The organism is Thermopolyspora flexuosa, from assembly GCF_006716785.1.
In the GTDB taxonomy this organism is placed as follows: Bacteria; Actinomycetota; Actinomycetes; order Streptosporangiales; family Streptosporangiaceae; genus Thermopolyspora; species Thermopolyspora flexuosa.
Genome location: NZ_VFPQ01000001.1, coordinates 914947 through 971626 on the forward strand (window position 1 = coordinate 914947; position 56680 = coordinate 971626).

Genomic DNA, 56680 nt, shown 5'->3' on the forward strand with positions numbered 1-56680 from the left:
ACGGGCGAAGACCCTCATCGACGCCCCGTCGCCGGTCGCGCTTCCGGAGACTAGTCCGATATATCAGGTAGGAATAGTATAGAAACCGCCTTCCCGCGAAGGAGCAGACATGGCACCGCGCGCCACCGGCACTCCGTCCCCCGCAGGGACGGCCGACCTTGAGGCGTTCGTCCGCGACTGGGAGGAGTGGCACCGGCGGCACGAGGCCGCCCGGGCCGACCGGCACGGCTTCCTCGCCATCACCGGGCTGCACTGGCTCACCGAGGAGCCGCAGCGGCTGCCCGACGCGCCGGGGGAGTGGTCGACCGGCCCGGACGGCGTGGTCGTCACCCTCGCCCCCGGCGAGGAGCTCGTCGTCGACGGCGAGACGGTGGGCGGGCGGTACGTGTTCGGGGTGATCCCCGAGCGCGGCGAGATCAAGGCGCGGTGGGGCGACGCGGTGATCGAGGTCGCCCGGCGCGGCGGGAACGACATCGTGCGGCCCCGCCACCCGGACAACCCGGTGCGCACCGGCTACACCGGCACGCCGGCCTTCCCGCCGGACCCGCGCTGGGTGGTCACCGGCCGCTACGTGCCGTTCGACGCGCCCCGGCCGACCACCGTCGGCGCGGTGGTGGAGGGGCTGCAGCACGTGTACGACGCGCCCGCGCGGGTGGAGTTCGAGCTCGACGGCCAGGCGCTGAGCCTCACCGTGTTCAACGGCCGCACGCCGGGCGCCCTGCTGGCGCTGTTCACCGACGCGACCTCGGGCGTCACCACGTACCCGGCGAACCGCTCGCTCGCCATCGACCCGCCCGCCGCCGACGGCACCGTCGTCCTCGACTTCAACCGGGCGGTGAACCTGCCCTGCGCGTACACGAAGTTCGCCACCTGCCCGCTGCCGCCGCCCGAGAACAGGCTCCCGGTCGCGATCGAGGCGGGGGAGAAGGATCCCCGCAGGCACGGCTGACCACGCGGACCGCCTCACGCGACCGGGACCGCCGCCCGCCCGATCGGCCACCTCCCGGGCGGGCGACGGTGCCCTGCCCGCGGGCCTGCGCGTCTCTCCGCAGGCCCGCGGGCGCTCCGCCCGCCGCGAGCGGGCGTGGCGCGCCCGATGCGCCGGAAGCCCGGGCCTCGCCGGTGGCGAGGTGCGACAGTGGACGGGTTGTGCCCGGCGACCGCAAGACCGGAAGGGTGAGCGATGACCGAAAGGACAGAGGTGAACAGATCGGCCGGGAACGGGCGGGCGGCCGGGCGGCACGTGCTCGACCACGCCGCATGGGCGTCGCTCACCGGCCCGCACGCGCACTTCGCCGAGCGGCGCGGCGACGTGGTGCGCTACCCGGAGGACGTCTCGCCGTTCCTCGCCCTGCCGCCGGACCCGCGCCCGTCCGACTGGGCCGACCTCGCCGCGCTCGCCGGTCCGGGCGCGGTGGTGACGGTGGCCGGGCTCACCGACCCGCCGCCCGGCTGGGAGGTGGTGGCGCTCATCCCGGGCGTGCAGCTCGCCGGCGACGGCGTGGCGCCCGCGCCCGACCCGGAGGCGGTCCGGCTCAAGGCCGACGACGTGCCCGAGATGCTTGACCTCGTCGCCCGCACCCAGCCCGGGCCGTTCCGGCCGCGCACCATCGAGATGGGCGTCTACCTGGGCATCCGCCGGAACGGCCGGCTCGTCGCGATGGCCGGGGAGCGGCTGCACCCGCCGGGCTGGACCGAGATCAGCGCGGTCTGCACCGACCCGGAGTTCCGCCGCCAGGGGCTCGCCACCCGGCTCGTGCGCGCGGTCGCCGCGGGCATCCGGGCCCGTGGCGAGACCCCGTTCCTGCACGCCGCCGCCGACAACACCAACGCCATCCGGCTGTACGAGTCCCTGGGGTTCCGGCTGCGCCGCGAGGTCATGTTCGGCAGCGTGCGGGTTCCGGAGAACGTCCCGGTCGGGTGAGCGACCCACACCCCGGCACGGAGCGCGTCGTGACCGTTGGCAGCGGTTGCGGCACGCCGTAACCGGGCGGCTCGCCGTACCGGACCCGCTCCACTCCGTCGAGAAGAGGGTGCCGCACGGCGAACCGGGCCCGTTCCTTCCGCCCGCTCCTGACGATGAGGGCCGAGGTCGTGCCCGTGCCCCTGCCGGCGGCGCGGTGCATCGTGTCGGGGATTCGGCGACGCGGACGCCGGGGCCGCGGTCTCGGCTCAGGCGCACGTCCTTCAGGCCCATGTCGCAGGCGTGAGGTGGTGCCGCGGATCTTCGGCGAGAGGGCATTGACAGCCAAACCTGGTTTTCCTACTTTTTAGGTAGGTTTGGTTCGCCGGAACGGAAGTCGGCCATGAAGTTCTTGTTGATCACGCTCATCGCGCACGGACCCGATCCGATCACCGGCGAGCTGAAGTCCACCACAAAGCGGTTCCGCGAGGTCGTGGAGACCGCGGTGCTCGCCGAGGAGCTCGGCTTCGACGGGTTCGGCGTGGGGGAGCGGCACGAGCGGCCGTTCATCTCCTCCTCGCCGCCGGTGGTGCTGAGCCACATCGCCGCGCGCACCTCGACGATCCGGCTGTTCACCGCGGTGACCACGCTGAGCCTGCTCGACCCGGTGCGGGCGTACGAGGATTACGCCACGCTCGACCACCTGTCGAACGGCCGGCTGGAGCTGATCATCGGCAAGGGGAACGGGGTCGCGCAGGCGCGGCTGTTCAACGTCACCCCCGAGGACCAGTGGGACCGCAACGCCGAGGGGTACGAGCTGTTCCGCCGGCTGTGGCGGGAGGAGAAGGTCACCTGGAGCGGGCGGTTCCGGCCGCCGCTGCACGAGGCCGAGGTCTTCCCCCGGCCGCTGCAGCGGCCGATCCGGGTCTGGCACGGCAGCGCGACGAGTAAGGCCTCGGTGGAGCTCGCCGCGAGGTGGGGGGATCCGCTCTTCTCCGCGAACGTCACCAACCCCATCGAGCCGTACGCCGAGCTGATCGATTACTACCGGGAACGCTGGGCGCACCACGGGCACGACCCGAAGGACGCCCTGGTCGGCGCGGGCAGCGCCGGGTACTACGCCGCCAAACGCTCCCAGGACGCGATCGCGACGTACCGCCCGATCTACGAGGCGCGGGTGGCGCGGCTGCGCAGCGTCGGGGTGGAGCCGGTGTTCCCCACCCTGGAGGACGCGATCGAGCGCAGCTCGATCCTCGTCGGGAGCCCGCAGCAGATCATCGACAAGATCCACCGGTACCACGAGCGGTTCGGCCACGAGGTGATGCACCTGCACGCCGACGCCGACGGGCTCACCCCGGCCCAGCACCGCGAGACGCTCGAGCTGTTCCAGAGCGAGATCGCCCCGGTGCTGCGGAAGGAGATCCCGAGCCGGCCGTTCCCCGGGCCGGTCACCGCGCCGCCCCCGGAGCCGTACGTGCCGCTCAGTGCCGCCGCGCCCGGCACGGTACGGCTCAACGAGGGGTGACGAAGCGGGATAAAACCGCCAATCCAGGTTCGGCGAGTTTGGAAAGCGTTCGGGGGACGGCAGACCCACACCTGAGAGGTGGAAGATGAGCGAGAGCGAAGCGCTTCGCCGCGACGAGCCGCCCGCGGCGCCCGGCGGCCGGGCGCTGAGGATCAACGAGGACTGGGCCGCCACGATCATCGGCCTCGTGCTGCTCGCGCTGGTGCTCACCGGCGTGATCCCGGTGGGGGTGGTGCCGTGATGAGCGCCGACGACGCGAAGGTCCCCCAGGCGGCGACCGCGGAGACCGTCCCCGCGGGCGGGGCCGCGGCACCGGCCGAGGCCGGCCGTACCGCGCAGACGCCGGTCGGCACGCTCGTCGGGCTGCTCGTGGTGCTCGCGCTCGCCGCGGTCACCCGGGTGCTCGACAAGAACGTCCCCGACTGGACCGAGGGCACCGCGTTCGGCGAGGTGGCCGCCGCGATCGAGTACCCGGTGTACGCGATCGCGCTCGGCCTCCTCGGCAACGCCGTGCTCACGGCCACCGGGTTGCGTGACCGGCTGTCCGGCGCGTTCCGTACCGAGTTCTTCATCAAGACCGGCCTGGTGCTGCTCGGCGCCTCGATCAACCTCGCGGTGATCGTCACGGCCGCCGGGCCGGCGATCATCCAGGCGATCGTGCTGATCAGCGCGGTGTTCCTGTTCACCTGGTGGCTCGGCGGGAGGTTCGGGCTCGACGCCCGGCTGCGCGCGCTGCTGTCCTCGGCGGTGTCGATCTGCGGCGTGAGCGCGGCGATCGCCGCGGCGGGCGCGGTCCAGGCCAAGCGGGAGCAGCTCGCCTACAGCGCGAGCCTGGTGATCGTGTTCGCGCTGCCGTCGATCTTCCTGCTGCCGTGGCTCGCCTCAGTGCTCGGGCTCACCCCGGAGGTGGCGGGCGCGTGGATCGGCGGCAACATCGACACCACCGCGGCGGTGACCGCGGCCGGTGCGATCGTCGGCGAGGACGCGCTCGCGGTCGCCACGATCGTGAAGGTCACCCAGAACGCGCTGATGGGCGTGGTCGCGGTCGCGCTCACCGCGTACTTCGCGTTCCGGGTGGAGCGCCGCGCCGACGCCCGCCGTCCGGGCCTTGCGGACCTGTGGCACCGGTTCCCGAAGTTCGTGCTCGGCTTCATCGCCGCGTCGATCATCGCCACGCTGTACCTCGGCGCGGTCGGCTCGGACGCCGGCAAGCCGGTCATCGGCACCGTCAACGACCTAAGGAACTGGTTCCTCATCCTCGCCTTCGTCAGCATCGGCCTGGAGTTCCGGGTGGCCTCGCTGCGGGAGGCGGGCTGGCGTCCGGTCGGGGTGTTCGCCATCGCCACGGTGGTGAACCTCGCCCTGGCGCTGCTGCTCGCCTCGCTCCTGTTCAGCGGCTTCTCGGTGACATGATCGGAACGTGACCCGCGGGGCGGGCGGAGAACCCGTTCGAGGGCCGGTGCGGTAGGACGCGAGACCGCACCGGCCCGGTTCTTCATGCCCTGTCCAGCGTAACCTTAATTACCTACCTGATGTATGGGATAATTTGCCTATGAGCCTCGATCGGATTCGCCCGTCGCGATCCCGCGCCGACTCCCCGCTCACCGCGGCGATCCTCGCCGGTCGCTGGATCAGGTCCGCCGCCGTCGACGACGAACACGGCCGGTACTGGCGGGCGAACCCCGATAGTCGTGGCCGCTCCGCGGTGAGCCCGGAGCCGCTGTCGCTCTACTCCGGCGCCGCCGGCATCGTGCTGTTCTTCCTCGAGCTGGCGGCCGCGACCGGGCACGAGGCCTACCTGGAGGACGCCCGCCTGGGCGCGGACCGGCTCGCCGCCACCTGGCGGAGCCAGACCGACCTCACCCTCTACCACGGCCTCACCGGCACGATGATCACCCTGATCGAGGCGGGCTGGGCGCTCGGCGAGAGCCGGTACGAGGCCGAGGCCGCGGCGATCGCCGAGACGATCGCGAGCCGGGCGCGGCGCACCGGCGACGGGGTCGGCTGGACCCTCGAGCCCTCGCAGCGCGGCGACGGCGGCATCATCCTCGGCCTGCTGCGCGCCGCCGCGCACTTCGGCGTGCCCGCCTACCAGGACCTCGCGATCGAGGCCGGGCTGCGCGTCGCCCGGCTCCCGGTGCCCGGGCACGGCTTCGGCAACTGCGGCGAGGCCCCCGCCGACCTGCCCCCCGACGCGGTCACTCCGGGCTTCCTCTCCGGCACCGCGGGCACCGCCTTCCTGCTCGCCCGGCTCTACGGCCTCACCGACGACCGGCGCTTCCTCGCCGCCGCGCGCAGCGGCGCCGACTTCGTCCGCGCGGTCAGCTCGGTGAGCGAGCGCTGCGCCGTGGTCCCGCACCACTTGCCGCAGGGCCGCGGGCTGTACTACCTCGGGTTCTGTTCCGGCTCGGCGGGCGTGGCCCGGATGTTCTACGAGCTGTACCGGGTGGCGGGCGACCCGGCGGACCTGGAGTGGCTGGAGCGGCTGGCGAACGGCATCACCGGCAGCGGCGTGCCGTACCGGCAGACCGAGGGCTTCTGGAACGTGGTCTGCCAGTGTTGCGGTACGGCGGGCCTGATCGAGCTGTTCGTCGGGCTGTGGGCGGTCACCGGGGAGGCCGGGCACCTGGAGTACGCCCGCACGCTCGCCGCCAACCTCATCGGCCGGGCCACCGACCACGACGGCACCGGCTACCGGTGGTACCAGGCGTACCGGCGGCTGCGCCCGGGCGAGGTGACCGCGGACACCGGCTACATGGTGGGCGCGGCCGGCATCGGCGCGGCGCTGCTCCACCTGGACGCGGCCGGGCAGCCCGACCTCGCCCGCCGGGTGATCCTGCTGCCGGACAACCCGTTCCCCGCCATCCCCGTGCCCCCGTCCGCGCTGCGCCGCGCGGACACCTAGCGGACCCGGCGAGTCCCCGCGAAGCAGGCGGCCTGGTATCCCCGTTGACACTGCTCCCTACTTTCCCTACTTTTTATATAGGTTTTGCCGGAAGGGGACACCATGACGCCGCCGCACAGGCAGATCCACCTGGCCGCGCACTTTCCCGGGGTGAACAACACGACCGTGTGGGCGGATCCCCGCGCGGGCAGCCAGATCGACTTCTCCTCCTTCGAACACCTCGCCCGGACCGCGGAGCGCGGGAAGTTCGACTTCTTCTTCCTCGCCGAGGGCCTGCGGCTGCGGGAGCACAAGGGCCGCATCCACGACCTCGACGTGGTCGGGCGGCCCGAGTCGCTCACCGTGCTGTCGGCGCTCTCCGCGGTCACCGAGCGGCTCGGCCTCGCCGCCACGGTCAACACGACCTTCAACGAGCCGTACGAGCTGGCCCGGCGGCTGGCCACCCTCGACCATCTGTCCGGCGGCCGGGCCGCGTGGAACGTCGTCACCACCAACGACGCGTTCACCGGCGCGAACTTCCGCCGCGGCGGCTTCCTCGACCGGGCCGACCGGTACCGCCGCGCCGAGGAGTTCGTCCGGCTGTCGCGCACGCTGTGGGACTCCTGGGAGCCCGACGCGGTCGTCGCCGACCCCGAGCGCGGCGTGTTCGTCCGCCCCGGCGCGATCCGCGAGTTCCGCCACGAGGGCCCGCAGTTCACCGTGGCCGGGCACTTCACCGTGCCGCGCAGCCCGCAGGGCCACCCGGTGATCATCCAGGCGGGCGACTCCGACGAGGGCCGCGAGTTCGCCGCGGCGAACGCCGACGTCATCTTCACCCGGCACGGCACCCTCGCCGAGGGCAAGGCGTTCTACGCCGACGTCAAGTCCCGCCTCGCCCGGTACGGCCGGCGGCCCCACGAGCTGAAGATCATGCCGGGCGTCACGTTCGTGATCGGCGACACCGACGCCGAGGCCGCCGAGCTCGCCGCCGAGATCCGCAGGCAGCAGGTGAGCCCGCAGACCGCGATCGCGTTCCTCGAGCAGATCTGGGGCCGGGACCTGTCCGGCTACGACCCCGACGGGCCGCTGCCCGACATCGAGCCGGACCTGTCCACCGAGGTCGCCGAGGGCCGGGTGAGGCACCACGACCGGGCCGCCGTCGCCGAGCGGTGGCGTGCCGTGGCCCGGGAGAAGGGGCTCAGCATCCGCGAGCTCGTCATCGAGATGACCGGCCGCCAGTCGTTCGTCGGCTCGCCGCAGACCGTGGCCAAGAGCATGGCCGAGTTCGTCGCCGCCGGGGCCGCGGACGGCTTCATCCTCGTGCCGCACCTCATCCCGGGCGGGCTCGACGACTTCGTCGACCGGGTGGTGCCGCTGCTGCAGGAGCTCGGCGCCTTCCGCGCCGAGTACACCGGCACCACGCTCCGCGACCACCTCGGCATCGCCGTACCGGCCGGGAAGGAGGCGGCATGACCACCGGCCACCTGCACCTCGCGGTCGCCCTCGACGGCGCCGGCTGGCACCCCGCGGCCTGGCGCGAGGCGGGCGCGCACGCGCGCGAGCTGTTCACCGCCCGGTACTGGGCGAAGCTCGCCGGCGAGGCCGAGCGCGGGCTGCTCGACTTCGTCACGATCGAGGACGCGTTCCGGCTGCAGTCCACGCTCCCCGACGACGTCGACGACCGGACCGACCAGGTGCGCGGGCGGCTCGACGCGGTGCTGCTCGCCGCGTCGCTCGCGCCCCGCACCCGGCACATCGGGCTGGTGCCGACCGCGACCACCACGCACACCGAACCGTTCCACGTCGCGATGGGCATCGCCACCCTCGACCACGTCAGCCGCGGCCGGGCCGGGTGGCGGGTGCAGGTCTCGCCGCGCGCCTCGGAGGCCGCCCACTTCGGGCGGCGCGCGATCCCCCGGCTCGACCCGGAGTTCCGCGACCGGGCCCTGCTCGCCGAGCTGTTCGAGGAGGCCGCCGACGCGGTCGAGGTCGCCCGGCGGCTGTGGGACAGCTGGGAGGACGACGCGGAGATCCGCGACGTCGCCACCGGGCGGTTCATCGACCGCGACAAGCTCCACTACATCGACTTCTCCGGCCGGTGGTTCTCGGTGAAGGGCCCGGCGATCACGCCCCGGCCGCCGCAGGGCCGGCCGATCGTCGCCGTGCTCGACCACGGCGGTACGGCGGTGCCGTACGAGCTGCCCGCCCGCGCCGCGGACATCGTGTTCGTCACCCCGCAGGACCGCGAGGACGCCGCCCGGATCGTCGAGCGGGTGCGCGCCGTGCCCCGGGACGGCGAGCCGCTGAAGATCTTCGCCGACCTGCTCGTCTTCGTCGGCCCGGACGCGGCCGAGCGCAAGGCCCGGCTCGACGAGCTCGACGGGGCCGAGCTCGTCTCCGACGCCGCGATCGTGGCCGGCACCGCCGACGAGCTCGCCGACCTGCTGCTCGACTGGCGCGAGGCCGGAATCGAGGGCTTCCGGCTGCGCCCCGGCGCGGTGCCCGCCGACCTCAAGGGCATCGCCCGCGGCCTCACCGCCGCGCTGCGGCGGCGGGGCGCGTTCCGCCACGCGTACGAGTCGGCCACCCTGCGCGGGCTGCTCGGCCTGCCCCGCCCCGCCAGCCGCTACGCCACCGCACCCGGAAGGCTGCCATGACCGCTCCCATCCCCCTCTCGATCCTCGACCTCGCGCCCGTGCCGGCCGGCGCCACCCCGGCCGACGCGCTGCGCAACTCGCTCGACCTCGCCCGGCACGCCGAGCGGCTCGGCTACCGCCGGTACTGGGTCGCCGAGCACCACTTCGCCCCGGGCGTGGCGAGCTCCAACCCGGCCGTGCTCATCGCGCTGATCGCGGCCGCGACGAGCCGGATCCGGGTCGGCTCGGGCGCGGTGCAGATCGGCCAGCAGACCAGCGCGACCGTGGTCGAGCAGTTCGGCATCATCGACGCGCTCCACCCCGGCCGCATCGACCTCGGCATCGGCCGCTCCGGGCAGCGCCGGGCCGAGCTGCTCAGCGGCAAGCCCGGCGGCCAGCCGGACGGCCACGGCCCCGCCGAGGCCGCCCCGGCCCGCGAGGCCCGGGTCGTCGACGGCCTGCTCATCCCGCCGCCGTTCGACTACACCGCGCTCGGCAAGCACCCGCACCTGGTGCTCCAGGCCGAGCTGCTCCACCAGCCCGGGGCGCAGCCGCCGGACTTCGCCGAGCAGGTCGACGAGATCGTCGGCTTCCTGCGCGGCACGCGCACCCTGCCCGACGGCACGCCGGTGCACGCCGTGCCCGGCGAGGGCGCCGGCGTCGAGCTGTGGATCCTCGGCAGCAGCGGCGGCCAGAGCGCCAGGGTCGCGGGGGAGCGCGGGCTGCCGTTCGCGGCGAACTACCACGTCGCCCCGTCGCACGTGCTGGAGGCGGTGACCGCCTACCGCGAGGCGTTCCGGCCGTCCGACGTGCTCGCCGAGCCGTACGTGATCGTCTCGGCCGACGTGCTCGTCGCCGAGGACACCGCGACCGCGCAACGGCTCGCCGCGCCGTACGGGCCGTGGGTGCGGGACATCCGCACCGGCCGCGGCGCCCAGCCGTACCTCACCCCGGAGGAGGCCGCGGCGCTGCCGTGGACCGACGAGGACGCCGCGCTCGTCGCCGACCGCGTCGACACCCGGTTCGTCGGCGCGCCCGACGAGGTGGCCGAGGGCCTGGAGACGCTGCGCCGCGTCACCGGCGCCGACGAGCTGATCGTCACCACGATCACCCACGCGCACGCCGACCGGGTGCGCTCCTACGAACTGCTCGCCAAGGCCTGGGGCATCCCCGGCTCGCCGGAATGAGAGGACCCGTGAGAACCAGACGCCTGTTCCCCTTGCTGGTCGCCCTCGCCCTCGCGGCGAGCGCCTGCGGCTCGCCGGGCGGCGGCTCGGCCGCGTCGTCCTCCGGCGGCGGCGACCGGCTCACCTGGGCGATCGAGACCGAGCCGATCACGTTCAACCCGCACCTGTGGGGCCAGAACAAGGCGCGGCTGCTCGTGTTCAACCAGTTCGACGCGCTCGTCGCGCGCAACGCGAACGGCGAGTTCGTGCCCTGGCTCGCCAAGTCGTGGGAGGTCTCCGAGGACGGCCGCGTCTACACCTTCGAGCTGCGCGACGACGTCACCTTCCACGACGGCGAGAAGTTCGACGCGAACGCGGTCAAGGCGAACTTCGACAAGCTCGTCGAGCCCGGCTACAACCCGGCGGTCGCCTCCATCCAGCTCGCCAGGTTCAAGTCGGCCGAGGTGGCCGGGCCGTACACGATCAAGATCACGCTGAAGGAGCCGGACGGGCTGTTCCTCGACTTCCTCGCCTCGCCGCTCGGCGGGCAGGTCTCGCCGAAGTCGCTGAAGGAGGCGAAGGACCTCAAGGCCGGCGGGCCCGACGTGGTCGGCACCGGGCCGTTCATCCTCGACCGGTACGTGCAGGGCCAGGAGGTGCACTACCGGCGCAACCCTGACTACAACTGGGCGCCGCAGGGCGCCGCGCACCAGGGCCCGGCGCACCTGTCGGAGATCACCTACCGGTTCCTGCCCGAGGCCGCGGTCCGGGTGGGCGCGCTCACCTCCGGCCAGGTGGACGTGATCGAGGGCGTGCCCGCCACCGAGGTGAGGCTCATCGAGAAGGACCCGGGCCTCACCCTGCAGACCGCGCTCAACTCCGGCACCGCGTTCTCCTACTACTTCAACGTCTCCCGGCCGCCGTTCGACGACAAGCGGGTACGCGAGGCGTTCCGCGAGGCCGTCGACCTCGACGCGGTGCTGCGGTCGGTCTACCAGGGCACCGCGACCCGGGCGTGGAGCATCATCGGCCAGGCGAGCCCGTTCTACGACCCCTCCCTGGAGCGCACGTACGGCGGCGACATCGCCAAGGCGAACCGGCTGCTCGACGAGGCGGGCTGGACCGGCCGGGACGCGGAGGGCTACCGCACCAAGGACGGCAGGCGGCTCACCGTGCGCACCGTGGCCTCGGCGCCGTTCGTCCGGGACCGCCGCGACATCCTCGCCCAGGCGATCCAGGCGCAGGTGAAGCAGAACGCCGGCATCGACTTCCAGGTCAAGATCGTCGACCAGGGCACCGCGCAGCAGGCGGCCGAGGAGAACGAGTACGAGATCTTCGAGAACTCGCGCGGCGACTCCGACGCGGGCGCGGCGCTCAACCTCATCCTGCCGAAGAACGCGCCGATCAACCGCACCCGGTTCACCGACCCCGAGATCGACAAGTGGCTCGCCGAGGCCTCGGCCACCTCCGACCAGGCCAGGCGCAAGGAGCTCTACACCAAGGTGCAGCGGGCCGTGGTGAGCGAGCACGCCATCGTGTTCCCGATCTACGTCCCGGCCGACCAGATCGCCGCCCGCTCCGGCGTGCACGGGCTCGGCTTCGACCCCGGCTCCGGCACCCCGAAGAGCGCCTACGAGGTGCGGATCGGCACCTGAGCCCCGCCGCATGACGACGCAAGGAGTGACGACAGTGCCAACCTCCGGAGGCGCGCGGTGAGCGCCACCTCCGCAGGCGGATCGGCGGCCACCGGCGGCACCCCGGTGGCCGCCGGGCGGACTCCGCCCGCTCGTCCGGCCCCACCGCTCCCAGAGACGAGCGGGCGGCCCTCCGCCCGGACCGCCGGCCGCGGGCTGCTGCGCGCGATGGCCCGCCGGATCGGCTCCGGCATCGTGGTGATCTGGGCGGCGGCCACCACCGCCTACCTCGCGCTGCTCGCCGCGCCCGGGGACACCGTCGACATCCTCATCGGCGACGGCCCGGACACCCCGGAGATCCGCGCCGGGATCATCCGCGAGTGGGGCCTCGACCGGCCGGAGATCGTGCAGTACCTCTCCTACCTGGGCCGGCTGCTCCAGGGCGACCTCGGCCGCTCCTACCAGCTGCAGCGCGGCGTCGGCGACATCCTCGCCGAGCAGATCGGGCCGAGCGCCCGGCTCGCCGTCGCCGCCGCGGCCACCGCGATCGTGCTCGCCGTACTGATCGCGCTGGTCACGGCCGGGCGGGGGCCGTGGGCGCGCCGGGCGGTCTCCGGGGTGGAGCTGCTCGCGGTGTCGGTGCCGACGTTCGTCATCGGCATCGTGCTGCTGTCGGTCTTCTCCTTCAGCCTCGGCTGGTTCCCGGTCTCCGGCGACGAAGGGTGGAAGTCACTGGTGCTGCCCGCGCTCACCCTCGCGCTGCCCGCGGCGGGCGTGCTCGGCCAGGTGCTGCGCGAGGGCCTGGAGAAGGCGCTCGAGCAGCCGTTCGCCACCACCGCCCGGGCCCGCGGCCTCACCGAACGCGCCCTGGTGGCCCGGCACGCGCTGCGGCACGCGATGCTGCCGGGCGCCACGCTCGTCGGCTGGTTCGTCGCCCAGCTGCTCACCCAGGCGATCATCACCGAGGCGGTGTTCGGCCGTCCCGGCGTCGGGCGGGTGGTGCTGCAGGCGGTCACCGGCGGCGACATGCCGGTGGTGATGGCCGTGGTGATCCTGTCGGCGGTCGTGTTCGTCACCGTGAGCACCGTGCTCGACCTGCTCTACCGAGTCATCGACCCGCGCCTGAGGAGCTCGTGATGGCCCAGGTGGCCCTGCGCCCGGCCCGCCCGTACGCGTACCGGCTCGCGCTGCCGGGGGCGGTGCTCGCCGTCATCGCGGTGGCCGTGGTCGCGCCCGGCCTGCTCACCGGGACCGACCCGCTCGCCGCGGACCCGCTGCACGCGCTCGAGGGGCCGAGCGCCGCGCACTGGTTCGGCACCGACCACCTCGGCCGGGACGTGTTCTCCCGGGTGGTGCACGGCGCCCGGCACTCGCTCAGCATCGGCGTCGCGGCCACCGGGCTCGCCGCCGCCGCGGGCGTGCTGCTCGGGCTCGCCGCCGGGCTCGCGCCCAAGTGGCTCGACGAGGTGCTCGCCCGCTCGTTCGACGTGCTCGCCACCTTCCCCGAGCTGCTGCTCGCCCTGCTCGTCATCGCGATCACCGGCCCCGGCACCGCCAACGTGATCTTCGCGATCGGCATCGCCCAGATCCCCAACCTCGCCCGCGTGGTCCGCGCCCAGACCTTCGTGGTACGGCGGGCCGGATACGTCGAGCAGGCGGTCACCTTCGGCCTGCCCGGCCCGGCGCTGGTCGTGCGGCACGTGCTGCCGAACGTGCTCGGCCCGGTGCTCGTGCTCGCCACGATCGTGCTCGCGCAGTCGATCATCGCGGCCTCCGCGCTCAGCTTCCTCGGCATGGGCCCGCAGCCGCCCGCGCCCGAGTGGGGGGCGATGCTCTCCGAGGCCCGCAACTACATGCGGGTGGCCTGGTGGCAGGCGCTGTTCCCGGCCGCGGCGGTCGCGGTCACCGTGGTGAGCCTCACCGCGGCCGGGCGGGTGCTGCGCTACCGCTTCGAGGGCCGGGACACATGACCGCGCCCTGCCTCCGGCCTGGCCGTACCGCCGCCTGGTCACCCCCGGGAAAGGAGCGACAGTGACCCCTCTCACCCCTCGCGTGCACCCGGCACCCGCCGCGCGGCCGACGCGGTCGTCCCGCATCGCGTGGCAGGGAGGGCCGGTATGACCGAGACGACCGCCACCGCGGCCGCGCGCCCGGCCGGACCCGGCGGCGCCACCCCGCTGGTGGCCGTGACGAACCTGCGCGTGAGCTTCCCCAAGGCCGGGGTCGACGCGGTGCGCGGCGTGTCGCTCACCATCCACCCCGGCGAGTGCGTCGCGATCGTCGGCGAGTCCGGGTCGGGCAAGAGCGTGACCGCGCGGTCGCTGCTCGGCCTCGCCGGGCCCGGCGCGCGGGTGAGCGCGGACGGTTTCACCGTCGACGGCCGGGACGCGCTGCGCTTCACCGACCGGGACTGGCGGGCGGTCCGCGGCCGCTTCGCCGGGCTCGTGGTGCAGGACGCGCTCGTCTCGCTCGACCCGCTGCGCACCGTGGGCGCCGAGATCGCCGAGGTGCTCGCCGTACACGACGTGGTGCCGCGGCGGGACCGCGCCGCCCGGGCCGAGGAGCTGCTCGCCGCCGTGGGCGTGCCCGAGCCGCGGCTGCGCGCCCGGCAGCGGCCGTTCCAGCTCTCCGGCGGGCTGCGGCAGCGCGCGCTGATCGCCTCGGCGATCGCCGCCGACCCGCGGCTGATCATCGCGGACGAGCCGACCACCGCGCTCGACGTCACCGTGCAGGCGCAGGTGCTGCGGCTGCTCGGCGAGCGCAAGGCCGCCGGGGCCGCGCTGCTGCTGATCAGCCACGACCTCGCCGTGGTCGCCTCGGTCGCCGACCGCATCCTGGTGATGCGGGACGGGGTCGTGGTCGAGGAGGGGCCCGCCCGCCGCGTGCTGTCCGCTCCTGCGCACCCGTACACGCGGCTGCTGCTCGCGGCCGTGCCGTCCGCGGCGAGCCGCGGCACCCGGCTGTCGAGCCCGGAGCCGGAGCGCCCGCCCGCCCCGCCGCGTACCGTCGACCGCTCGGTCACCGTGCTGGAGGCGACCGGCCTGGTCGCCGGGTACGGCTCGCGCACCGTGGTCGAGGACGTGTCGTTCCGCCTGCACAAGGGCGAGACCCTGGGCCTGGTCGGCGAGTCCGGGTCGGGCAAGACCACGGTCGCCCGGATCGTGCTCGGCCTGCACGAGCCGGTCCGCGGCGAGGTACGGCTGCACGGCCGGGCGTGGAGCGGCGTGCGCGAGCGGGAACGCCGCCCGCTGCGCTCGCGCATCCAGCTCATCTCGCAGAACCCGCTCGACTCGTTCGACCCGCGGTACACGGTGGGCCGCATCATCGCCGAGCCGCTGCGCGACCTGCCCGCGGCCGAGCGCCGGGCCCGGGTGGCCGAGCTGCTGGAACGGGTGGGCCTGCCCGCGGAGACGGCCGGGCGGCGGCCCCGCGAGCTGTCCGGCGGGCAGCGCCAGCGGGTCGCGATCGCCCGCGCCCTCGGCCCCCGGCCGGACGTGCTCGTCTGCGACGAGCCGGTCTCCGCGCTGGATGTGTCGGTCCAGGCGCAGGTGCTCGACCTGCTCGCGGACATCCAGGCGTCCGAGGGCACCGCGCTGCTGTTCATCTCGCACGACCTCGGCGTGGTCCACCACCTCAGCGACCGGGTGCTGGTGATGAAGGACGGCCGCGTCGTGGAGGAGGGCGACGTGGACGAGGTGTTCCACCGCCCCCGCCACCCCTACACGGTCGGCCTGGTCGCCGCGATCCCGCGCCTGGAGGCGGGGGAGCCGCAGGCCGTGGCCGGCTGACCGGGGTCCCCGAGGCCGTCCCCGGCGCCGTTCGCGGGTCCGGCGCCGGGGACATCCCCGGTCTCGGGTACGGCCGTGCGGCGCGGCGCGTCAGGTACGGCGCGGCCGGAGCCGCCGCCAGAGCAGGCCGCCGGTGCCCGCGGCGGTCAGCAGCAGCCCGCCGAGCACGATGAGCCGGGCGTCCGGACCGGCCTCGCCGCCGCCTCCGGTCGCGACCGAGCCGACCGGGGTGCGGACCACCCGGTTGCTCGTACCCGTGGTGTCGCCGTTGCTCGTGCCGGTGCTGTCGTCGGTCGTGCCCGTCTCGGTGGCGGAGCCGCCGGGGGTCGGGGTCCCGGACTCGCCCGTGGCCGAGGGGGTCGGCGTCGGGGACGAGGCGGTCGGTGTGGTGGACGGCGAGGTCGCGTCGCCCGTACCGCCGCCGATCGTCAGGCGGTAGGTGCGCAACGAATCCGCATTGAGCACCTCGCACCGGATGACCGGTTCGGTGGGCCTCGGCCCGAAGTTGATCGCGGCCGGCCTCACGGTCGCGGTGCCCGCGGAGTTCGGGGTCGATCTGAGTTCGACCGTGCCCTCCGGCAGCGGGATCGGCTCGTTCGCCCGGATGTCCGTGTTCGCCAGCGGGGCGACGCCGGTCGCGGAGGTGAAACCGGGCATGTCGCTGATCGACGCGTAGGCGTAGAGCTCGGCGTCGGTGAGGCCGCTCGCCGGTGCGGTGAGCTGGGTGCCGTCGACGTAGGTGCCCCTCCAGCCGATCACAAGCTGCTCGCCGGGCCGGGGATCGACGGGCATCGTCAGCTCGACGCGTACCCGGATGATCTGGCGGTCGGTGGCCGATTCGCACTGGTAGTGGACGACGTCCGTGCCGCCGTCGCTCGGGCTGTGCCGTACCGAGGCGGTGGCGGGGGCCGAGGAGAGGCACGCGAGCGCGGCCGCGGTGATCGTTGCGCCTAAGAGAGGACGGAAGCGCACGGAGGACTCCGGAGTGCGGACAAAGGGATCAAGGATGCCGAACCCGAAGTATGGTCCCTTGTCAACCTAATCCGCACGCGTACCGGAGCCGCCCGCGCGCCCGGCCGTCGTATCAGTCGTCCGAAACGGCAGAGCGCCGTGCCACCGCCATCGGACAGGGCGCCGACCGGCGCGGAAAAGACGTCGGCGGCACCGCGTCATCCCTGGTCAGAGGGGTGATCGCGGCGCCGCCGGTGACGAGTGCGACACGTCCGTTCGCCCGTGTTATCGGTCGTCCGGAAACGCCTCGTGCCGAGTGGTCAGGAGGCGGCCGGGTCGGCGGCGCGTGCCCAGTCCGGGAGGTCGGCGTCGGCGGGCACGAGGTCGCCGTCGTCGACGGACGCCATCAGGTCGAGTACGGCACGCGCGTCATCCTCGGCGAGCCGGGAGAGCGCGAACCCGGCGTGGACGAGCACCCAGTCGCCGGGGCCGGGCGGGTCCGTGGCGAGCAGCGCCATGTTGACGGGGCGCGGTTGGCCGCCGACGTCGACGAGGGCGAGGCCCGTGTCGGCGTCGGCGGCCTCGATCAGCCGGCCGGGGAGGCCGAAGCACACCGGTCCTCCTCCGCGAAGGTGAGCGATTCCAGGACGAGCTCGTCGCCGCCCTGGTACTCCAGGTTGTCGCCGCCACAGCCCGGGCACTCGGCGAGCACGTCGAGGCTGTCCGACACCCGCCCGCAGCCGCGGCACAGCAGGGTCACCGGCGTGATCACCACGTCGAGCCGGGCCCCTTCCGCGACGGTGTCCGCGGCGGCGAGGGCGAAGGCCTGGTCGAACGCCTCGTCCACCACGGCGTGCCGGGCGCCGATGCGGACCTTCACCCCGGTCACCCGCCGCCCCTCGGCCTGCTTCCCGATCAGGTCGACGAGCCCCTCACACAGTCCGATCTCATGCATGCGCCGGCTACATCCTCTTCATCTTCACGTACCGCTTGATCTCCGGCCACTGCGCCACGACCATGCCGGTCACCGCGCAGAGCGCGAGCAGCGCCGCCACGTGCCTCTTCCGCATGACATGCCACCCCCTCCAGGTGTCCTCTAGATGTGATCGAACTCAGGCTCCGGGGCCTCGGCGGCCCGCGCGGCCTGCGCGTCCGCCGTGCCGTCCGAGCCGGAGAACTCGGTGATGATCCCGGTGGCGAGCTCGACCGCGAGGTCCACGGCCCGGCCGAGCGCCGCGCGCACCGGCTCGCTCAGCTCGGCGACCACCTCCTCGTCCGGGCCGCCCGACGGCACGCGGGCGGGCTCGCAGGCGAGCACGAGCACCCGCCGCGGCACCTCGCCGAGCTCGGCGGCGAGCCGCAGCACCCGGACCGGGTCCATGCCGTGGGTCTCCACCGTGACCACGCCCTGCTCGCCGGGCGCCTTCGGGTCCACCTCGAGCACGGTGAGCGTGCCGGGCGGCTCGCCCCGCGGCGCCGCGTCCACGAAGATCACGCCCGCGTACCCGCGGTGCAGCGCGTAGACGAGGTCCATGCCGCGGATGCCGAAGTCCACCACGTCGACCCCGGCGGGCAGCGGCCGCTCCGCGAGCAGCCGGGCCACCTCCACGCCGAAGCCGTCGTCGCCGAGGAACACGTTGCCGACCCCGGCCACCAGCACCCGGGCCGCCTCCGCGGCGTCGCCGAGCGGCTCCACCTCGGCCGGCGTGTAGAAGAAGCGGTGCCCGGGCAGCCCGGCCTCGCCCAGGTCGCGGCCCGGGTCGTCGACCAGGGTGACCGCGAGCTGGATGGCGCCGGTCTCGTCCTGCTCGACCCGCTCCACCACCGCCTCCCGGCCGGCGAGCGCCGCGTCCAGCACGTCCCCCCGGCCGCGCGGGCGCAGCCGTACCCGGCTGCCCGCGCCCACGGACACGCCGTCGACCACCACGGTGCGCGGCCCGCGGCGCTCCATGAGCGCCCAGAAGTCCCCTGCCGGGTTCATCGGCCCGCCTCCGTCGCCTCGCCGAGCGGCCGGAACTCGCGCGTCGCGCCGTACAGCCGCATCAGCCGCTCGGGCGGCAGCGAGACGCACCGCTCGAGGATCTCCGCGCCCTTCGGGTCGCCCTCGCGGATCTCCTGCCACTCCTCGTCGGTGAGCGCGAGGATGCTGTGGGTGAGCAGCTGGTCGATCTCGGTGGCGTCGAACAGGTCCCCCGGGCTCTCCGGCGCGACCTTCGGGTGGTCGTAGAGGATGATCGGCGACGACAGCACGGTGTGCCGGTTCCCCTCCTCGCCCGCGAGCACCGGCCAGGTGCCGACGTTCTCGCACGCCTCGGCGTGCGCCCGCAGCGCCTCCGGCGGATCGGTCAGCGACACGAACAGCGCGGTGGGCGAGTGCAGGATCGTGTGCGCCGAGGCGAACGTGTACCGCATCGCCTCACTGCGGCTGCCGCCCGCCCAGTCGCTGGTGTTCTCCACGGTGACGGTGAGCCGCAGCAGCGACCCGCGCTCCAGCGGCCCCGGGGCGGCGAGGCGCTCGGCCCGGATCTCCATCCGGCCGCGCAGCGCCCGCCAGGACCGGGTGAGCGCGCCCGCGCGCCGCCCGTCCGGCCCGGCCGGCCACTCCACGTCCCGGCCGTCGGGCACCTCGATGTCGAGCACCACCGGCCGCCGGGTCAGGTCCATCAGGTCGAGCCCGGTGGCGGCCACCCGCCGTTCGGTGGCCTCCTCGCGGGGCCGGTGCCGCCGCCCGCCGACGGCGAGCTCGGGGACCGGCACGAGCTCGTCGCCGTCGAGGCGGGCCACCTCGAGGGTGACCGTGTGCAGGTAGCACAGCCGTACGTCGACGGTGTCGCCCGGATCGGCCTCGACGAGCACCTGGGTGCGCATGAGCGACGAGTCCCCGGTCGCGGCGCACGCGGGAGGGTACACCCCGCCGAGGGTCCACCGCCGCGTGTTCTTCAGCGCGGACGCGCGGTACGGCCACAGCAGGTAGCCCTCGTACAGCACGGCGCGGGCCACCTGCGCCACGGCGTCCATCTCACCGTGGTCCATCCGGCCGTGGTCCATCCGGCCGTGGTCCATCCGGCCGTGGTCCATCGGGCCGGGCGCATCCGTCTCCGGATCCGCCAGGTCCATCCGGTCAGTCACCGTCTCCTCCCGATCCTCGTCGCGCCGCCTCGCGCACCGGCTCCCCGGCCGCGGCGAGCAGCGCCGTCACCGTCCGCTCCCAGGTGCCGAGCGTGTGCCGTACCCGGTAGGCGTAGAGCAGGTCGAACACGTCCCGGTCGAGGCGCAGCCACGCGGCGCGCGGGAAGTGCCGTTCCATCACCTCGTGCCACACCCGAACCGGCATGCGGTACGTCGCCTCGGCGTCCCACGGGATGCGCGCGGCGCGCAGCAGGTCGCCGTCGTCGAGGTAGAAGACCGTGCCGCTGAACTGGAACTCCAGCGGCACCTCGCCGTCGCGCAGCGCGTGGAAGTACTTGGCCACCGCGACCTCGAAGTCGTAGGTGCACGCGACGTCGAGGTGCGCCACGGTCACGTGGTCGAACGCCGCCACCTGCGTGGCCGTACGCACCCACAGCAGGCTGCCGAGCGCCCGGGTCCAGTCCTCGCCGGCGCCGAACACCTCGGTGAGCCGCCGCCGGGTCTCCGGGTCGTACGTCCGGCGGGTCGTGGCGATGCGGATCTGGGTGTTGAGCGCCACGCACTGCACCGGCGCGTCGCCGGCGTTCTCGATCCGCAGCGCGAACCGCACGGTCGGTACGGCCGCGCACTCCGCCGCCGAGGCGTCCTCGACGGCGAAGCGCAGCGTGGGCGGTCCCGCCATGCCGGTCATGGCGGGGAGAGGTTCGGGCTGCTCGGGTCGATCGGGTCGCGGTCCGCGGCGTTGATGCCGGTGGACCGGGCCGCGGTGGACCGCCCGTCGAGCAGGTGCCCGATCTGCCGCTCGTAGTGGCCGGGCAGGTTGCCCTGGTTCACGCCCTTGGTGTGCGCGGGCGCGTCGATGGTGGTGTCCGGGCGGCCGACGATGATGTTGCCGGTCTGCTCGGCCCTCCGCCGTTCCTGTTGTCGCACGGTCATGCCTGTGCTCCTTTCGATGAGCGGGCGGACGCGCGCTGCGCCCGCTCGCGCAGCTCGTCGAAGAACGCGGTGACCGCGGCCCACACCTCGGGGCCGCCGGCGAGGCCCTTCCACCGGGTACGCAGTACCGCGACAAGCCGGTGGCAGTCGTCGATCGGCACGATCCAGTGGCCGTGCGCGGTGTCCTTCCTGCGGTCCACCAGCAGCGCCTCCACGTCCGGGGCGAGCTCGCGCAGCACCGGGTTGGCGCGCTCCAGCCCGGCCCACAGCTCCGGCTCGAGCGGCGCCTCCACCGCGCCCGCCGGGCTCGGGTAGCGGGCCACGGCCCGCCCGGCCGCCGAGTCCCGGTAGGCGAACAGCACCCGCACCGGGACCGCGAGCGCCGCCCATGTGGCGTCGTCGAGGGTGAAGTCCGGCAGGTACAGCCGCCGGTCGCCGATGAGCGCGTACCGGTTGCCGGACGCGTTGGCGAACAGCACCGCGCACGCCGCGCAGGCGCAGCGCGGCACGCCGTCCCGCCGGTCGAGCAGGTGCCGGTGGCCGTCGCCGACCGGCGCGGCGCACAGCTCGCACCGCTCCTCCGGCCCGGCGGGCCGACCGGCCCGCCGTCCCTCCCGGATCAGTTCGCGCAGCCCCGCCATCCGGCTCACGCCCCCGCGCCCGTCCGGGTACGGCGCAGCGTGTCCACGGGGATCACCACGGGCGGCGGCGGGGCCTCCGCCACCTCGACGCGGGCGATCTCCGGCGCCGCGTTCCGGATGGCCTCCTCCACGACGGCGGCCGCGTCGCCGCCCCCGCCGCAGCCGCCGCGGCGCAGCCGTACCCGGGCCACGTCGCCGTCCACCTCGACGTCCTCGGCGGGCACGCCCGCCCGCCGTACCGCGCGGCGCACCCGCTCGGCCGCCTCCAGCGGGTGGAGGTCGTGCAGCAGCAGCAGGTGGGAGACGAGGTCGTCGTCGGCGAGCCGGGCGGCCAGCCGGTCGCCGGCGGCGGCGAGGATGCGCTCGAGCGCCTCGCCGTACAGGTCGAGCAGCGCCCGGACCAGCTCGAGGGCCGGCTCCGGGTCGGGCAGCTCGCCGACCCGGTCGATCAGCTCGTCGACGCGGCGGACCCGCTCGGCGGCCTCCTCGTGGGTGAGCGCCATCGCGTTACCCGCCCAGGCTCGCGCCGAGAGTGGGCGAGTGCACCTTCTTGATCACCCTGCCGCCGCCGAGGTACATGTGCACGCCGCACGGCAGGCACGGGTCGAAGCTGCGCACCGTGCGCATGATGTCGATGCCCTTGAAGTCGTCCGGGCCGTTCTCCTCGAACAGGTGCATGCCCTGCACCGCGTCCTCGTACGGCCCCGGCGTGCCGTAGCTGTCGCGCGGGCTGGCGTTCCACGGCGTCGGCGGGTACGGGTGGTAGTTGGCGATCTTGCCGTCGCGGATCACCAGGTGGTGGGAGAGCACGCCGCGCACCGCCTCGTGGAAGCCGCAGCCGATCGCCTCGTCGGGCACCTCGAAGTCGGTGAACACCTTGGTACGGCCGGCCCGCACCTCGTTCATCGCCTGGTCGAGGAAGTGGAACGCCATCGCCGCCGAGTAGGCGATGAAGTAGCTGCGGGCCCGGTTGCGCTCGATGGTGTTCGACCACTTGGGGATCTTCCACTCGAACCGGGTCTCCGGGAACTCGGCGCTCTTCGGCAGGTTGATCTCCACGCCGTCGCCGGTGGCGCGCACGTACCCGGTGTCGACGTACCCGGCGAGCGCGGTCGCCCACAGCCGGGCGAGCGGGCCGCCGCCGGTGTCGAGCGCGAGGTGCTCGCCGGTGTCCGCGTGGTACCAGCGCGGGCTCATCACCCAGCTGTACTTGCCGCCGTTGAGGTCGCGCTTCTGCGGCCGGGGCAGCGTGGTCTGGTTCCACGGGTGGCGCGGGTCGACCGGGTTGCCGAGCGGGTCGTGGCTGACGAAGACCTCCTCGCCCTCCCAGTCGTCGTAGTACGAGCTGCCCAGCAGGATGCGCATGCCGAGGTTGATGTCGACGAGGTCGGTGGTGATGAGCCGGCCGTCGACGACGATGCCGGGCGTGACGAACATCGACCGGCCCCACTCGCTCATGGTCCGGTAGTCGTAGTCGACGACGTTCGGGTCCTGGAACGAGCCCCAGCAGCCGAGCAGCACCCGGCGGCGGCCGACCTCCTCGTAGCCGGGCAGCGCCTCGTAGAAGAAGTCGAACACGTCGTCGTTGAGCGGGACGAGCTTCTTGACGAAGTCGAGGACCTTGAGCAGCCGGGCGAGGTAGTCGGTGAACAGCTGCGGGCTGGGCATCGTGCCGACGCCGCCGGGATAGAGCGTGGAGGGGTGCACGTGCCGCCCCTCCATGAGGCAGAACATCTCCCGGGTGAGGCGGCTCATCTGGAGCGCCTCCTTGTAGACCTGCCCGGTGAAGGGGTTGTACGCCCGCATGATGTCGGCGATCGTGCGGTACCCGTGCACGTTCGCGTGCGGCGCCTCGGTGTTCTCGGCACGGCGGAGCAGGCTCGGGTTCGTCTCCTTCACCACCTGCTCGCAGTAGTCGACGAAGACGAGGTTGTCCTGGAACAGGGTGTGGTCGAACATGTACTCGGCGGCCTCGCCGAGGTTGATGATCCATTCGGCGAGCGGCGGGGGCTTGATGCCGTACGCCATGTTCTGCGCGTAGACCGAGCAGGTGGCATGGTTGTCGCCGCAGATGCCACAGATTCGGCTCGTGATGAAGTGCGCGTCCCGCGGGTCCTTGCCCCGCATGAACACGCTGTAGCCGCGAAACAGCGAGGAGGTGCTCTTGCACTCCACCACCTCGCGGTTGGCGAAGTCGATCTTCGTGTAGATCCCCAGGTTGCCGATGATCCGGGTGATCGGGTCCCACGACATCTCGACCAGCTGCCGCGTCTCCTGCGGCTTGGTCGACCGGACTGCCACCTTCGTCCCCTTCCTGATGCCCGACCTGTTTGCGATGCCCGGCCGATTACCAGCCCGGCCGTTGCGTAGCCCTCAGTGCCCTCGATGCCGTCAGTAGCCCCGCCGCTTGGCCCGGCCGCCGTTGCGCGCCGGCTGGTAGCCGCTGGTGAGCTCGGGCCGGTTGTGATGCCACTTCGGCTCGGTGTTCACCGTCTTGTTGGTGATGTTGCGCAGCTTGCGGACCACCACGCCGTACGCCCCGGTGAGCGCCGACGAGATCGATGCGCCGGGCGGCTGGTCCATGAACGGCATGAACTTGTCCGGGAAGCCCGGCATGGTGCAGCCGATGCAGATCCCGCCCACGTTCGGGCAGCCGCCGATGCCCGCCATCCAGCCGCGCTTGGGCACGTTGCAGTTGACCACCGGGCCCCAGCAGCCGATCTTCACCTGGCACTTGGGCGAGTTGTAGTCCATGGCGAAGTCGCCCTGCTCGTAGTAGCCCGCCCGGTCGCAGCCCTCGTGCACGGTCTTGCCGAACAGCCAGGTCGGCCGGAGCTGCTTGTCGAGCGGGATCATGGGCGCCCGGCCGGCGGCCTGGTAGAGCAGCCAGGTGAGGGTCTCCATGAAGTTGTCGGGCTGCACCGGGCAGCCGGGCACGTTGACGATGGGCAGCCCGCCCGCGGAGCGGAAGTCCCAGCCGAGATAGTCGGCGAGTCCCATGCACCCGGTGGGGTTGCCCGCCATCGCGTGGATCCCGCCGTACGTGGCGCAGGTGCCGATCGCGACCACCGCCCACGCCCTGGGCGCGAGCCGGTCGATCCACTGGTTGACGGTGATGGGCTGCCCGGTGACCGGGTCGTTGCCCATCGAGCTCCAGAACCCCTCACCGTTGATCTTCTCGTTGGGGATCGACCCCTCCACCACGAGCACGAACGGGTCGAGCTCGCCCGCGGCGGCCTTGTGGAACGCGGCCATGAAGTCGCCGCCGGTCTCCTTGGCGAGCACCTTGTTGTGCAGGTGCACCTTGGGCAGCCCCGGCACCAGGCCGAGCAGCACGTCCTCGAGACTCGGCAGCCCTGCGGCCGTCACGGAGACGGTGTCCCCGTCGCAGCTCATCCCCTCGGAGGTCCAGAGGATGTGGACCTCCTTCACCGGGGTGTCGGTCACGGTTTCAGTCATCACGCGCCCCTTGTCTCGGCATCGGCGCAACGTCGCGCCTCTTGGCGCAACGCCCTATCTATGACCTGTCGTGACGGTGAGTAAGCGTGTGATGCTGATAGTGACCGCACCCTTGGTCACAGATCTGGCACCTGCTTGCTTCCTTTGCCGATCCATCCACCTTCAGCGGTGATGTCCGCAGGATGTATCGGTGCTTCGATCACTTACGGCAGAAGCGCGACCAAGTGCGTCTACAGCGTTTAGGGGACAAAACGCCAAATAGGCGAACCGTTGGCGCGGCTTTTGCCCAACCATCCCCGTCCCGGGACATTCCATAAACGATCTTCAGGGAATGGGCGCTCTTCGGAACGGCCGGTACGGCACGGCGGCCGCCGCCCGTCACGAGCGCCGCCGCCGAGGCCGTCGGCCGCCCGTGACAGCCCTTTGTCGTGATCGGTTTCAGAAGGAGCCCTGGATGCCCGCCCATCCCGGTTTGGCCCGCGCGCTCGCCCTCGCCGCGAGCGCCGCGGTCGCCCTGACCGCATCTCTCGCCGTTCGGTCGGCGTCCGCCACACCACCGGATCCCGTCCCCACCACGAGCCCGTCCGCCACACCGTCCGCCACACCGTCGGTCACGCCGTCGGTCACGCCGTCGGCCGCGGCGGCGGGCCGTACCCCGAGCCCGGGCCCGGCCCTGCCCACCGCCACGCCGGCCGTCCCCACGCCGTCCGGCCCGGCCCCGACGGCGCCGCCCGGCCTGCGGCTCACCGCCGAGCAGCGCGCGCTCGTCGGCGCGGTCGACATGAGCCGCGTGACCGAGCACCTCAGGGCGCTGCACCGCATCGCCACGGCCAACGGCGGCAACCGCGCCGCGGGCACCCCCGGCTACAACGCCTCCCGCGACTACGTCGCCAACCGGCTCCGCCGGGCCGGATACCGGGTGTCCCTCCAGCCGTTCACCTTCGGCTACTACGAGGAGCGGACCACCCCCGTCCTGGAACAGATCAGCCCGGAGCGCGTCACCTACACCCCCGCGCCGCGCGACGGTGACGCCGACGCCGGCGACTTCGCGACGATGGTGTACTCGGGCTCCGGGGACGTCACCGCCCCGGTGCACCCGGTCGACGTCACCGTGCCGCCCGCGGCGGAGCCCTCCTCCACGTCCGGCTGCGAGACCTCCGACTTCACCGGATTCCCGCGCGGCGCGATCGCCCTCATCCAGCGCGGCACCTGCGAGTTCGCGGTCAAGGCGGCGAACGCGCAGGCCGCGGGCGCCGCCGCGGTCATCATCTTCAACGAGGGGCAGTCCGGCCGCACCGGGGTGCTGCGTGGCAGCCTCAAGGCCCCGGGCATCACCATCCCGGTCGTCGGCACCAGCTACGACATCGGCAAGGACCTCGCCACCGCCGACCGTCCCGTCGTGCGCGTGGCGACGAAGACGGTCTCCGAGACCCGTACCACCCACAACGTGATCGCCGAGTCCCGCCACGGGGACGCGGACAAGGTCGTCATGCTCGGCGCCCACCTCGACTCGGTCCCCGAGGGCCCGGGGATGAACGACAACGCCTCCGGCGCCGCCGCCGTGCTCGCCGTCGCCGAGGCCCTTGGCGGCACGAAGACCGCCAACCGCCTGCGCTTCGCCTGGTGGGGCGCCGAGGAGCTCGGCCTCATCGGCTCGACCCACTACGTCCAGACCCTGTCGGACGAGGAGCGCGAGCGCATCCGGCTCTACCTCAACTTCGACATGATCGCCTCGCCGAACGGGGCCATCAAGATCTATGACGGCCGCGGCTCGAACGCCGGGGCTCAGCCTCCGGGCTCCGCCGAGATCGAGCGCCTCTTCCGGTCCCACTTCGACGCGAAGGCCCAGCCGTACGGCACGGCCGACCTCAACGACCGCTCGGACTACGCGCCGTTCCGCAAGGCGGGCATCCCGGTCGGCGGCCTCTTCACCGGCGCCGGCGAGAAGAAGACCGCCGAGGAGGCCAAGCTGTTCGGCGGCACCGCGGGCGAGCCGTACGACGCCTGCTACCACCGCTCCTGCGACGGCCTCACCAACATCAACCCCCGCCTGCTGCGCATCACCACCGAGGCCATCGCCACCGCCGCCGTCGTCTACGCGTTCGCGCCCGACCCGCCGAAGGCCGTCGCCGCCTGACGGCCCGGCCGGTACGACCACCCGCCGGCCGCCTCCCGCGGCATCGCGCCCTCCGGTGCACGCCGGAGGGCGCGCCCATGCCCGGAGGACGCCTCAGGCCGCGGGCGGGGTCGTCACGCGCGATCGGCCACGGGGATCCGGCACTCCCGCGCGGCCCGGAGCCGGGCCCGCAGCGCCCAGGCGAGCAGCGCCAGCGAGCCGGCCGCCAGCACGGGCTGCAGCGGCGCGAACCAGGTGATCGCCCCGTTGGTGCCCAGGGCGAGCACGACGATCTTGTTGCACGTCGGGCAGCCCACGGCGAAGAACGACAGCACGGCGCCGGCGACGCTCCGGCGGCCGTGGGTCGCGTCCCGCTCCGGCTGGGGACGGCCCTCGGGCGCGACGTACGTGGCGATCAGCAGCCCGGAGAGGACCGCGCCGGCCGGCCACACCGGGTAGCTCCACCACGGGGCCTCGATCATCCGCGTGAACAGCGGGTTCGGGATCAACGCGGTTACCAGGCCGATCGCGACGGTGAGCGCCGCCGATGCGGCCACGGCCGTGATCCACTGCCGACGCGTCCACGTACGCACGGTGACCTCCGCTCCGGAACCGGTTCACAGGGCCGCGATCACCCTACCCATCCGTGCCGGAGCGTGCGGTCTCGGGCGATTCGGGCAGGCGGTCGCGTACGGCCGGGCGTGAACGGCGGCGGGGTGGGTTCGGATAGGGACCTTTGCGCCGGTTCGCGGTGCGGGTCGGCGTCCCGGAAACGGGCTTTCGGCCCTGCCGCCGGGGAGCGAATGAGATCAGCATTGGGGTGACGGAAGGGAACCGCGGCTACTGGGTAGAAGCGGAGGCGATCTCGTCGGCTGCCGGAAGGAGCCCCATGACGGACGTGGCGATCGAGCGTGATCCGTCGGTGGAGGACGCGTCCGTCGTCGTGGCGCGGATGCAGACCGATCCGGAGCGAGGGCTGACGGGCGAGGAGGCGGCCCGGCGGCTCGCCGAGTACGGGCCGAACGAGATCGCCTCCGCCAAGCCGGTGCCCAGATGGCTGAAGTTCCTCGAGCAGTTCCGCGACCCGCTCGTCTACCTGCTGCTCGCGGCCATCGTGATCTCGCTGCTGGCGTGGCTCGTCGAGGGCCGCGCCGGCCTGCCGTTCGACGCGATCGTCATCGCCGCGATCGTGCTGGTGAACGCCCTGCTCGGGTACGTGCAGCAGGCGCGGGCGGAGAACGCGGTGGCGGCGCTGCAGCGGATGACCGCGACCACCGCCACCGTGGTGCGGGACGGCGAGCGGCGGCGGGTGCCCACCCGGGAGCTGGTGCCGGGGGACATCATGCTGCTCGCCGAGGGGGACACGGTCGCGGCGGACGGGCGGCTGCTTTCGGCCGCCACGCTGAAGGTGTCCGAGGCGTCGCTCACCGGGGAGAGCGAGCCCGAGCTCAAGGACGCCCGCACGCTGCCCGAGCTGGTGGCGCTCGGCGACCGGCTGAACATGGTGTTCAACGGCACCGCCGTCACCCAGGGGTCCGGCCGGGCCGTGGTCACCGCGACCGGCATGGCCACCCAGATGGGGAGGATCGCCGGGCTGCTGCACGCCACCCCCGAGGACCCCACTCCGCTGCAGCGCGAGATCGCCCGCGTGGGCCGCATGCTCGGCATCGCGGTGATCGTGATCGCCGCCGTGGTGATGGCCACGATCTTCCTGTTCTTCGGCGTGGAGACGATCCGCGACGTGGTCACCGCCCTGCTGCTCGGCGTCTCCCTCGCCGTCGCCGCCGTGCCCGAGGGGCTGCCGACGATCCTGTCGGTGGTGCTCGCGCTCGGCGTCCAGCGCATGGCCAGGCGCAACGCGATCGTCAAGAAGCTGTCCTCGGTGGAGACGCTCGGCTCGGCCTCGGTGGTGTGCTCGGACAAGACCGGGACGCTGACCAAGGGCGAGATGACCATCGGCCGGGTGGTGACCGCCTCCGGCGAGGTGGAGGTCACCGGCGTCGGCTACCGCCCCGAGGGCGAGGTGCTGCACGACGGCGAGCCGCTGCGCGAGGGCGACCCGCTGTGGCGGGAGGTCGCGTACGTGCTCGGCGGCGGCAGCCTGGCGAGCGACGCGGTGCTGCGCGAGGAGAACGGCGAGTGGACGATCCAGGGCGACCCCACCGAGGCGGCGTTCCTCGTCGCCGAGGTGAAGCTCGGCATCCGCGAGCGCCGTACCGGCCGGTTCCGCCGGGTGGCGCACATCCCGTTCACCTCCGAGCGGAAGATGATGTCGAGCCTGGAGGCCGACGCCGAGCGGTCCGGCCGCATCGCGGTCGTCACCAAGGGCGCCCCGGACGTGCTGCTCAAGCGGTGCACCAGGATCCGGGTGGGCGACGAGGAGCGGGAGCTCGACGACGCCTGGCGGGAGCGCATCATCGCCGACGTGGAGCGGCTGTCCGGCGAGGCGTTCCGCACCCTCGCCGTGGCGTACCGGCGGCTCGACGTCCACGAGCCGCCGTCCCCGATCGACGAGTCGCTCGAGCAGGACCTGGTGTACGTCGGCATGGTCGGCATCATCGACCCGCCCCGGCCCGAGGCCGCCAAGGCCATCGCCGAGGCGCGGCGCGCGGGCGTGCGGGTCATGATGATCACCGGCGACCACCCGCGTACCGCGGCGCGCATCGCCCGCGACCTCGGCATCGTCGCGCACGAGCCGGTCGCGGTCTCCGGCCTCGAGCTCGACCGGCTCGACGACGAGGCGTTCCGCCGTACCGTGCGCGAGCGGTCGGTGTACGCGCGGGTCTCGCCCGAGCACAAGCTGCGCATCGTGGACACCCTGCAGGAGGACCGCAAGGTCGTGGCGATGACCGGCGACGGGGTGAACGACGCCCCGGCGCTGAAGTCGGCGGACATCGGCATCGCGATGGGCCGCACCGGCACCGAGGTCACCAAGGAGGCCGCGAACATGATCCTCGCGGACGACAACTTCGCCACGATCATCCGGGCGATCCGCGAGGGCCGCGGCATCTTCGACAACATCAAGAAGTTCCTGCGGTACCTGCTCTCGTCGAACATGGGCGAGGTGCTCACGGTCTTCCTCGGCGTCGTGCTCGCCGGCGTGATCGGCCTGTCGCACGGCGACGGCGCGATCGTGCTGCCGCTGCTCGCCACCCAGATCCTGTGGATCAACCTGCTCACCGACAGCGGCCCCGCCCTCGCCATGGGGGTGGACGCCGAGACCGAGGACGTGATGGCCCGCCCGCCGCGCTCGCTGAGCGACCGGGTGATCGACGCCCGCATGTGGGCCGGGGTGATCCTGATCGGCCTGGTCATGGCCGTGGTGACGCTGCTGACCATCGACCTGTACCTGCCGGGCGGGCTCATCGAGGGCGACCGCCCGCTCGACAACGCGCGCACCGCGGGCTTCACCGTGCTCGTCCTCGCCCAGCTGTTCAACGCGCTCAACGCCCGGTCGGAGACGGTCAGCGCGTTCCACCGCCTGTTCGCCAACCCCTGGCTGTGGGGCGCGATCGCGCTGTCCCTCGTCCTGCAGATCGCCGTGGTCCACCTGCCGGTGCTCAACGCCGCGTTCGGCACCGCCCCGCTCACCCCCGACCAGTGGCTCGTCTGCGCGGCGATGGCGAGCGCGGTGCTGTGGGCCGCCGAGCTGCGCAAGCTCGTGCTGCGCCGTACCACCGCGGGCAGGCCGCCCCGGTCCGAGGCGGCGACCGGGGCCTGACCGGCCCGCCGCCGTCAGGGCAGCCGGGCCTGCGGGACCGGGTACGGCGGGCCGGCGTGCCGTACCCCCGACGGCGTGGGCAACGCGAACCCCACGGCCTTGCCGGGCGTGCCCGCGCACGAGGGCGTCGCCGGGTAGGCACGGCAGTGCCCCTCGGCGAGCCGCCGTACCAGCGGAAGCCCTCGGCCCCCTTCCAGCAGCTCCTCGTCCTCCCCGGCGCGGGGGCGACACAGTGCGGCCGTGACCGCGGTCAGATCCGGATCCCCGTCGATGACCTCGCACCACACCGGGACGCCTTCGACGATGAAGACCCGCAGCTCGTACGGCGGGCCGGCGTGCCGCTCGGCGTTCCCCGCCAGCTCGGCGACCGCCAGCTTGGCGTCGAACACGGCCGCCTCGTCGATCCCGGCCCCGCGCAACATACCCTCCAGCACGGTCCTGGCCTGCCGGGCGGCACGGCTCGGATCGAGCGACCTGGCGAGCAGCCGCACCCGGCCGCAGGTGGCCGCAAAGGCGCCCGGTGCGGCCTCGGCGGAAAGGGAAGCGGCGGCCCAGCGGGGACCGGCACCCGCGTCCCCGCCCTGCGGGGAGTTGTCACTGATCGAACCCATATGGAAACGCTCCGTTGATCGGCGGTAACGGCAGGTAGGTAACCGGGGGCGTGGTGAGGCCGGGTAGAGCGCCCGGCTGCCGTTCGAACCGGCCGAAAGAGGGGGAGAAGCGCTGGTCGTTTTCTGAGCGTTTCCGCCGTCCGCCCGCCGGGCTTTGGCTGATCTATTAACAATAGGTGGTCGGCTGATAACGGTGAGTCCTGGAGGTGGCATGGCTGCGGCCACAGGCGGGCGAGGCCGACCCGAGCTGGTGCGGGCGCGTAAGCGGCTGGGCATGACCCAGGTGGAGGCCGCCGAGGCGTTGCTGGTGACGCCGACGACGGTGAGCCGGTGGGAGCGGGGCACCCAGGAGATCCGCCCGGTCTACCGGGCCCGGATGGCGGCGGTGTTCGGGGTCAGCGCCGAGCAGATCGAGCGCTGGTTAGAGAGCACCGAACCGGTGGACACCGAGCTCTGGCCGTGGCCGGACTTTACGGACATGTCGCTCGCTTCCACAGTCAAATCGGCCGAGAGGTTGTGGAGGAGCGAATTGGACCTACAACGACGTCACATGCTGGCCGCGCTGCCCTTCGTACCCGACGTGCTGAACGGCTGGATTTCGGCTTGGAGCTACGGCTCCTCCATGGACTCCACGGCCAACCAAGGAACCGGGCGCGCCGTCGGCCTCTCCGACGTCCAGCGCATCGAGGAGATGCGGCAGCGGTTCACCCAGATCGACTACGTGTACGGTGGCGGCCTCGTGCGCCCGGCGGTGGTCGACTACCTCAACACCACGGTGGCCCCGCTCCTTCGCGGTACCTACGACGACAAGGTAGGGGCGGCGTTGTTGACGGCAGCGGCTGAGATGACGTTGTTCGCCGGGTGGACGGCCTTCGACATCGAGCGCCACGGCCAGGCTCAGCACTACTACGGCCAGGCTCTGAAGCTGGCCAAGGCCGCAGACAATCCCCTCGCAGGGGCGCGTGTGCTGTCGACCATGGCCCACCAGGCCATCCATCTGAACAAGCCCGAGCAGGCGATCCTGCTGGCCAGGGCGGCGGTCGAGGCAGGGCGCCGTGGCCAGGCGAGTCCTCAGGCCATGGCCCTTCTACTTGTCCGCGAGGCACGGGCCACGGCGTTGAAGACGAACCCTGCCAAGAGCGGTGACAGGCATGCTGCAAAGCAGATCGCCCGGCTGCTCGTGGAGGCCGAGCGCGCTCACGCCCAAGGCGCGCGGGACGGTGATCCGCAGTGGGTGCACGCGTTCGATGAACCGGAGCTGGCGGCCCAGGCCGGCATCATCCTGCACTTGGTCGGCGACGACGATCGCGCGGCTGAGCGGCTGGAACACAGCGTGCAGGCATTCGCGACATACCGTCCGCGCTCCTCGCACCTCAACCGCGTGAACGCCGCCGAAGCCTACTTGAGCAGGGGTGAGCTGGAACAAGCCCTCGACCACGCCCGGGCCGCGACATCCGGCGCCACGACGCTCACCTCGCCGCGCCTCGTCGAGCACATCAAACGCTTCGACAAGCGGCTCAAGCCGTACGAAACGAGCATCCGGGTTCGCGAGTTCCGCGCCTACCTCGATCACGTAGTCGCCGTCTGACCACACCATGACTCTGTTGCGATTTTCGCAACTGAGGCTTAGTGTGAGGCCATGTCCGGGGATGTCATCGTGCAGCGTGTCCGCCAGCTGATCGCGAGAAGCGGCCGGAGTCAGGGTGAGTTCGCGGCCCTGGTCGGCCTCGATCCCGCCAAGATGTCCAAATCACTGTCGGGCGTCCGGCGGTTCACGTCACTTGACCTGGCGCGCATCGCCGAGGTCGGCGGCGTGACCGTCGACTGGCTGCTCGGGCGCGACGACGCCCCAGCGCTGGCGGCACGGCACTCATCCGTACTGGCCGATCCCGTGTTGGCCGAGCCTGCCGAGAAAGCGATCGAGGAAGCCGATCGGCTCATGCAGTTCCGTCTCGACCTCGCCTTTCTGGGCTACGAGCAGCACGCCGTACTTCCCCCCTCCCCACCTACTCACGATCTGTGGATCGAGCAGGGCCGACAGCTCGCCGCCTGGGCGCTTGACCGGGCGCGAAAGGCCGGAGCCGACCCTAGCCATACGCGGGACCTCGCCGATCTGATCGAGGACGTCTTCGGGATCGACGTGGCGATAAGCGAACTGCCCAACGGTTTCGATGGTCTCGCCTACAGCAGGAAGCAGTCGTGGCTGATTCTCGTCGGCACTTCAGCCGTTCCCAGCCGCCAGCGGTTCACCCTCGCCCACGAGCTGGGACACGTCTTGGCCGGAGACGACCAGGGTCTGCTCATGGACGCCGACATCTACGACGCGCGTCACCGCAAGCATTCCTCCGAGATCCGTGCCAACGCCTTCGCCACCGCTTTTCTCCTGCCCCAGGAGCTGCTGGAGGCCGAGGCGAGCGGCCTGGAGTGGACGGAGGAGGCCTTCGCCGGACTCGTCGTCCGCTGGTGGGTTTCCCCGAGCGCGCTGGCATGGCGTCTGCACAACCTTGGCCTGCTCTCCATGGAACTCTGCGCACGGTTCCGCAGGATGACCACCGAGCAGGCGGCGCTGCTCGTCGGTGAGCTGGGTGCGTTCACGGAGTGGATCGACGCCGCCTCCCGCCCTCGTCTCCCGCAGCTCCTGCTCCGTGATGCCTTCAAGGCATACCTTGACGGCAATGCGACGCTTCGCCCCTTCGCGAACCTCATCGGGGTGGACAGCGACGTCATCCGGCGGGCTCTAGAACAAGCCGGAGAGGAGCCACCCCTGACCTCATGACGTGGTATTGGTTTCCCGACAACACCGTTCTGTGCAATTTCGCGGCGGTCTCCCGCCTGCGGCTGCTGAAGGAGATCCTGCGCGGCAGGGGCCGCTGGGTTGAGGCGATCTACTACGAGGCGACAAATTCCGCGAGGTTCTATCCCGAACTCGCCTCCATCGGCCGGGACGGCTGGCTCGGCGAGCCCATCCAGATCCGCGATCAAGCCGAAGTGGATTTGATCGAACAAGTCCGCCGGTCGGTGTTCGGTGGTTCGCGGCAGCGGCCCACCGAACACCTCGGCGAAGCCCAGACCTGCCATGTCATCCTCAACTGGCCGGCCTTTCAAGGGTCTTTCTGGGTGACCGATGACCGCGACGCCTTGGAGTACGCCAGGAGGCGCGGCATCACGACTCGGGACACGATGGACCTGTTCTGCGAAGCCACGGTTGAAGGGCTCTGCACGCAGGACGAGGCGTACAAGCTGCTCCACGAGATGGCTCGCCTCGGCCGTCACCTCCGCCTGCCGAATCGGCCCGAGGACATTCGATAGGGGCCGAACCGTCGCGGTTGGTGGGGCATCCTGGATGAATGGCGCAGGCGATGAGTGACCGTGGCGAACCGGGCGGTGGGCTGGGCGTCCTGCCGCAGGTGGCGGGGGCCGTCGAGTGGTTGGCCGATCTCGTCGCCGACGGGGATGTGGTGGTGCTCAGTGGGGCCGGGATCTCCACCGAGTCGGGGATTCCGGACTACCGGGGCGAGACCGGGCGGTTGCGGCGGGCCAGGCCGATGACGTACCAGACGTTCGTCGGGAGCATGGAGGCCCGAAGGCGGTACTGGGCGCGGAGCCACCTGGGGTGGCGGCACATCGTCGAGGCGAGGCCGAACGACGGGCATCGGGCGGTGGCCGAGCTGCAGCGGCTCGGGCTGGTCAGCGGGATCATCACGCAGAACGTGGACGGGCTGCACCAGGCGGCCGGGGCGCGGGACGTGATCGAGCTGCACGGCAGCCTGAGCCGGGTGCTGTGCCTGGGCTGCGGGCGGCGCAGCTCGCGGGAGCGGCTCGACCGGCGGCTGCGCGCCGCGAACCCCGGGTGGGAGGCGCGGCCGGGGATGATCAACCCGGACGGCGACGCCGTGCTCGACGACGCGGACATCGCCGCGTTCAACCTTGTGGACTGCGAGGACTGCGGCGGCGTGCTCAAGCCCGACGTGATCTTCTTCGGGGAGAACGTGCCGCGGCCCCGGGTCGAGCGGTGTTACGCGCTCACCGAGCGGGCCGGGCTGCTGCTCGTGCTCGGCTCCTCCCTGGCCGTGATGTCCGGCTACCGGTTCGTACGGCACGCCGCCGAGCGCGACATCCCGATCGCGATCATCAACCGGGGGCCGACCCGGGGCGACGCGCACGCCCTGCTCACCATCGACGCCCCGCTCGGCGCCACGCTCACCTCGCTGCTCGCCGTACTGCGCTGAGCCCGAAGGCATATGTCCCGGCCGGTGGGTACCGGAACGGGGTGGCCGCCCTCGCCCGACGGCCACGCCGACAACGACACCGCCGGGTGCTTGCATGGATCGCCGAAACGACGAGGTCGCCGCGCTGTTGCAGGAGTACGCCGACCTGCTCGCGATCACGGGTGACGACGCGTTCAAGGTACGGGTGTACGAGAAGGCGGCGCGGTCGGTCGCCGGGTACGCCGGGAACATCGCCGAGCTCGACGCCGACGGGCTGCGCCGGATTCCGAACGTGGGCTCGTCGATCGCCGGGAAGATCGAGGAGTACCTGCGGACCGGCGTCATCCACGCGCTCGAGGAGCTGCGGGCCAAGGTGCCCGCCGGGGTGCGCCGGCTGACCACGATCCCCGCGCTCGGCCCGAAGAAGGCGATGGTGCTGTACAAAGAGCTCGGCGTCGACTCGGTCGAGGCGCTGGAGAAGGCGATCCGCGAGGGCAGGCTGAACGGCCTGCGCGGCTTCGGGCCGAAGACCGAGGAGAACCTGCTGCACGGCATCGAGGTCATGCACAAGACGGGCCGGCGGGTGCACATCGACGTGGCGGCCCGGGTCGCCGAGCAGATCGTGGCCGAGCTGTCCGCCGTGCCCGGCTGCGACCGGTGCGCGTACGTCGGGTCGCTGCGCCGCATGCGGGACACGATCGGCGACGTCGACGTGCTCGCCACCGCCGACGACTCGGCCGCGCTGATGGCCGCGTTCACCACCTCGCCGCTCGCCGCCGAGGTGATCGCGAGCGGCGGCACCAAGAGCTCGATCCGTACCCGCGACGGCCTCCAGGTCGACCTGCGGGTGGTGCCCGACGACGCGTGGGGCGCGGCGCTGCAGTACTTCACCGGCTCCAAGGCCCACAACATCCACACCCGGCAGATCGCGCTGCACCAGGGGCTGAAGCTGTCCGAGTACGGCCTGTTCGACACCGAGACCGGCGAGAAGATCGTGTCCGCGGACGAGGAGGAGGTGTACGCGCGGCTCGGCCTGCCCTGGATCCCGCCGCCGCTGCGCGAGGACACCGGCGAGATCGAGGCCGCGCAGCGCGGCGAGCTGCCCGACCTCGTCACCCTCGCGGACATCAAGGGCGACCTGCACACCCACACCGACCTCACCGACGGGGTGGCGTCGCTGGAGGAGATGGTCGCGGCGGCGGCCGGGCGCGGCTACGCCTACTACGCGGTCACCGACCACGCCCCGAACCTCTATATGCAGCGCATGACCGACGAGAAGGCCCTCGCCCAGCGCGAGCACCTGCGCAAGCTCGCCGAGGCGTACCCGGACATGCGCCTGCTGCACGGCACCGAGCTCAACATCGACCCGGAGGGCAACGTCGACTGGCCCGGCGAGTTCCTGGCCACGTTCGACCTGTGCATCGCCTCCGTGCACTCGCACTTCACCCTGCCGCGGGCGGAGATGACCCGCCGCCTGGTCCGCGCCTGCGAGAACCCGTACGTCACGATCCTCGGCCACCCCACCGCCCGGCTCATCGGCAGCCGGGAGCCGATCGACGCCGACTGGGACGAGGTGTTCCGCGCCTGCGCCCGAACCCGCACCGTGCTGGAGATCGACGCCTTCCCCGACCGCCTCGACCTGCCCGCCGACCTGATCCGCCGCGCCCTCGCCCACGACGTGCTGTTCGCCGTCGACAGCGACGCGCACGCGGTCCCGCACCTGGACGTCATGCGTTACGGCGTCGGTACGGCCCAGCGCGGCTGGCTCACCGCCGACCGGGTCATCAACACCTGGCCGGTCGACCGGCTGCTGGAGTTCCTGCGGTCCCGGTGACGCGCCTACGCGTCAGGGGCGATCACGCGGATCTCGAAGTTCTCGCCGGTCACCAGCTGGCCCGCGCGGACCTTGCGGCGCTTGCGCTGTTCCACCTCGCCGTCGACGTACACCTCGCCGGAGGCGATGAGCAGGCCGGCCTCGCCGCCGGTGTCGGTCACCCCGCACACCTTGAGCAGGTCGCACAGCGGGATGAAGTCGGTGCGCAGCCGGTAGGTCTCCTTCACGAAAGGCATCCACCCAGCCTAGAGGGCGGTACGGCCCAGCCGGACGCGGACGAGCAGGTCGTGGAGGACCGGCTTGGCGGTGGGCGCGTCGGGGAGGCGGGAGGCGTCCCGCGTCTCCTCGAGAACGGCGGTGAGGCGCCGCACGTCGCCCTCAAGCACGGCACGGCCGGGCGCGTCGGCGGGCAACAGGCCGTGCTCGGCGGTCCGCTTCGCCGCCACCAGGTCGGCCAGGTACGGCGGGGCCTCGCCGTGCAGGCCGTACAGGCGGACCAGGTCGGCGACGACCTCGCCGGTGCGCATCAGGTGGATGCCGGTGAGCAGCACGCGGAACGTGTACAGCAGCGGCTTGAGCTCGCCCCGCCCGGTGAACAGGCGCCACTGGGTGCGGGCGAAGCCGAGGTAGTGGTGGGCGTGGTGGCGGGTGATGCAGCCCGGCGCGGCGGCGCGCAGCTCCTCGTGGACCGGGGAGGTGGCCACGACGAGCGGGGACAGCAGCTGCTCGAGCACGTAGCCGTTGCGGTTGAGCAGCAGGCGGCAGAACTTGGCGAGGTCGTGGGTGACCAGATCGACCTGCACGCCGTCGCGGTCCCACGACCGGGTGATCGTCTCCTCGCCGACGTCGAGGCCGAGGACCTGCTCGGCCGGGAGCAGGTGCGCGCCGCGCAGGTCGACGTCGGAGTCGGCGGACGGGAAGCCGTACAGGTGGGCGCCGCTCGAGGCGGTGGCCGGGCTCCGTCACGCGGTCCTGCGGGACCGCGGATCGCGTCATATGGGGGATTGTGGTGGTTCACCGTCCGGTTGCGCGATCGATTATCCGCGTACGGCGGGCTCCCCTAACGTGTCGGGGCATGAGGATTCTGTTGATCGGCGCGACCGGACGGCTCGGCTCGGTGCTGCACACCACGCTCGCCGGGCGGGGCCACGAGATCGTCACCGCCTCCCGCACCGCGGGCGACATCCGCTGCGACATCACCGACCCCGCACAGGTCGCCGAGATGTACGACCGGGCCGGGCCGCTCGACGCGGTGGCCGTCGCGGCCGGCAAGGTGCCGTACGGGCGGGTCGTCGACCTGGGCCCCGACGACTACCTCGCCGGGTTCCGCGGCAAGGTGCTCGGCCAGATCGAGGTGGTGCGCCAGGGCGCGGCGCGGATCGCCGAGCGCGGCTCGTTCACGCTGATCAGCGGCGTGCTCGGCCGTGACCCGGTGGTCACCGCGAGCGTGGCCGCGATGGCGAACGGCGCGCTGGAGGCGTTCGTGCGGGCCGCCGCGCTCGAGCTCGCGCCGCGGCGGGTGAACATCGTCAGCCCGACCGTGTTCACCGAGTGCGCCGACGAGTTCGGCGACCTGTTCGCCGGGATGGAGCCGGTCGACCTGGCGCGGGTGGCCAACGCGTACGTGCACTCGATCGAGGGCGCGTACACGGGCCGGGTCTACGAGCTCGGCTAGCCGGTACGGCGGGCGTCGACCCCGTCGAGGAAGTCCTTCACCAGGCCCGCGAACTCCTCGGGCCGGTCGAGCGGGGCCACGTGCCCGGCGTCCTCGATGATTTCCAGGCGGGCGCCGGGCGCGGCGGCGACGGCCCGGCGCATCGCCCGCTCGCCGACCAGGGTGTCCCGGCGGCCCCACAGCCACAGCGACGGTACGGCGAGCCCGGGCAGCCGGGGGAGGAAGTTGAGCCGCATGCGGCGCGGGCCGTACGCGGTGATCTGCCAGTCGTCGACGGCGCGCTCCCGGTGGCGTCGCTTGCCCTGCGCCTCGGCCTCGGCGATGCGCACCAGCTCGGCGAAACCGGGGGTACGCTCGCCCGCGGCGAGCGAGCGGGCGAGGGAGGCGCGCAGCAGGCCCGGGTACGCGGCGAGCCAGACGGCGGACCAGCGCAGCAGGCCGGGCGTGCGCAGGCACAGCCAGGTGAGGAACTGCCAGGGGCGGACGTCGTCGATGCCGCCCGGGGCGCAGACGACGAGCCCGGCGACGCGGCCGGGCCGGTTGAGCGCGTAGCCGAGGGCGAGCCCGCCGCCCATGGAGAGGCCGACGAGGTGGGCCCGTTCGGCCCCGGCGTGGTCGAGCACGGCCTCGAGCACCTGCTCCAGGCGGGCCTGGTCGAGCACGCCGGTCCACGGGCGGGAGCCGCCGTGCCGGGGCAGGTCGACGGCGATCACGTCGCGGTCGGCGGCGAGGAGGGGCATCACGTGCCGCCACAGCAGCGGCGCCTGGTCGTACATGGCGCCGTGCAGCAGCACGACCGGCGGGCCGATCGCGGGCCCGGCGCGGTAGAGGCGGACCGGGCCGCCGGGCAGGATGAGGTCCTCGGGGTGGTCGAAGGCGGTCACGTCGTCTCCTCGGGGGTTTCGGGCGGTGAGCCGACCTGGCGGTCGAGCGCCTCGATGAGGCGCAGGTGGGCGTGGCGGGCACGGTCGCCGGACGCGGCCGGGTCGCCGGTCTCCCAGCCGGTGGCGATGAGGTCGGCGAGGGCGTCGATGGCCGACCTCAGGCGGTCGGGGGAGAGGGGGCCGACGGTGGCCGAGGCGTGGACGAGGCCGATCGCGAACACGCCGAGCACCGTGGCGGCGGCCTCCACGTCCACGTCCGCGCGGATCAGGCCGGCGTCGCGCAGCTCGGCGAGGTGGCCGGTGAGCCAGTCCATGCGCGGGCCGTACCGGGCCGGGCCCTTGCCGCGCACGTACGAGCCGAGCACGCCGGCGTCGGAGGTGTAGAAGGCGAGCATGAGCTCGTCGGCGAGCAGCGCCTCCAGGGCGTACCGGTAGAGCGCGGACAGCGGCACCGGGGCCGCGGCGGCCTCCACCCGGGCGCGCACGGCCGCGGCGAGGGCGCGGACCGAGCGGGCGAGCAGCGCGTCGAGCAGCGCCTCCTTCGACGGGAAGTCCAGGTAGACGGCGCCCTTGGAGATCCCGGTACGGCGGGCGATCTCGGCCATCGTGGTGTTGTCGTATCCCTTGGCGAGGATCAGCTCGCGGGCGTGGCGCAGGATCGTGTTCGCCCGGTCGGGGATCGTCGGACGTGGCATGGCGGCTCCGGTCGGTCGTAGTGACCTAAGCGTGCCTTCTGGTCATCACGTGGTGACCCGAGTGTACAGCTCGGTCACTACGGCGACGTCACGCCGACCGGACGTCGCAGACCGTGCCGCCGGGGCGCTACCGTGGCGATCGTGACCGCCTATCTGCTCATCCTGGGTGAACGAGAGGCCGTGGCGTGGGTCCTCCGGGAGTCGCGGATGGCCTTCCCGCCGACGGAGCGGCGGGAGGTGGACCGGCTCACGGTCGGCGACGAGCTGTTCCTGCTCACCACGCGCGGCTGCTGGCACAACCCCACCCGGGACCGCACGCGGGTGATCGGCCGGGCGCGGGTGACCGGTCCGGTCGAGCCGTACGACGAGCCGCTGACGATCGCGGGGCGCGAGTTCACCCGCGGCTGCACGATCGAGATCGATTCGCTCGCGCCGTACCTGCGCGGGGTCGAGCTGGCGCCGTTGCTGCCCCGGCTCGCGGCGTTCCCCGACAAGCGCGCCGGGGCCTGGTCGATCCGGCTTCGGCGTCCGCTGCTCGCCCTGCCCACCGGCGACGCCGACCTGCTGCGGGCCGAGCTCGCCCAGGTCGCCACCGCCCCGGACGAGGTGGTCGGCGAGTACTTCGACCGGATCCGCCCGGTACGCGGGCTCCGGTCCGGCACCCCGGCGGGCTGACCGTCCGGCGCGATCACGCGGCCGCGCGGTGCCCGGCCCTGCCGTGCCCGCCGGCCGCCGCGGTTTTCTCATCGAATTCTCATAAACGCCCAAAAACCGGTGGCCGGGCGGTGCACAGACCTTCCGGAAGCTCGGGCGGAAAGAAAGAGAATGCATTTCTGTCCCGGCCGATCGGGAGAATCCCGGCAAACGGCCTCCGGCCTTTCCGTCCTTCCTGGCCTTGCTGGCATTGCCGGACAACTTTCGTCTGTCCGGATTAGGTGACTTCTGGTGGAGCGGCCGAAACTCGGGATAGCTCGTATCCGAAATCGTGAACCGGCATTTCGATCAATGGGCCCCTTGGCGTGTCCGGATGGCGAGGGTATAAACGGTGCCGTGGTCGAGAAATGCCCAGAATGACCACGGCCGATATTGTCCCGATCGGCAATTCCAAGCGATTCCGACGCGCTCCGGGACAGGCGCGCCGGAACGCGAGGACCGAAATCGCCTCCCCTGCTGGGCGCGGGGAGACCGGCAACGGAAAGAAGGCGGATGACCATGAGGATTCGCACCCGAGCCATCTCCGTCGCACTGCTCACGGGCCTCGCCGGCGCGACGTTACTGGGCGGTGCGTCCGCCGCCCAGGCGCACACCGGCTTCGGCTGCGCCAACGGCATCAACGCCGTGAACTGCAACACCATCCCGGCCAAGGTCGGCGTCGCCGGCAACCGCATCCTCTCCGGCAGCCTCGACGTCATCGACGTCAAGGGCGGCAAGCTCATCGACATCGACCGGACCCTCAACCCGCCGATCTCGGTGAAGCCGAAGGACGTCAACGTCTGCGTCGGTGCGTTCTGCCCCTGATCGGCTGACCCCCGGATAGCGTCGCGCGCAAACGGATACACGGGATCTCCGGCCATGGCGGGTGGCGGCAATTTTCCGTCATGGCCGGTCCGTTTCAGCCACGGCCACGCCTTTCCCCCATATTGGTGATGTGCGGCTCAGCGGGTTCGGGCGGGCGTGGCCGTGGCACCGGCGGAAGCACCGCGACGCCGTTCCCGGCGGCCACCGGCGGGCGGTACGCCGGCATAAGATCGGCAAAAACGGTGAGGGGAACGGATCGCGGCGACCACGCCGATCCGACCGGAAAACCGGTCGGCGCGGCATGGATATCACGCCTCCGGTTACCGGCGGCCATTTGCCGCCGATCGCGCCGAGCGTTTTTGATGTGATGTACGGCAGGCCCGGACCGCCGATACCGGGACGGTGACCGAAACCGTCCGGCGACCGACCGGGCAATGCGTGAGCGCCCTGGACGAGACACGCGGGCAGACGGACGCTCGCCGGGAACCGAGCCGTCTGATGGAACCGCTCCGCATGAACGGGCCAAGCGCCATCGCGGTCTCGATCAGACGCCTTTCCGGTGCGCACCGCGGTGATCACAGGCGTGGCCCGGACCGTTGACCGCATACGGCCGGCAGTCGCGACCACGGCGAGCGGGCGGACACCCAGGCCGGCCAGAGATGCGAACGCGATCCCCTGAGGCCGGACGGGCGCTCTCGTGGACGGAAGCGGGTGCGAGCGCGGGCGTCCACGGCGACACGAACGAAGGACGCAGGTGGCCGGGTCTCGGAAGGCGACCCGCCCGCGAGCCGGGACCGCGTTCCACGTCATGCCCCTCGGACGTGGAACGGGTGCGCCGCGTCCGCACGCCCGGGTTTCCGCGCGAGCGCGCGGGCCCGGACGTACGCGGCGATGACGGATGTCCGCCGGTGACCGAATCTCCCCCCGTGCCCTCGACATCGGGGGCGGGCACGACGACGGGACCCGTACGCCCGTACGCCACGGCGAGCCGCCACCCCGGCACGATGACCGGCCGCCGGTGGCGGCTCGCGCCACGACGGCCTCGATCGGCCGGGCCAGGCCGCCCACGGCGTACCCGAGGGACTGCGGCACGGTGCTGTCACGTTCCACCATCGGGCACTCTGATGTCGGTGTGATTGTGGAATACCGTTAGTCGCGCGTTGCATCCTGCGTGGTGCGCCGCAGACATACGGGCGGAAAGTTGTGGGATTCCTCTATGCCCGTCCTCCCGGGGCCTGGTGTGGGATCGACAGCATGAGAGCTGACGAACCGGTGTCACCGCCGCCCGGCGAGACGCCCGGGCCGCGCTCGGAGGACGGGGGACGCGACGGGGCACGCGGCCGGGCGCTGCGCGCGCTCGCGACCGCCGACCTGGCGCGGGTCGGCGTGTTCGCCGCGCTGATCGCCGTTCTCGGCCTGCCCGGCGCGATCAACGCGTTCGGCAACGCCGTGCCGATCACGCTGCAGACGTTCGGCGTCATGCTCGCCGGGGCGATCCTCGGGCGGTGGCGGGGCGCGCTCGCCGTCGCCGTGCTGCTCGTGCTCGTCGCGGCCGGGCTCCCGCTGCTCGCCGGCGGCCGCGGCGGCCTCGGCGCGTTCACCGCCCCGTCCGCGGGCTTCCTCATCGGCTGGCTGCCCGGCGCGGCGGTCACCGGCTGGATCGTGGAGCGCGGCGGCCGCACTCCGGGCCTGGTACGGCTGATCGCCGCCTGCGCGATCGGCGGGGTCGCGGTGGTCTACCTGTTCGGCATCCCCATCCAGGCCGCGATCATGGGGATCTCGCTCGGCGAGGCCGCGGTGCTCAGCGCCGTCTTCCTCCCCGGCGACGTGATCAAGGTGGTGCTCGCCGCGCTCGTGGTGCGCGGCACCCAGCGCGCCTACCCCGACGCGATCCCCGCCGTGCGCGAGGAGCGGCTGCGGGCCGCCCGGGGGCGTTGACGCCGCCATGCCGGTCGCCGCACAGGTGCTGCGCCACGCCCAGGCCACCCCCGCCCGGCTCGCCGTACAGGGCCCGCACGGCGGGCTCGACTACGCCGCGCTCGCCCGCCGCGCCCGGGCCGGGGCGCACCACCTGGCCGCGCGCGGCACGCGGCCCGGCACGCTCGTCGCGATCAGCCTCGCCGACCCGGTCGAGCAGCTCGTCGCGGTGCTCGCCGCCGACCTGGCGCGCGCCACGCCGCTGCTGTGCGACCCCGCCTGGCCCGCCGGGCGCCGCGCCCGGATCATGGCCGCGCTCCCGGCCGCCCTGCACGTGGCCGAGCCGCTGGCCGCGGCACCCTCGGCGCGGGCGGCCGCACCGGCGGAGATCGCACCCCGCCCGGACGACCTCGCCTGGGCGAACTTCAGCTCGGGCAGCACCGGCAGGCCACGCGCGGTGATCCGCACCCGGGCCTCCTGGCTCGGCTCGTTCCCGCACCTCAACGCGATCACCGGCATCGGCCCCGGCGACGTGCTGCTCGTCCCCGGCCCGCTCGTCTCCTCGCTGTACGGCTTCGCCGCGGTGCACGCCCTCGCCACCGGCGCGACCGCCCTCGTGCTCGGCCGCTGGTCCCCGGGAACGCTCCCGGACCTGCTGCGCACCGCGACCGCCGTGCACCTCGTGCCGAACCACCTGCCCGCCGTGCTCGACGCGCTCGCGGAGGCGGGCGGCCCGCTGCGGGTCGCGATCGCGGGCGGGGCGCACCTGCCCGCCGAGACCCGGGCGAGGGCCGAGGCGGCCGGGGTGCGGGTGGTCGCCTACTACGGCGCGACCGAGCTGTCCTTCGTCGCCGTGGACGCCGACGGCACCGGCCTGCGCCCCTTCCCCGGCGTCGAGATCGAGGTGCGCCCGCACCCGGAGGCGGGCCACGGCCTCGGCGAGGTGTGGGTGCGCTCGCCCTGGCTCTCCGCCGGCTACGCCGGGGGCGCCCCGGGGCCGCTGCGGGCCGACGCCGGCGGCTGGATGACCGTGGGCGACCTCGCCGAGCCGTACCGGGCGGGGGAGCCGCTGCGGGTGCGGGGCCGCGGCGACGGCGCGATCCAGGTCGGCGGGGCGACCGTGGTGCCCGAGGACGTGGAGGCGGTGCTGCGGCGCGCGCCCGGCGTGCGGGACGTGGTGGTGGTCGGCGCGCCCCACCCCCGCCTCGGCGCGGTCGTGGCCGCCGTGATCGAGACCGGCGGCGGCCCGGTACGGCGAGCCGCGCTGGAGGCCGCCGCGCGCGACGGCCTCGACCCGGCGCAGCGGCCCCGCCGCTGGTATGTGACGCCCGCGCTGCCGCGCACCCCCACCGGGAAGCCCGCGCGGGCCCTGGTCGCGTCCCGGCTCGCCGACGGCGACCCCGCCATCGAACCGCTGGCATGACCACGACGGGGGACACGTGACCGAGATCGAGCACACCACGCCGGTGGTGGTCGCCGCGCGGCGCACCCCGATCGGCACCGCCGGGCACGCGCTGCGGGACGTCCCGGTGGACCGGCTCGCCGCGCCGGTGATCGCCACGGTCGCCGAGGACGTCGCCGGCCTCGGGCTCGAGGTGGCCGACGTGGTGCTCGGCAACTGCACCGGCCCCGGCGGCAACGTGGCCCGGGTCTGCGCGCTCGCCGCCGGCCTCGGGTACGGCGTGCCCGGCCTCACCGTGGACCGGCAGTGCGGCAGCGGCCTGGCGGCCATCCTCGTCGCCGCCCAGGCGGTGCGCGCCGGCGAGATGGACCTGGTGATCGCGGGCGGCGTGGAGAGCGCCTCCACCGCGCCGGTCCGCGCCCACCGCGGCCCGGACGGCGCCGCGGCCGAGCCGTACACCCGGGCGCCGTTCGCCCCGCCCGGCTTCCCCGACCCGGACATGGGCCCGGCGGCCGAGGCGCTCGCCGCCGCGCGCGGGGTGACCCGGGAACGCCAGGACGCCTACGCGCTGCGCAGCCACGCCCGCGCGCTCGCCGCCCGGGACGCGGGCCGGTTCGCCAAGGAGATCGTGCCGGTCGAGGGTCTCACCGCCGACCAGCGGCCGCGGCGGCTGCGCGCGGCGTCGCTGGCCCGGCTGCCCGCCGCGTTCGTGCCGGGCGGTACCGTGACGGCCGGGAACAGCTCGCCGGTGAGCGACGGCGCGGCCGCGGTGGCGATCGTGCCGGAACGGCTGCGCGCGGGCATGCCCGGGCTGCGGCTGGTGGCCGGCGCGGTGGTGGGCTGCGACCCGGCGCTGCCCGGCTGGGGCCCGGTGCCCGCGGTGCGGCGGGTGCTCGACCGGGCCGGGGTGACGCTCGACCGGGTCGCCGCGGTGGAGATCGTGGAGGCGTTCGCCGCCCAGGTGCTCGCGGTCACCGACGCGCTCGGCCTCGACCCGCTCGGCGCGGACGACGACCGGGTGTGCGCGGACGGCGGGGCGATCGCGCTCGGGCACCCGTGGGGCGCGACCGGCGCGGTGGTGGTGACCCGGCTGTTCTCCCGGCTCGTCGGCTCCGGCGCGCCGCCCGGCACGCTGGGGCTGGCGACCGCGGCGGTGGGCGGCGGGCTCGGCGTGGCGGCGCTGTTCGAGGTGGTGTGAAGTGATCGAGTTCACCGACGTGCATCTGCGGCTGGGGGAGCGCGACGTGCTGTGCGGGGTCACGGCGCGGCTCACCGAGCGCCGGGTCGGCGTGATCGGCGCGAACGGCTCCGGCAAGAGCACGCTCGCCCGGCTCATCAACGGCCTCGCCCTGCCCACCTCGGGCACGGTCACCGTGGGCGGCCTCGACACCCGGCGGCACGCCGCCCGCATCCGCCGCCGGGTCGGGTTCGTGTTCACCGACCCGGACGCGCAGATCGTCATGCCGACCGTCGCCGAGGACGTGGCGTTCTCGCTGCGCCGCCGCGGCGTGCCGAAGGCGGAGATCGACCGCCGGGTGCAGGAGGTGCTCGCCCGGTACGGCCTGGAGGAGCACGCCGACCGGCCCGCCCACCACCTGTCCGGCGGCGAGAAGCAGCTGCTCGCGCTCTGCTCGGTGCTCGTCCTCGAACCGGAGATCATCGTGATGGACGAGCCGACCACGCTGCTCGACCTGCGCCACTCCCGCAGGATCGCCGCGCTCGTGCGCGAGCTGCCCCAGCAGGTGGTCGTGGTCACCCACGACCTGCCGCTGCTGGCGGACTTCGACCGGGTGCTCGTGCTCGACCAGGGCAAGATCGTCGCCGACGCGGACCCGGCCACCGCGATCGGCCACTACCGGGCGCTGCTGTCGTGAGGCACCTAACCGGCGTCTACGTCCCCGGCGACTCGGTGCTGCACCGCATGCCCGCCGGGGCGAAGCTGCTCGGCCTGCTCGCCGCCGGTACGGCACTGCTGCTGCTCGGCTCGCCGGTCGCGCTCGCCGTGGCAGCCGCGGCCGTGGCGCTGCTGTACGCGGTGGCCGGGGTGGGCGCGGCCGCGGCGTGGGCGCAGATCCGGCCGCTGCGCTGGTTCGCCCCGCTGCTGTTCGCCTTCCAGCTCGCCGTGGCAGGCCTGGAGGGCGCGGTCACCGTCACGCTGCGCGTGGTGCTCGCCGTGGCGCTCGCCGGGCTGGTCACCCTCACCACCCGCACCACGGTGATGCTCGCCTGCCTGGAACGCGCCCTCGCCCCCGCACGGTACGTCGGCCTCGACCCGTTCCGGCTGTCGCTGCTGCTGTCGCTCACCCTGCGCAGCGTCCCGGTGATCGCCGACCTCGCCACCCGGGTCCGGGAGGCGCAGAAGGCCAGGGGCGTGGAACGCAGCCTGCGGGCGTTCGCCGTACCGCTCGTGGTCGGCGCGCTGCGCTACGCGGACGCCCTCGGCGAGGCGCTGAGCGCCCGTGGCCTGGACGACTGAACGAGCAGGTTCGCACAACGGCTAGGGTGCAGGTGTGTTCCTGTGGGTTCTGGGCATTGCGGCCATGCTGGTGGTGGTCGATCAGGCCACCAAGTGGTGGGCGGAATCGGCGCTGTCCAACGGAGAGGTCATCGACGTGATCGGGGACTGGATCCAGTTCCGCCTGATCTACAACTCCGGGGCGGCGTTCTCCATAGGCGCGGAACACACCTGGGTGTTCGCGATCGCGTCCGCCGTCGTGGTGGTGGTCGTGACGTGGATCGCCCGCCGGGTGCGGAGTCGGCCGTGGGCGGTCTCGCTGGGGCTGGTGCTCGGCGGCGCGACCACGCACCTGCTCGACCGGCTGCTGCGGGAGCCGGGGTTCGCCCGTGGCCGGGTGGTCGACTTCATCGACTACTTCGACCTGTTCATCGGCAACGTCGCGGACATCGCGCTGGTCGGCGGGATCGCCTGGGCGGCCCTGCTCCACCTGCGCGGGATCGAGCTCGACGGCACGCGGGCCGGCGAGGGCGGGGAGGCCGCGGACACGGCGGACACGGCCGAGAGCTGACCCTGCCCGGGGGAGCCCGTGCCCGAGCGCGATTCGGCCGATGTGCCGGAATTTCCCTCTGGTATGAGGGTGTGGCCTGCCAGAATGCGTACCTAGTCGTGTCCGCCGGCGCCCCTGGGCTCCCCCGGTGGACGCGTCGGCACAACCCCGAGCCGCGAAAGGTGATCCATGACCGCCGTGCGCCCGAGGCGTAGAGCCCCTCGGAACGTGACAACACGCCGATTCGGACGCTGGCCGATCGTCGTGGGCGCCGTGCTCGCCGTGCTCGTCGCCTGCTACGCGGTCCCCGCCGTGGTGCTGGCGGGGGAGATCCCGCCCCGCACCACCGTCGCCGGGGTCGACATCGGCGGCTACTCGCCGGAGAGCGCCGAGCGCGTCCTCGCCCGCGAGCTGCAGGACGAGGCCACGCGGCCGCTCATCCTCCGGGCCGGGAAGAAGACGCTCCGGCTGTCGCCCCGCCAGGCCGGGCTCTCCATCGACACCGCGGCGACCGTCGCCGACGCCGAGGGCTCGCTCTCCCCGGCCGGGGTCGCCAAGGCCCTGTTCGGGAGCAACGAGGTACGGCTGCGCGTGAAGGTCGACCGCGAGCGCCTCGACGCCGCGATCGCGAACCTCGCCAAGCGCATCGACGTCGCCCCGCGCAACGGCGCCATCCGGTTCGTGGGCACCAGCCCGCGCGTGACCCAGCCCCGCAACGGGATCGCGCTCGACCGGGAGGCCGCCGCGCAGGCGATCATCGACGCCTACCCGCTGCAGCGGGAGGTGACCCTCCCCACCAAGGTGGTGCCCCCGCAGGTGTCGGCCGCCGCGGTACGGCGGGCCGCCGCGACCGCGCGCCGGGCCGTCGCCGGGCCGATCACGCTCACCAACGGCGGCCGCAGCGCCACGGTCACCCCCGAGATGATCGCGCAGAACCTGCGCTTCGTGCCGGACGGCAAGGGCGGCCTGCGCCCGCGGTTCAACGCGAAGAAGGTCGCCACCGAGGTGCAGGACAAGCTCGTCGACGGCGCGCAGGCGCCCAAGGACGCGTCCTTCAGGATCGTGAAGGGCAAGCCGGTCGTGGTGCCGCACCGCGTCGGGCTGGGCGTGGACGCCGGGGCGCTCCAGAAGGACGTGGAGCAGCTGATCACCGGCGGCGGGAGCCGTACCGTCCAGGTGTCGCTCACCAAGGCGCAGCCCGCGCTCACCACCGAGAAGGCGCGCAAGCTCGGCATCCGGGAGAAGGTGTCGTCGTACACCACCTACTACCCGTGCTGCCCGCCGCGGGTGACGAACATCCACCGCATCGCCGACATCCTCAACGGGCACCTCGTCATGCCGGGCGAGACGTTCTCGCTGAACGGCATCGTCGGCAGGCGGGACAAGGCCCGCGGCTTCGTCGAGGCGCCGATGATCCTTAACGGCCGGTTCGTCAACGACGTCGGCGGCGGCATCAGCCAGTTCGTGACCACCATGTTCAACGCCGTGTTCTTCGGCGGCTTCGAGGACGTGCAGCACACGCCGCACATGTACTACATCTCCCGCTACCCGGCGGGCCGCGAGTCCACGGTGTCCTACCCGCAGCCGGACTTCCGGTGGCGCAACGACTCGCCGTACGGCGTGCTCATCACCACGTCCTACACGAACACCTCGGTGACCGTCACGTTCTGGAGCACCAAGCGGTACGACATCGAGTCGCAGAGCTCCGGCCGGTACAACATCCAGCCGTACAAGACGCTCACCGACTCCGGGCCCGACTGCATCCCGATGGAGGGCGCCGAGGGGTTCTCCATCGACGTGTGGCGGATCTTCAAGAAGAACGGCAAGGAGGTCCGCCGGGAGAAATTCCACACCGTGTACGCCCCCGAGCCCAAGCTCACCTGCGAGAAGGAGAAGAAGGAGTAGGGCCGTCCGGGCCGCGCACGCGCACGGGAAGGCCCGCGTCCCCGGTGCGGGGCGCGGGCCTTTTCCGTGATCTGGATGGGTGCTCAGGAAGAAGGCTTCACAAGTCCGTGCTCGATCCGGCCACGGCGGGCCGGGCGCCCATCCGCGGCCGCGTCAGTGGCGGGCGAAGTTCTGCGTCCAGAAGAGCTTGCCGCCCGAGCCCTCCGCCACGCCGACGCCGATGTGGGTGAGGTTGCAGTTGAGGATGTTGGCGCGGTGGCCGGAGCTCTTCATCCAGGCGTCCACGACCGCCGCGGCGTTCGGGTGGCCGGCGGCGATGTTCTCCGCGGCGGAGCTGAGCGGCGAGAACCCGGCCGCCTTGATGCGCTCCACGAAGCTCGGCTCACCGGGCAGCTGGTGCTCCATGCGGTTCTGCTGCGCCATCAGCTTGGAGTGGTTGAGGGCGGCCGTGCGCAGCGCCGCGTCCGGGGTCAGCGGGTTGCAGCCCGCCGCCTGGCGGTGCTGGTTGGTGAGCCGGATGACCTCCTGCTCGGCGGCGGTGCCGATCGCCTTGGAGCCGCCCGTGTTCCCCGAGCCGCCCGTGCTGCCGCCGGTGCCCGCGTTGCCGTTGTTCGAGCCGTTGCCGGTGCCGTTGCCGGCGCCGTTGTTGTTGCCGGCCCCGGTGCGGTTGTCGAAGCCCGTGGTCGAGCCGCAGCGCAGGCGGATCGGCTCGGACTTGGCGAAGTTGCCGTCGCTGTCGGTGACGACGACGTAGAACGAGCGCGTCCGCAGGGTGCAGCGTACGGCGAAGTTCAGCGCCCCGTCCGCGCGCAGGGTCCGCTTGGCGCGCTTGACGACCCGGTCCGGGCCGAACCGCTCGAACCGGAGCTCGGCGCGCAGGATGGTGGGTTCCTCACACCCGGTGCGCTCCACCGTGCCGCGGATCGCGGTGCGCGAGGACACCAGGCGGGTCACGGCGACCTTGCACGCCTGCGCGTCCGTTCCCGGGGTGGCGGTGGCGGTCGGGGTGGGGGTCGGGGTCGGATTAGGGGTCACGGCTGGGGTCTGCGCCTGGGCGGCGGACATCGGGGCGATCATCGCCGCCGCGCCGCCGATGCACGCAAGTGCCCGAACAATTCGCCGCATATGGATCCTCCAGGGCGGGTTTGGCGTCCACTGAAACCCGAATTGTGGCCTGGACACATCGGTCATGTCCTGAGAATCGGGATTTTTCTGTGCCTGGAGGTAAACGCGTTGCCGCTGGTACGCGTCAGGAGGGCGGATGGTTCAAGTGATTTACGTCAAATTTAGGTAGATCATTTTGCTGCCCTATATACGCAGTGTGCGGAGAGCCGGTTCAAAACGATCAGTAAAGGATCGGTAGATTCTTTCCCTGTTTCCCGGTCGCGCGTGTCGTCCACGGCTCGGCGCGCGTCCGCGGGCGACGGGCCGGAGGAGGTACGGCCGGCACACGGCGGCCGATGCGGCGACCGCGGCGGGCCGTACGGGATGGCGGCCGGGGTACGGCCCGGCGGGGGCGGGGATCCCCGGCGCGACGGGGAGGCGGCGAAGGGCCGCCGGTGCGCGCCGGCCGCGGTGAGGCCGAGCGAGGGAGCGGGTCCTCCGGACACACGTGAGCCCGTGCCATCGGCCGATGCCGGCGGCGCGGGCTCACGGTGGGGCGGCGGCAGGCCGCCCGAAGCGCTGATCAGGCCGGGTGACGCGCCACGATGCGGGCGTCGGGCCCCGGGAAGACGAGGGTCTCGTGCTCCTGGCCCTCCCAGCGGACGACGTAGGGCGGCGAGCCGTCCTCGTGGCGCAGCGCCACGATCGTCCCAATCCGGCGCGGCTCGTCCAGATGCATGCTCTCGATCACGATCTGGTCGCCGACTGCTGCCTTCATGATCGCTCCCTTGCTCGGCTCATCCTCAGTCTCGGCGCCGGGGCGGGGGACGAGCCAGGGTCGGAGGCCCTCAGCCACGTGGCCAAAGTCCCTACCGGGCCCGCCGGACCCGCCCCGTGCCTCGGGCGGACCCGATGAGATCGGGACGATCCAGCGCTTACCCCACCGAAGGTCAACAAAGCAGGGCAACGACCAAGATCTGTCAAGAAGTTGTGAAATAGCGGGTGAATCTCCAATTTGCACGGGACTTTCGACCCGGGCAGGAGGACCAAAGCCCCTCACCGTGTAGATCGGCCGGCGGGAGGGTGGAGGTCGGGTCGCGGTCATCATCAGGCCCTTTCCACGACCGTCCGTACGCATCGACCGTCCGTACACATCCCGCAGGCCACATGAGGTGGACTCCATGACGACCGGTGCCGCATCGGCAACCGTCGCGACGACCCGAGGACGGATCACCGCCCTGGTACTCGCGACGCTCGGCTTCGCGGTGAACTTCTGGGCCTGGGCGCTGCTCAGCCCGCTCGGCCCTGTCTACAAGGAGCTGCTCGATCTCACCCCGTTCGAGGTGTCGGTGCTCGTCGCCGTGCCGGTGATCGTCGGATCGCTCGGCCGCATCCCGCTCGGCGCGCTCACCGACCGGTACGGCGGGCGGCTCGTCTTCGGCGTGACGAGCCTGCTCGGCGTGGTCCCCGTGGTCTTCCTCGCCTTCGCGGCGAACTACCCGGCGCTGCTCGCCGGCGGCTTCGCGCTCGGCCTCACCGGGGCCACCTTCGCCATCGGCGTGCCGTTCGTCAACGAGTGGTTCCCGCCGGAGCGCCGCGGCCTCGCGCTCGGCGTCTTCGGCATGGGCAACATCGGCACCGCGATCTCCGGGTTCGCCACCCCGTGGCTCGCGGACTCCTTCGGCCGCCAGGTCCCGTTCCTGGCCGTCGCCGCCGCCCTCGTGCTCATCGGGGTGGCGTTCCTGCTGCTCGGCCGGGACGCGCCCGGGCGGCGGGCGGCGACCGAGCCGTTCCTCACCCGGTTTCTCCGCGCCGCGCGGCTGCGCGCCACCCAGGAGCTCGCCGCGATGTACGCGCTCACCTTCGGCGGGTTCGTCGCGTTCGGCGTGTACCTCCCGCTCTACCTGCGCGAGGTGTACGGCCTGACCACCGCGGACGCCGCGGCCCGCGCCGCCGGGTTCGTGGTGCTTGCCACGATCGCCCGCCCGGTGGGCGGCTGGCTGTCCGACCGCCGGGGCGGCGTGCCCGTGCTGAGCGCCGCGCTCGCCGTCGTGGTGGCCTGCGCGATCGTCGTGTCCTTCGCCCCGGCGATGCCGCTCGCCACCGTCGGCTTCCTCAGCATGGCGGCCGCGCTCGGGTGCGGCAACGGCGCGGTGTTCGCCCTCGTCGGCCGGGAGGTCCCGGTCCACATGGTGGGCAGCGCCACCGGCGTGGTCGGCGCGGCGGGCGGGCTCGGCGGCTTCCTGCCGCCGATCGTGATGGGCCTGATCTACCAGGCGACCTCGTCGTACGCGGTCGGGCTCATGCTGCTCGCCACGGTCGCGGCCGCGGCGACCGTCTACAGCCACTTCGTTATGCGGTCGCCGCAGCGGGCATGACCCGGCGATTGACGGAACCTTGGCAACGCAGATGACGCATCGGACCACTCACCAGCGACAGGGAGAGGGGCGGACATGGCGGGCATGGACGGACCGGTGAGCGAGGCGCTGCTCCGGCTCGGCAGACATCTACGGCCCGGCGAGACCGGCCCCGACCTGCGCACCATCCACAAGTCCGGCGGGCGCGACGGCGACGTCTTCTACCGGGACCGGTGGAGCCACGACAAGGTGGTGCGCTCCACCCACGGGGTGAACTGCACCGGATCCTGCTCCTGGAAGGTGTACGTCAAGGACGGGATCATCACCTGGGAGACCCAGCAGACCGACTACCCGTCCGTCGGCGCGGACCGCCCCGGCTACGAGCCGCGCGGCTGCCCCCGCGGCGCGGCGTTCTCCTGGTACACCTACTCGCCCACCCGGGTGCGTTTCCCGTACGCCCGGGGCGTGCTGGTGGAGATGTACCGCGAGGCCAAGGCCCGGCTCGGCGACCCGGTCGCCGCCTGGGCGGAGATCACCACCGACCCGGACAAGCGCCGCCGCTACCAGTCGCAGCGCGGCAAGGGCGGGCTGGTCCGGGTGAGCTGGGACGAGGCCGTCGAGATCATCGCCGCCGCGCACGTGCACACGATCAAGACCTACGGCCCGGACCGGGTCGCCGGGTTCTCCCCGATCCCCGCGATGTCGATGGTGTCGCACGCGGTCGGGGCCCGGTTCATCTCGCTGATCGGCGGCACCATGCTGTCGTTCTACGACTGGTACGCCGATCTGCCGGTGGCCTCGCCCCAGGTGTTCGGCGACCAGACCGACGTGCCCGAGTCGGCCGACTGGTGGGACGCCGCCTACCTCATCCTGTGGGGCTCGAACGTGCCGGTCACCCGCACGCCCGACGCCCACTACCTCGCCGAGGCGCGGTACCGCGGCCAGAAGGTCGTGGTGATGTCGCCCGACTACAGCGACGCGACGAAGTTCGCCGACGAGTGGCTCGCCCCGCACCCCGGCACCGACGGCGCGCTCGCCATGGCGATGGGGCACGTCATCCTCAAGGAGTTCTTCGTCGACCGGCAGGTGCCGCGGTTCGTCTCCTATGTCAAGCGGTACACCGACCTGCCGTTCCTCGTCCGGCTCGACGAGCGTGGCGACGCGGTCACGCCCGGCAAGTTCCTCACCGCCGCCGACCTCGGCCATGAGGGCAGGGAGGCCGCGTTCAAAACCGTGCTCATCGACGGCGCCACCGGCGAGCCCGTCGTCCCGAACGGCTCGCTCGGCTTCCGGTTCGCGCCCGACGGCGAGGGCCGGTGGAACCTCGACCTCGGCGGCGTCGACCCGCTGCTCACCCTGTACGGCACCGGCGACGCCGAGCACGTCGAGGTGGCGCTGCCCCGGTTCGACGGGGCCGAGCCCGGGGTGCTGCGCCGCGGCGTGCCCGCCCGCCGGATCGCCGGCCACCTCGTCACCACCGTCTACGACCTCGTGCTCGCCCAGTACGGCGTGGCCCGGCCCGGCCTGCCCGGCGAGTGGCCGGCGGGCTACGACGACCCGGCCGTGCCGTACACCCCGGCCTGGCAGGAGCGGATCACCTCGGTGCCCGCAGCGCGGGCGGTGCGCATCGCCCGCGAGTTCGCCGACAACGCCGAGCGGTCCGGCGGCCGGTCGATGATCATTCTCGGCGCGGGCACGAACCACTGGTTCCACTCGGACACGATCTACCGGGCGTTCCTCGCGCTGGTGACGCTCACCGGCTGCCAGGGCGTGAACGGCGGCGGCTGGGCCCACTACGTGGGGCAGGAGAAGTGCCGGCCGATCACCGGGTGGGCGCAGCTCGCGTTCGGGCTCGACTGGTCCCGGCCGCCGCGGCAGATGATCGGCACCGCGTTCTGGTACCTGCACACCGACCAGTGGCGGTACGACACGTTCGGCGCCGACGTGGTCGCCTCGCCGCTCGGGCGCGGCCTGTTCGCCGGGAAGGCCACCGCCGACCTGCTCGCCCAGTCGGCGCGGCTCGGCTGGATGCCGTCGTACCCGACGTTCGACCGCAACCCGCTCGACCTCGCCGACGAGGCCGCCGCGGCCGGGGAGGAGCCCGGGGCGTACGTGGCGCGCAAGGTCGCCGCCGGGGAGCTCGGCTTCGCCTGCGAGAACCCGGACGCGCCGGAGAACTGGCCGCGGGTGCTCACGATCTGGCGGGCGAACCTGCTCGGCTCGTCGGCGAAGGGCAACGAGTACTTCCTGCGGCACCTGCTCGGCACCGACGGCGCGGTGCGCGCCGCCGAGGCCGGGCCCGAGCACCGGCCGACGTCGGTGACCTGGGCAGACGAGGCGCCGCGCGGCAAGCTCGACCTGCTGCTCTCGCTCGACTTCCGGATGACGTCGACGACGCTGTTCAGCGACATCGTGCTCCCGGCCGCCACCTGGTACGAGAAGCACGACCTGTCGTCGACCGACATGCACCCGTTCGTGCACGCGTTCACCCCGGCGATCGACCCGCCGTGGCAGACCCGCACCGACTTCGCCGCGTTCCACGCGATCGCCAAGCGGTTCGGCGAGCTCGCCCGCGAGCACCTGGGCGTGCGCACCGACCTGGTGGCGGTGCCGCTGCTGCACGACACGCCGGACGAGCTCGCCACCCCGCACGGCGCGGTGCGCGACTGGCGGGAGACCGGCGAGACGCCGGTGCCGGGCCGCGACTTCCCGAAGATCGTGGCGGTGGAACGCGACTACGGCGCGGTCGCCGAGAAGATGGCCGCGCTCGGGCCGCTGCTCGACCGGCTCGGCGCCACCACGAAGGGCATCACCTACCAGGTCGGCCCGGAGATCGAGCGGCTCGCCCGGGCCAACGGCACGGTACGGCACGGCGTCGCCGCCGGGCGGCCCGCGCTCACCCGCGACGTGCACATGTGCGAGGCGATCCTCACGCTGTCCGGCACCACGAACGGGCGGCTCGCCGCCCAGGGGTTCGCCGCGCTGGCCCGCCGTACCGGCACGGACTTCGCCGGGCTCGCCGACGAGCACCGGCGGATCACCTTCGCCGACACCCAGGCCCGGCCGGTGCCGGTGA

General features: G+C 72.9%; 52 protein-coding genes and 1 pseudogene (2 of these 53 running past the window's edge). 33 read left to right on the top strand and 20 right to left on the bottom strand.

Annotated features, from left to right (window positions below; all coding sequences use genetic code 11):
• The 14 genes from FHX40_RS04040 to FHX40_RS04100 form a co-directional block, all read left to right on the top strand.
• Nucleotides 1–82: the end of a hypothetical protein gene (locus tag FHX40_RS04040; protein WP_142258365.1), read on the top strand. Its footprint begins 911 nt before the window's first position; only the last 82 of its 993 coding nucleotides appear in the window; its start codon lies off the left edge, out of view; the stop codon is at nucleotides 80–82.
• A 27-nt stretch (nucleotides 83–109) separates the two neighbouring features.
• Nucleotides 110–949, top strand: coding sequence for a DUF1684 domain-containing protein (locus FHX40_RS04045; protein WP_142258366.1), 840 nt, complete (start codon nucleotides 110–112; stop codon nucleotides 947–949).
• 234 nt (nucleotides 950–1183) lie between these two features.
• Entirely contained in the window at nucleotides 1184–1924 is a 741-nt protein-coding gene (locus FHX40_RS04050; protein ID WP_142258367.1) for a GNAT family N-acetyltransferase, read from the top strand.
• 382 nt (nucleotides 1925–2306) lie between these two features.
• Entirely contained in the window at nucleotides 2307–3428 is a 1122-nt protein-coding gene (locus FHX40_RS04055; protein WP_142258368.1) for an LLM class flavin-dependent oxidoreductase, read from the top strand.
• Between the two features lie 85 nt (nucleotides 3429–3513).
• Nucleotides 3514–3669 (top strand): hypothetical protein, encoded by a 156-nt coding sequence (locus FHX40_RS24920; protein WP_170198652.1) that lies wholly within the window; start codon nucleotides 3514–3516, stop codon nucleotides 3667–3669.
• The gene (locus FHX40_RS04060; RefSeq protein ID WP_142258369.1) at nucleotides 3669–4841 is read left to right on the top strand and encodes a YeiH family protein; all 1173 of its coding nucleotides are present in this window, start codon (nucleotides 3669–3671) and stop codon (nucleotides 4839–4841) included. Before FHX40_RS24920 ends, FHX40_RS04060 begins: the two co-directional genes overlap by 1 nt.
• Nucleotides 4842–4980: 139 nt before the next feature.
• Nucleotides 4981–6333 carry a lanthionine synthetase LanC family protein gene (locus tag FHX40_RS04065; RefSeq protein ID WP_142258370.1) on the top strand — a complete coding sequence of 451 codons (1353 nt, stop codon included), beginning with the start codon at nucleotides 4981–4983 and terminating at the stop codon, nucleotides 6331–6333.
• A 102-nt stretch (nucleotides 6334–6435) separates the two neighbouring features.
• On the top strand, nucleotides 6436–7785 hold the full coding sequence (locus FHX40_RS04070; RefSeq protein ID WP_142258371.1) for an NtaA/DmoA family FMN-dependent monooxygenase: 1350 nt from the start codon (nucleotides 6436–6438) through the stop codon (nucleotides 7783–7785).
• A complete protein-coding gene (locus FHX40_RS04075) occupies nucleotides 7782–8969 on the top strand; it encodes an LLM class flavin-dependent oxidoreductase (protein ID WP_142258372.1) in 1188 nt (395 codons plus the stop codon). Before FHX40_RS04070 ends, FHX40_RS04075 begins: the two co-directional genes overlap by 4 nt.
• On the top strand, nucleotides 8966–10135 hold the full coding sequence (locus tag FHX40_RS04080; protein WP_142258373.1) for an MsnO8 family LLM class oxidoreductase: 1170 nt from the start codon (nucleotides 8966–8968) through the stop codon (nucleotides 10133–10135). Before FHX40_RS04075 ends, FHX40_RS04080 begins: the two co-directional genes overlap by 4 nt.
• An 8-nt stretch (nucleotides 10136–10143) precedes the next feature.
• The gene (locus FHX40_RS04085; RefSeq protein WP_229789072.1) at nucleotides 10144–11769 is read left to right on the top strand and encodes an ABC transporter substrate-binding protein; all 1626 of its coding nucleotides are present in this window, start codon (nucleotides 10144–10146) and stop codon (nucleotides 11767–11769) included.
• Between the two features lie 57 nt (nucleotides 11770–11826).
• Nucleotides 11827–12885 carry an ABC transporter permease gene (locus FHX40_RS04090; protein WP_229789073.1) on the top strand — a complete coding sequence of 353 codons (1059 nt, stop codon included), beginning with the start codon at nucleotides 11827–11829 and terminating at the stop codon, nucleotides 12883–12885.
• A complete protein-coding gene (locus FHX40_RS04095) occupies nucleotides 12885–13718 on the top strand; it encodes an ABC transporter permease (protein ID WP_142258375.1) in 834 nt (277 codons plus the stop codon). The genes FHX40_RS04090 and FHX40_RS04095 overlap by 1 nt, the downstream gene beginning before the upstream one ends.
• A 147-nt stretch (nucleotides 13719–13865) precedes the next feature.
• Complete coding sequence (locus FHX40_RS04100) at nucleotides 13866–15536, top strand: dipeptide ABC transporter ATP-binding protein (RefSeq protein ID WP_142258376.1); 1671 nt, start codon at nucleotides 13866–13868, stop codon at nucleotides 15534–15536.
• Nucleotides 15537–15626: 90 nt separating this feature from the next.
• On the opposite strand, the gene FHX40_RS04105 is transcribed toward FHX40_RS04100, so the two are convergent.
• The 12 genes from FHX40_RS04105 to FHX40_RS04155 form a co-directional block, all read right to left on the bottom strand.
• The gene (locus FHX40_RS04105; protein ID WP_142258377.1) at nucleotides 15627–16508 is read right to left on the bottom strand and encodes a hypothetical protein; all 882 of its coding nucleotides are present in this window, start codon (nucleotides 16506–16508) and stop codon (nucleotides 15627–15629) included.
• 299 nt (nucleotides 16509–16807) lie between these two features.
• Nucleotides 16808–17101, bottom strand: coding sequence for a HypC/HybG/HupF family hydrogenase formation chaperone (locus tag FHX40_RS04110; protein WP_142258378.1), 294 nt, complete (start codon nucleotides 17099–17101; stop codon nucleotides 16808–16810).
• A complete protein-coding gene (locus FHX40_RS04115; RefSeq protein ID WP_142258379.1) occupies nucleotides 17074–17442 on the bottom strand; it encodes a hydrogenase maturation nickel metallochaperone HypA/HybF in 369 nt (122 codons plus the stop codon). Before FHX40_RS04115 ends, FHX40_RS04110 begins: the two co-directional genes overlap by 28 nt.
• Nucleotides 17443–17449: 7 nt before the next feature.
• Entirely contained in the window at nucleotides 17450–17557 is a 108-nt protein-coding gene (locus tag FHX40_RS26190) for a DUF6893 family small protein (RefSeq protein WP_373286904.1), read from the bottom strand.
• Nucleotides 17558–17583: 26 nt separating this feature from the next.
• A complete protein-coding gene (locus FHX40_RS04120) occupies nucleotides 17584–18468 on the bottom strand; it encodes a hydrogenase maturation protease (protein ID WP_211350154.1) in 885 nt (294 codons plus the stop codon).
• Nucleotides 18465–19616 (bottom strand): hypothetical protein, encoded by a 1152-nt coding sequence (locus FHX40_RS04125; RefSeq protein WP_142258380.1) that lies wholly within the window; start codon nucleotides 19614–19616, stop codon nucleotides 18465–18467. The genes FHX40_RS04120 and FHX40_RS04125 overlap by 4 nt, the downstream gene beginning before the upstream one ends.
• On the bottom strand, nucleotides 19609–20298 hold the full coding sequence (locus FHX40_RS04130) for a DUF6084 family protein (RefSeq protein WP_142258381.1): 690 nt from the start codon (nucleotides 20296–20298) through the stop codon (nucleotides 19609–19611). The genes FHX40_RS04125 and FHX40_RS04130 overlap by 8 nt, the downstream gene beginning before the upstream one ends.
• A gap of 5 nt (nucleotides 20299–20303) precedes the next feature.
• Nucleotides 20304–20552 carry a hypothetical protein gene (locus FHX40_RS04135; protein WP_142258382.1) on the bottom strand — a complete coding sequence of 83 codons (249 nt, stop codon included), beginning with the start codon at nucleotides 20550–20552 and terminating at the stop codon, nucleotides 20304–20306.
• Nucleotides 20549–21193 carry a DUF5947 family protein gene (locus FHX40_RS04140; RefSeq protein WP_229789102.1) on the bottom strand — a complete coding sequence of 215 codons (645 nt, stop codon included), beginning with the start codon at nucleotides 21191–21193 and terminating at the stop codon, nucleotides 20549–20551. Before FHX40_RS04140 ends, FHX40_RS04135 begins: the two co-directional genes overlap by 4 nt.
• Nucleotides 21194–21198: 5 nt before the next feature.
• On the bottom strand, nucleotides 21199–21696 hold the full coding sequence (locus FHX40_RS04145) for a NifU family protein (RefSeq protein WP_142258384.1): 498 nt from the start codon (nucleotides 21694–21696) through the stop codon (nucleotides 21199–21201).
• Between the two features lie 4 nt (nucleotides 21697–21700).
• Nucleotides 21701–23494: a nickel-dependent hydrogenase large subunit gene (locus FHX40_RS04150; protein WP_229789074.1), complete on the bottom strand. Its 1794-nt coding sequence runs from the start codon at nucleotides 23492–23494 to the stop codon at nucleotides 21701–21703.
• Nucleotides 23495–23584: 90 nt separating this feature from the next.
• A complete protein-coding gene (locus tag FHX40_RS04155; RefSeq protein ID WP_142258385.1) occupies nucleotides 23585–24652 on the bottom strand; it encodes an NADH-quinone oxidoreductase subunit B family protein in 1068 nt (355 codons plus the stop codon).
• Between the two features lie 454 nt (nucleotides 24653–25106).
• Between FHX40_RS04155 and FHX40_RS04160 the strand changes: the two genes are divergently transcribed.
• Nucleotides 25107–26789 carry a M28 family peptidase gene (locus FHX40_RS04160; RefSeq protein WP_229789075.1) on the top strand — a complete coding sequence of 561 codons (1683 nt, stop codon included), beginning with the start codon at nucleotides 25107–25109 and terminating at the stop codon, nucleotides 26787–26789.
• A 113-nt stretch (nucleotides 26790–26902) separates the two neighbouring features.
• Here the strand turns inward: FHX40_RS04160 and FHX40_RS04165 are convergent, their stop codons facing one another.
• Entirely contained in the window at nucleotides 26903–27325 is a 423-nt protein-coding gene (locus FHX40_RS04165) for a hypothetical protein (RefSeq protein ID WP_244941580.1), read from the bottom strand.
• Nucleotides 27326–27657: 332 nt separating this feature from the next.
• Between FHX40_RS04165 and FHX40_RS04170 the strand changes: the two genes are divergently transcribed.
• Nucleotides 27658–30489 (top strand): cation-translocating P-type ATPase, encoded by a 2832-nt coding sequence (locus tag FHX40_RS04170; RefSeq protein ID WP_142258387.1) that lies wholly within the window; start codon nucleotides 27658–27660, stop codon nucleotides 30487–30489.
• 14 nt (nucleotides 30490–30503) lie between these two features.
• On the opposite strand, the gene FHX40_RS04175 is transcribed toward FHX40_RS04170, so the two are convergent.
• Nucleotides 30504–31100 (bottom strand): ATP-binding protein, encoded by a 597-nt coding sequence (locus tag FHX40_RS04175; RefSeq protein ID WP_170198699.1) that lies wholly within the window; start codon nucleotides 31098–31100, stop codon nucleotides 30504–30506.
• A 211-nt stretch (nucleotides 31101–31311) separates the two neighbouring features.
• Between FHX40_RS04175 and FHX40_RS04180 the strand changes: the two genes are divergently transcribed.
• The 5 genes from FHX40_RS04180 (at nucleotide 31312) to polX (ending at nucleotide 37142) form a co-directional block, all read left to right on the top strand.
• Nucleotides 31312–32688: a helix-turn-helix transcriptional regulator gene (locus FHX40_RS04180; protein WP_142258389.1), complete on the top strand. Its 1377-nt coding sequence runs from the start codon at nucleotides 31312–31314 to the stop codon at nucleotides 32686–32688.
• 51 nt (nucleotides 32689–32739) lie between these two features.
• Entirely contained in the window at nucleotides 32740–33876 is a 1137-nt protein-coding gene (locus FHX40_RS04185; RefSeq protein ID WP_142258390.1) for a helix-turn-helix domain-containing protein, read from the top strand.
• Nucleotides 33873–34409 (top strand): hypothetical protein, encoded by a 537-nt coding sequence (locus FHX40_RS04190; protein WP_142258391.1) that lies wholly within the window; start codon nucleotides 33873–33875, stop codon nucleotides 34407–34409. Before FHX40_RS04185 ends, FHX40_RS04190 begins: the two co-directional genes overlap by 4 nt.
• A 50-nt stretch (nucleotides 34410–34459) precedes the next feature.
• On the top strand, nucleotides 34460–35329 hold the full coding sequence (locus FHX40_RS04195; protein WP_142261534.1) for an NAD-dependent protein deacetylase: 870 nt from the start codon (nucleotides 34460–34462) through the stop codon (nucleotides 35327–35329).
• A gap of 94 nt (nucleotides 35330–35423) precedes the next feature.
• A complete protein-coding gene (gene polX / locus FHX40_RS04200) occupies nucleotides 35424–37142 on the top strand; it encodes a DNA polymerase/3'-5' exonuclease PolX (protein WP_142258392.1) in 1719 nt (572 codons plus the stop codon).
• Between the two features lie 5 nt (nucleotides 37143–37147).
• Here polX and FHX40_RS04205 read toward each other — a convergent pair whose 3' ends face one another.
• Complete coding sequence (locus FHX40_RS04205) at nucleotides 37148–37378, bottom strand: RNA-binding S4 domain-containing protein (protein ID WP_189136265.1); 231 nt, start codon at nucleotides 37376–37378, stop codon at nucleotides 37148–37150.
• 9 nt (nucleotides 37379–37387) lie between these two features.
• Nucleotides 37388–38074 (bottom strand): annotated as a pseudogene (locus tag FHX40_RS04210) (nucleotidyltransferase domain-containing protein); the annotation flags it as partial.
• A 143-nt stretch (nucleotides 38075–38217) separates the two neighbouring features.
• Between FHX40_RS04210 and FHX40_RS04215 the strand changes: the two are divergent.
• On the top strand, nucleotides 38218–38817 hold the full coding sequence (locus tag FHX40_RS04215; protein ID WP_142258394.1) for a short chain dehydrogenase: 600 nt from the start codon (nucleotides 38218–38220) through the stop codon (nucleotides 38815–38817).
• Here the strand turns inward: FHX40_RS04215 and FHX40_RS04220 are convergent.
• Both FHX40_RS04220 and FHX40_RS04225 read right to left on the bottom strand, forming a co-directional pair.
• Entirely contained in the window at nucleotides 38814–39701 is an 888-nt protein-coding gene (locus FHX40_RS04220) for an alpha/beta fold hydrolase (protein WP_142258395.1), read from the bottom strand. The genes FHX40_RS04215 and FHX40_RS04220 overlap by 4 nt on opposite strands.
• On the bottom strand, nucleotides 39698–40396 hold the full coding sequence (locus FHX40_RS04225) for a TetR/AcrR family transcriptional regulator (protein ID WP_142258396.1): 699 nt from the start codon (nucleotides 40394–40396) through the stop codon (nucleotides 39698–39700). The genes FHX40_RS04220 and FHX40_RS04225 overlap by 4 nt, the downstream gene beginning before the upstream one ends.
• A 141-nt stretch (nucleotides 40397–40537) precedes the next feature.
• Between FHX40_RS04225 and FHX40_RS04230 the strand changes: the two genes are divergently transcribed.
• The 9 genes from FHX40_RS04230 (at nucleotide 40538) to FHX40_RS04270 (ending at nucleotide 50143) form a co-directional block, all read left to right on the top strand.
• Nucleotides 40538–41071 (top strand): hypothetical protein, encoded by a 534-nt coding sequence (locus FHX40_RS04230; protein WP_229789076.1) that lies wholly within the window; start codon nucleotides 40538–40540, stop codon nucleotides 41069–41071.
• A gap of 537 nt (nucleotides 41072–41608) precedes the next feature.
• Nucleotides 41609–41914, top strand: coding sequence for a hypothetical protein (locus tag FHX40_RS04235; RefSeq protein ID WP_142258398.1), 306 nt, complete (start codon nucleotides 41609–41611; stop codon nucleotides 41912–41914).
• A 1254-nt stretch (nucleotides 41915–43168) separates the two neighbouring features.
• A complete protein-coding gene (locus FHX40_RS04240) occupies nucleotides 43169–43852 on the top strand; it encodes a biotin transporter BioY (protein ID WP_142258399.1) in 684 nt (227 codons plus the stop codon).
• A 7-nt stretch (nucleotides 43853–43859) separates the two neighbouring features.
• A complete protein-coding gene (locus FHX40_RS04245; protein WP_142258400.1) occupies nucleotides 43860–45254 on the top strand; it encodes a class I adenylate-forming enzyme family protein in 1395 nt (464 codons plus the stop codon).
• 16 nt (nucleotides 45255–45270) lie between these two features.
• On the top strand, nucleotides 45271–46431 hold the full coding sequence (locus tag FHX40_RS04250; RefSeq protein ID WP_170198701.1) for a thiolase family protein: 1161 nt from the start codon (nucleotides 45271–45273) through the stop codon (nucleotides 46429–46431).
• Nucleotide 46432: 1 nt separating this feature from the next.
• Complete coding sequence (locus FHX40_RS04255; protein WP_142258401.1) at nucleotides 46433–47107, top strand: energy-coupling factor ABC transporter ATP-binding protein; 675 nt, start codon at nucleotides 46433–46435, stop codon at nucleotides 47105–47107.
• Nucleotides 47104–47709 carry a CbiQ family ECF transporter T component gene (locus tag FHX40_RS04260; RefSeq protein ID WP_142258402.1) on the top strand — a complete coding sequence of 202 codons (606 nt, stop codon included), beginning with the start codon at nucleotides 47104–47106 and terminating at the stop codon, nucleotides 47707–47709. The genes FHX40_RS04255 and FHX40_RS04260 overlap by 4 nt, the downstream gene beginning before the upstream one ends.
• 34 nt (nucleotides 47710–47743) lie before the next feature.
• Nucleotides 47744–48259, top strand: coding sequence for a signal peptidase II (locus FHX40_RS04265; RefSeq protein WP_211350155.1), 516 nt, complete (start codon nucleotides 47744–47746; stop codon nucleotides 48257–48259).
• Between the two features lie 207 nt (nucleotides 48260–48466).
• Nucleotides 48467–50143 (top strand): VanW family protein, encoded by a 1677-nt coding sequence (locus FHX40_RS04270; protein WP_170198702.1) that lies wholly within the window; start codon nucleotides 48467–48469, stop codon nucleotides 50141–50143.
• Nucleotides 50144–50296: 153 nt separating this feature from the next.
• Here the strand turns inward: FHX40_RS04270 and FHX40_RS04275 are convergent, their stop codons facing one another.
• Nucleotides 50297–51208: a CAP domain-containing protein gene (locus tag FHX40_RS04275; RefSeq protein WP_170198703.1), complete on the bottom strand. Its 912-nt coding sequence runs from the start codon at nucleotides 51206–51208 to the stop codon at nucleotides 50297–50299.
• Nucleotides 51209–51830: 622 nt separating this feature from the next.
• Nucleotides 51831–52025 (bottom strand): DUF1918 domain-containing protein, encoded by a 195-nt coding sequence (locus tag FHX40_RS04280; protein WP_142258405.1) that lies wholly within the window; start codon nucleotides 52023–52025, stop codon nucleotides 51831–51833.
• Between the two features lie 403 nt (nucleotides 52026–52428).
• Between FHX40_RS04280 and FHX40_RS04285 the strand changes: the two genes are divergently transcribed.
• Together FHX40_RS04285 and FHX40_RS04290 are read left to right on the top strand one after the other, a co-directional pair.
• Complete coding sequence (locus FHX40_RS04285) at nucleotides 52429–53625, top strand: MFS transporter (protein WP_142258406.1); 1197 nt, start codon at nucleotides 52429–52431, stop codon at nucleotides 53623–53625.
• Between the two features lie 75 nt (nucleotides 53626–53700).
• Nucleotides 53701–56680, top strand: partial view of a nitrate reductase subunit alpha gene (locus FHX40_RS04290; RefSeq protein WP_142258407.1) — the 5' portion only. The gene runs 698 nt beyond the window's last position; only the first 2980 of its 3678 coding nucleotides appear in the window; it begins with the start codon at nucleotides 53701–53703; its stop codon lies off the right edge, out of view.

Excerpts from the sequence above, each read along its gene's own strand:
- FHX40_RS04045 (WP_142258366.1), top strand. The coding sequence starts at position 110 with ATGGCACCGCGCGCCACCGGCACTCCGTCCCCCGCAGGGACGGCCGAC.
- FHX40_RS04050 (WP_142258367.1), top strand. The coding sequence starts at position 1,184 with ATGACCGAAAGGACAGAGGTGAACAGATCGGCCGGGAACGGGCGGGCG.
- FHX40_RS04055 (WP_142258368.1), top strand. The coding sequence starts at position 2,307 with ATGAAGTTCTTGTTGATCACGCTCATCGCGCACGGACCCGATCCGATC.
- FHX40_RS24920 (WP_170198652.1), top strand. The coding sequence starts at position 3,514 with ATGAGCGAGAGCGAAGCGCTTCGCCGCGACGAGCCGCCCGCGGCGCCC.
- FHX40_RS04060 (WP_142258369.1), top strand. The coding sequence starts at position 3,669 with ATGAGCGCCGACGACGCGAAGGTCCCCCAGGCGGCGACCGCGGAGACC.
- FHX40_RS04065 (WP_142258370.1), top strand. The coding sequence starts at position 4,981 with ATGAGCCTCGATCGGATTCGCCCGTCGCGATCCCGCGCCGACTCCCCG.
- FHX40_RS04070 (WP_142258371.1), top strand. The coding sequence starts at position 6,436 with ATGACGCCGCCGCACAGGCAGATCCACCTGGCCGCGCACTTTCCCGGG.
- FHX40_RS04075 (WP_142258372.1), top strand. The coding sequence starts at position 7,782 with ATGACCACCGGCCACCTGCACCTCGCGGTCGCCCTCGACGGCGCCGGC.
- FHX40_RS04080 (WP_142258373.1), top strand. The coding sequence starts at position 8,966 with ATGACCGCTCCCATCCCCCTCTCGATCCTCGACCTCGCGCCCGTGCCG.
- FHX40_RS04095 (WP_142258375.1), top strand. The coding sequence starts at position 12,885 with ATGGCCCAGGTGGCCCTGCGCCCGGCCCGCCCGTACGCGTACCGGCTC.
- FHX40_RS04100 (WP_142258376.1), top strand. The coding sequence starts at position 13,866 with ATGACCGAGACGACCGCCACCGCGGCCGCGCGCCCGGCCGGACCCGGC.
- FHX40_RS04115 (WP_142258379.1), bottom strand. The coding sequence starts at position 17,442 with ATGCATGAGATCGGACTGTGTGAGGGGCTCGTCGACCTGATCGGGAAG.
- FHX40_RS26190 (WP_373286904.1), bottom strand. The coding sequence starts at position 17,557 with ATGCGGAAGAGGCACGTGGCGGCGCTGCTCGCGCTCTGCGCGGTGACC.
- FHX40_RS04120 (WP_211350154.1), bottom strand. The coding sequence starts at position 18,468 with ATGAACCCGGCAGGGGACTTCTGGGCGCTCATGGAGCGCCGCGGGCCG.
- FHX40_RS04130 (WP_142258381.1), bottom strand. The coding sequence starts at position 20,298 with ATGGCGGGACCGCCCACGCTGCGCTTCGCCGTCGAGGACGCCTCGGCG.
- FHX40_RS04135 (WP_142258382.1), bottom strand. The coding sequence starts at position 20,552 with ATGACCGTGCGACAACAGGAACGGCGGAGGGCCGAGCAGACCGGCAAC.
- FHX40_RS04140 (WP_229789102.1), bottom strand. The coding sequence starts at position 21,193 with ATGGCGGGGCTGCGCGAACTGATCCGGGAGGGACGGCGGGCCGGTCGG.
- FHX40_RS04145 (WP_142258384.1), bottom strand. The coding sequence starts at position 21,696 with ATGGCGCTCACCCACGAGGAGGCCGCCGAGCGGGTCCGCCGCGTCGAC.
- FHX40_RS04155 (WP_142258385.1), bottom strand. The coding sequence starts at position 24,652 with ATGACTGAAACCGTGACCGACACCCCGGTGAAGGAGGTCCACATCCTC.
- FHX40_RS04160 (WP_229789075.1), top strand. The coding sequence starts at position 25,107 with ATGCCCGCCCATCCCGGTTTGGCCCGCGCGCTCGCCCTCGCCGCGAGC.
- FHX40_RS04170 (WP_142258387.1), top strand. The coding sequence starts at position 27,658 with ATGACGGACGTGGCGATCGAGCGTGATCCGTCGGTGGAGGACGCGTCC.
- FHX40_RS04175 (WP_170198699.1), bottom strand. The coding sequence starts at position 31,100 with ATGGGTTCGATCAGTGACAACTCCCCGCAGGGCGGGGACGCGGGTGCC.
- FHX40_RS04180 (WP_142258389.1), top strand. The coding sequence starts at position 31,312 with ATGGCTGCGGCCACAGGCGGGCGAGGCCGACCCGAGCTGGTGCGGGCG.
- FHX40_RS04185 (WP_142258390.1), top strand. The coding sequence starts at position 32,740 with ATGTCCGGGGATGTCATCGTGCAGCGTGTCCGCCAGCTGATCGCGAGA.
- FHX40_RS04190 (WP_142258391.1), top strand. The coding sequence starts at position 33,873 with ATGACGTGGTATTGGTTTCCCGACAACACCGTTCTGTGCAATTTCGCG.
- FHX40_RS04195 (WP_142261534.1), top strand. The coding sequence starts at position 34,460 with ATGAGTGACCGTGGCGAACCGGGCGGTGGGCTGGGCGTCCTGCCGCAG.
- polX (WP_142258392.1), top strand. The coding sequence starts at position 35,424 with ATGGATCGCCGAAACGACGAGGTCGCCGCGCTGTTGCAGGAGTACGCC.
- FHX40_RS04205 (WP_189136265.1), bottom strand. The coding sequence starts at position 37,378 with ATGCCTTTCGTGAAGGAGACCTACCGGCTGCGCACCGACTTCATCCCG.
- FHX40_RS04215 (WP_142258394.1), top strand. The coding sequence starts at position 38,218 with ATGAGGATTCTGTTGATCGGCGCGACCGGACGGCTCGGCTCGGTGCTG.
- FHX40_RS04225 (WP_142258396.1), bottom strand. The coding sequence starts at position 40,396 with ATGCCACGTCCGACGATCCCCGACCGGGCGAACACGATCCTGCGCCAC.
- FHX40_RS04235 (WP_142258398.1), top strand. The coding sequence starts at position 41,609 with ATGAGGATTCGCACCCGAGCCATCTCCGTCGCACTGCTCACGGGCCTC.
- FHX40_RS04240 (WP_142258399.1), top strand. The coding sequence starts at position 43,169 with ATGAGAGCTGACGAACCGGTGTCACCGCCGCCCGGCGAGACGCCCGGG.
- FHX40_RS04245 (WP_142258400.1), top strand. The coding sequence starts at position 43,860 with ATGCCGGTCGCCGCACAGGTGCTGCGCCACGCCCAGGCCACCCCCGCC.
- FHX40_RS04275 (WP_170198703.1), bottom strand. The coding sequence starts at position 51,208 with ATGTCCGCCGCCCAGGCGCAGACCCCAGCCGTGACCCCTAATCCGACC.
- FHX40_RS04280 (WP_142258405.1), bottom strand. The coding sequence starts at position 52,025 with ATGAAGGCAGCAGTCGGCGACCAGATCGTGATCGAGAGCATGCATCTG.
- FHX40_RS04285 (WP_142258406.1), top strand. The coding sequence starts at position 52,429 with ATGACGACCGGTGCCGCATCGGCAACCGTCGCGACGACCCGAGGACGG.